The organism is Jiangella mangrovi, from assembly GCF_014204975.1.
GTDB classification, from domain to species: Bacteria; Actinomycetota; Actinomycetes; order Jiangellales; family Jiangellaceae; genus Jiangella; species Jiangella mangrovi.
Genome location: NZ_JACHMM010000001.1, coordinates 4,439,792 through 4,496,913, shown reverse-complemented (window position 1 = coordinate 4,496,913; position 57,122 = coordinate 4,439,792). Strand labels below are relative to the sequence as shown.

At 71.1% G+C, this 57,122-nt stretch carries 53 protein-coding genes and 1 tRNA gene (2 of these 54 running past the window's edge); 33 read left to right on the top strand and 21 right to left on the bottom strand.

All coding sequences use genetic code 11. The features are described from left to right. The 5 genes from uvrC to HD601_RS20875 form a co-directional block, all read left to right on the top strand. Positions 1–1,977: the 3' portion of an excinuclease ABC subunit UvrC gene (gene uvrC, locus HD601_RS20895; RefSeq protein WP_184825106.1), read on the top strand. It extends 21 nt beyond the left edge of the window; the window shows 1,977 of its 1,998 coding nt (coding positions 22–1,998); its start codon lies beyond the left edge, outside the window; the stop codon is at positions 1,975–1,977. Positions 1,978–2,057: 80 nt separating this feature from the next. After that, positions 2,058–2,945, top strand: a complete 888-nt coding sequence (gene rapZ, locus HD601_RS20890; protein ID WP_184825104.1) for an RNase adapter RapZ — start codon at positions 2,058–2,060, stop codon at positions 2,943–2,945. Then, positions 2,942–3,958 carry a gluconeogenesis factor YvcK family protein gene (locus HD601_RS20885; protein ID WP_184825102.1) on the top strand — a complete coding sequence of 339 codons (1,017 nt, stop codon included), beginning with the start codon at positions 2,942–2,944 and terminating at the stop codon, positions 3,956–3,958. Before rapZ ends, HD601_RS20885 begins: the two co-directional genes overlap by 4 nt. Positions 3,959–4,342: 384 nt before the next feature. After that, positions 4,343–5,323: a DNA-binding protein WhiA gene (whiA, locus tag HD601_RS20880; protein ID WP_184825100.1), complete on the top strand. Its 981-nt coding sequence runs from the start codon at positions 4,343–4,345 to the stop codon at positions 5,321–5,323. Next, entirely contained in the window at positions 5,320–6,027 is a 708-nt protein-coding gene (locus HD601_RS20875; protein ID WP_221441170.1) for a peptidyl-tRNA hydrolase, read from the top strand. The genes whiA and HD601_RS20875 overlap by 4 nt, the downstream gene beginning before the upstream one ends. A gap of 18 nt (positions 6,028–6,045) precedes the next feature. Here HD601_RS20875 and HD601_RS20870 read toward each other — a convergent pair whose 3' ends face one another. After that, positions 6,046–7,569: a flotillin family protein gene (locus HD601_RS20870; RefSeq protein WP_184825097.1), complete on the bottom strand. Its 1,524-nt coding sequence runs from the start codon at positions 7,567–7,569 to the stop codon at positions 6,046–6,048. 52 nt (positions 7,570–7,621) lie between these two features. Continuing rightward, positions 7,622–8,107 (bottom strand): hypothetical protein, encoded by a 486-nt coding sequence (locus HD601_RS20865; RefSeq protein WP_184825095.1) that lies wholly within the window; start codon positions 8,105–8,107, stop codon positions 7,622–7,624. Positions 8,108–8,301: 194 nt separating this feature from the next. Here HD601_RS20865 and gap point away from each other — a divergent pair, with 194 nt between their 5' ends. The 5 genes from gap (at position 8,302) to HD601_RS20840 (ending at position 12,055) form a co-directional block, all read left to right on the top strand. Further along, positions 8,302–9,306 (top strand): type I glyceraldehyde-3-phosphate dehydrogenase, encoded by a 1,005-nt coding sequence (gap, locus tag HD601_RS20860; RefSeq protein WP_184825093.1) that lies wholly within the window; start codon positions 8,302–8,304, stop codon positions 9,304–9,306. A gap of 5 nt (positions 9,307–9,311) precedes the next feature. Next, positions 9,312–10,502 carry a phosphoglycerate kinase gene (locus tag HD601_RS20855; protein ID WP_184825091.1) on the top strand — a complete coding sequence of 397 codons (1,191 nt, stop codon included), beginning with the start codon at positions 9,312–9,314 and terminating at the stop codon, positions 10,500–10,502. Beyond that, positions 10,502–11,287 (top strand): triose-phosphate isomerase, encoded by a 786-nt coding sequence (gene tpiA / locus HD601_RS20850; protein ID WP_184825090.1) that lies wholly within the window; start codon positions 10,502–10,504, stop codon positions 11,285–11,287. The genes HD601_RS20855 and tpiA overlap by 1 nt, the downstream gene beginning before the upstream one ends. Positions 11,288–11,462: 175 nt before the next feature. Then, a complete protein-coding gene (gene secG / locus HD601_RS20845) occupies positions 11,463–11,693 on the top strand; it encodes a preprotein translocase subunit SecG (RefSeq protein WP_184830095.1) in 231 nt (76 codons plus the stop codon). A 20-nt stretch (positions 11,694–11,713) separates the two neighbouring features. Next, positions 11,714–12,055 carry an RNA polymerase-binding protein RbpA gene (locus tag HD601_RS20840; protein WP_184825088.1) on the top strand — a complete coding sequence of 114 codons (342 nt, stop codon included), beginning with the start codon at positions 11,714–11,716 and terminating at the stop codon, positions 12,053–12,055. Here HD601_RS20840 and HD601_RS35900 read toward each other — a convergent pair. Further along, positions 12,052–12,993: an HTH domain-containing protein gene (locus tag HD601_RS35900; RefSeq protein ID WP_184825085.1), complete on the bottom strand. Its 942-nt coding sequence runs from the start codon at positions 12,991–12,993 to the stop codon at positions 12,052–12,054. The genes HD601_RS20840 and HD601_RS35900 overlap by 4 nt on opposite strands. 49 nt (positions 12,994–13,042) lie before the next feature. Between HD601_RS35900 and HD601_RS20830 the strand changes: the two genes are divergently transcribed. After that, on the top strand, positions 13,043–13,942 hold the full coding sequence (locus tag HD601_RS20830; protein ID WP_184825083.1) for a DinB family protein: 900 nt from the start codon (positions 13,043–13,045) through the stop codon (positions 13,940–13,942). A gap of 335 nt (positions 13,943–14,277) precedes the next feature. Here the strand turns inward: HD601_RS20830 and HD601_RS20825 are convergent, their stop codons facing one another. Beyond that, on the bottom strand, positions 14,278–15,261 hold the full coding sequence (locus tag HD601_RS20825) for a DUF5937 family protein (protein WP_221441168.1): 984 nt from the start codon (positions 15,259–15,261) through the stop codon (positions 14,278–14,280). Positions 15,262–15,341: 80 nt separating this feature from the next. On the opposite strand from HD601_RS20825, the gene HD601_RS20820 reads away from it, so the two are divergent. Beyond that, positions 15,342–16,718: an FAD-binding oxidoreductase gene (locus tag HD601_RS20820; protein WP_184825081.1), complete on the top strand. Its 1,377-nt coding sequence runs from the start codon at positions 15,342–15,344 to the stop codon at positions 16,716–16,718. Positions 16,719–16,741: 23 nt separating this feature from the next. Here the strand turns inward: HD601_RS20820 and HD601_RS20815 are convergent, their stop codons facing one another. From HD601_RS20815 to tkt, 7 genes are read right to left on the bottom strand one after another with little or no spacing between them, the layout of a single operon-like run. Then, entirely contained in the window at positions 16,742–16,915 is a 174-nt protein-coding gene (locus HD601_RS20815) for a hypothetical protein (protein ID WP_184825079.1), read from the bottom strand. Between the two features lie 54 nt (positions 16,916–16,969). Continuing rightward, positions 16,970–17,743, bottom strand: coding sequence for a 6-phosphogluconolactonase (pgl, locus tag HD601_RS20810; protein WP_184825077.1), 774 nt, complete (start codon positions 17,741–17,743; stop codon positions 16,970–16,972). After that, positions 17,740–18,684 carry a glucose-6-phosphate dehydrogenase assembly protein OpcA gene (gene opcA, locus HD601_RS20805; RefSeq protein ID WP_246400388.1) on the bottom strand — a complete coding sequence of 315 codons (945 nt, stop codon included), beginning with the start codon at positions 18,682–18,684 and terminating at the stop codon, positions 17,740–17,742. The genes pgl and opcA overlap by 4 nt, the downstream gene beginning before the upstream one ends. An 8-nt stretch (positions 18,685–18,692) precedes the next feature. After that, a complete protein-coding gene (zwf, locus tag HD601_RS20800) occupies positions 18,693–20,222 on the bottom strand; it encodes a glucose-6-phosphate dehydrogenase (protein WP_184825073.1) in 1,530 nt (509 codons plus the stop codon). Beyond that, complete coding sequence (locus HD601_RS20795) at positions 20,219–21,811, bottom strand: glucose-6-phosphate isomerase (RefSeq protein ID WP_184825070.1); 1,593 nt, start codon at positions 21,809–21,811, stop codon at positions 20,219–20,221. Before HD601_RS20795 ends, zwf begins: the two co-directional genes overlap by 4 nt. Beyond that, positions 21,808–22,923, bottom strand: coding sequence for a transaldolase (tal, locus tag HD601_RS20790; RefSeq protein ID WP_184825069.1), 1,116 nt, complete (start codon positions 22,921–22,923; stop codon positions 21,808–21,810). Before tal ends, HD601_RS20795 begins: the two co-directional genes overlap by 4 nt. A 12-nt stretch (positions 22,924–22,935) precedes the next feature. After that, positions 22,936–25,041 (bottom strand): transketolase, encoded by a 2,106-nt coding sequence (gene tkt / locus HD601_RS20785; protein WP_184825067.1) that lies wholly within the window; start codon positions 25,039–25,041, stop codon positions 22,936–22,938. Between the two features lie 207 nt (positions 25,042–25,248). On the opposite strand from tkt, the gene HD601_RS20780 reads away from it, so the two are divergent. Beyond that, positions 25,249–26,202, top strand: coding sequence for a heme o synthase (locus tag HD601_RS20780; RefSeq protein WP_221441167.1), 954 nt, complete (start codon positions 25,249–25,251; stop codon positions 26,200–26,202). Positions 26,203–26,236: 34 nt separating this feature from the next. Continuing rightward, a complete protein-coding gene (locus HD601_RS20775; protein ID WP_184825065.1) occupies positions 26,237–27,196 on the top strand; it encodes a MerR family transcriptional regulator in 960 nt (319 codons plus the stop codon). A gap of 50 nt (positions 27,197–27,246) precedes the next feature. Here the strand turns inward: HD601_RS20775 and HD601_RS20770 are convergent, their stop codons facing one another. Both HD601_RS20770 and HD601_RS20765 read right to left on the bottom strand, forming a co-directional pair. Continuing rightward, positions 27,247–27,504 (bottom strand): DUF6458 family protein, encoded by a 258-nt coding sequence (locus HD601_RS20770; RefSeq protein WP_184825063.1) that lies wholly within the window; start codon positions 27,502–27,504, stop codon positions 27,247–27,249. 100 nt (positions 27,505–27,604) lie between these two features. Continuing rightward, a complete protein-coding gene (locus HD601_RS20765) occupies positions 27,605–28,576 on the bottom strand; it encodes a COX15/CtaA family protein (protein WP_221441166.1) in 972 nt (323 codons plus the stop codon). 669 nt (positions 28,577–29,245) lie between these two features. Here HD601_RS20765 and HD601_RS20760 point away from each other — a divergent pair. After that, a complete protein-coding gene (locus tag HD601_RS20760; RefSeq protein WP_184825059.1) occupies positions 29,246–29,740 on the top strand; it encodes a PH domain-containing protein in 495 nt (164 codons plus the stop codon). Beyond that, positions 29,737–31,335 carry a PH domain-containing protein gene (locus HD601_RS20755; RefSeq protein ID WP_221441165.1) on the top strand — a complete coding sequence of 533 codons (1,599 nt, stop codon included), beginning with the start codon at positions 29,737–29,739 and terminating at the stop codon, positions 31,333–31,335. The genes HD601_RS20760 and HD601_RS20755 overlap by 4 nt, the downstream gene beginning before the upstream one ends. A 486-nt stretch (positions 31,336–31,821) precedes the next feature. Here the strand turns inward: HD601_RS20755 and HD601_RS20750 are convergent, their stop codons facing one another. The 4 genes from HD601_RS20750 to HD601_RS20735 are packed head-to-tail and all read right to left on the bottom strand — an operon-like array spanning position 31,822 to position 34,491. After that, entirely contained in the window at positions 31,822–32,592 is a 771-nt protein-coding gene (locus HD601_RS20750) for an ABC transporter permease (protein WP_425503422.1), read from the bottom strand. Continuing rightward, positions 32,589–33,518, bottom strand: a complete 930-nt coding sequence (locus tag HD601_RS20745; RefSeq protein ID WP_184825057.1) for an ABC transporter ATP-binding protein — start codon at positions 33,516–33,518, stop codon at positions 32,589–32,591. Before HD601_RS20745 ends, HD601_RS20750 begins: the two co-directional genes overlap by 4 nt. 42 nt (positions 33,519–33,560) lie before the next feature. After that, positions 33,561–33,779 (bottom strand): DUF6458 family protein, encoded by a 219-nt coding sequence (locus tag HD601_RS20740; protein ID WP_184825055.1) that lies wholly within the window; start codon positions 33,777–33,779, stop codon positions 33,561–33,563. Between the two features lie 40 nt (positions 33,780–33,819). Continuing rightward, positions 33,820–34,491 carry a hypothetical protein gene (locus HD601_RS20735; RefSeq protein ID WP_184825053.1) on the bottom strand — a complete coding sequence of 224 codons (672 nt, stop codon included), beginning with the start codon at positions 34,489–34,491 and terminating at the stop codon, positions 33,820–33,822. A 143-nt stretch (positions 34,492–34,634) separates the two neighbouring features. Here HD601_RS20735 and HD601_RS20730 point away from each other — a divergent pair, with 143 nt between their 5' ends. From HD601_RS20730 to def, 9 genes are read left to right on the top strand one after another with little or no spacing between them, the layout of a single operon-like run. Then, positions 34,635–35,381, top strand: a complete 747-nt coding sequence (locus tag HD601_RS20730; protein WP_184825051.1) for a helix-turn-helix transcriptional regulator — start codon at positions 34,635–34,637, stop codon at positions 35,379–35,381. Beyond that, positions 35,378–36,790 (top strand): Fe-S cluster assembly protein SufB, encoded by a 1,413-nt coding sequence (gene sufB, locus HD601_RS20725; protein WP_184825049.1) that lies wholly within the window; start codon positions 35,378–35,380, stop codon positions 36,788–36,790. The genes HD601_RS20730 and sufB overlap by 4 nt, the downstream gene beginning before the upstream one ends. A 55-nt stretch (positions 36,791–36,845) precedes the next feature. Then, a complete protein-coding gene (gene sufD, locus HD601_RS20720) occupies positions 36,846–38,066 on the top strand; it encodes a Fe-S cluster assembly protein SufD (protein ID WP_184825047.1) in 1,221 nt (406 codons plus the stop codon). A 31-nt stretch (positions 38,067–38,097) separates the two neighbouring features. After that, on the top strand, positions 38,098–38,856 hold the full coding sequence (gene sufC, locus HD601_RS20715; protein WP_184825045.1) for a Fe-S cluster assembly ATPase SufC: 759 nt from the start codon (positions 38,098–38,100) through the stop codon (positions 38,854–38,856). Positions 38,857–38,910: 54 nt separating this feature from the next. Further along, positions 38,911–40,176, top strand: coding sequence for a cysteine desulfurase (locus tag HD601_RS20710; protein ID WP_343076435.1), 1,266 nt, complete (start codon positions 38,911–38,913; stop codon positions 40,174–40,176). After that, complete coding sequence (gene sufU, locus HD601_RS20705; protein ID WP_184825043.1) at positions 40,173–40,634, top strand: Fe-S cluster assembly sulfur transfer protein SufU; 462 nt, start codon at positions 40,173–40,175, stop codon at positions 40,632–40,634. The genes HD601_RS20710 and sufU overlap by 4 nt, the downstream gene beginning before the upstream one ends. Further along, complete coding sequence (locus HD601_RS20700) at positions 40,631–40,948, top strand: metal-sulfur cluster assembly factor (RefSeq protein ID WP_184825041.1); 318 nt, start codon at positions 40,631–40,633, stop codon at positions 40,946–40,948. Before sufU ends, HD601_RS20700 begins: the two co-directional genes overlap by 4 nt. Continuing rightward, positions 40,945–41,568 (top strand): HAD family hydrolase, encoded by a 624-nt coding sequence (locus HD601_RS20695; protein ID WP_184825039.1) that lies wholly within the window; start codon positions 40,945–40,947, stop codon positions 41,566–41,568. The genes HD601_RS20700 and HD601_RS20695 overlap by 4 nt, the downstream gene beginning before the upstream one ends. Before the next feature lie 30 nt (positions 41,569–41,598). Next, positions 41,599–42,144 (top strand): peptide deformylase, encoded by a 546-nt coding sequence (def, locus tag HD601_RS20690; protein ID WP_184825036.1) that lies wholly within the window; start codon positions 41,599–41,601, stop codon positions 42,142–42,144. Positions 42,145–42,265: 121 nt separating this feature from the next. On the opposite strand, the gene HD601_RS20685 is transcribed toward def, so the two are convergent. After that, on the bottom strand, positions 42,266–42,856 hold the full coding sequence (locus HD601_RS20685) for a dihydrofolate reductase family protein (RefSeq protein ID WP_184825028.1): 591 nt from the start codon (positions 42,854–42,856) through the stop codon (positions 42,266–42,268). Between the two features lie 165 nt (positions 42,857–43,021). On the opposite strand from HD601_RS20685, the gene HD601_RS20680 reads away from it, so the two are divergent. From HD601_RS20680 to HD601_RS20660, 5 genes are all read left to right on the top strand, one after another. Beyond that, positions 43,022–43,390 carry a GntR family transcriptional regulator gene (locus HD601_RS20680; protein ID WP_184825026.1) on the top strand — a complete coding sequence of 123 codons (369 nt, stop codon included), beginning with the start codon at positions 43,022–43,024 and terminating at the stop codon, positions 43,388–43,390. Beyond that, the gene (locus HD601_RS20675) at positions 43,387–44,262 is read left to right on the top strand and encodes an ATP-binding cassette domain-containing protein (protein ID WP_184825024.1); all 876 of its coding nucleotides are present in this window, start codon (positions 43,387–43,389) and stop codon (positions 44,260–44,262) included. The genes HD601_RS20680 and HD601_RS20675 overlap by 4 nt, the downstream gene beginning before the upstream one ends. Further along, positions 44,259–44,999: a hypothetical protein gene (locus tag HD601_RS20670; protein WP_184825021.1), complete on the top strand. Its 741-nt coding sequence runs from the start codon at positions 44,259–44,261 to the stop codon at positions 44,997–44,999. Before HD601_RS20675 ends, HD601_RS20670 begins: the two co-directional genes overlap by 4 nt. A gap of 70 nt (positions 45,000–45,069) precedes the next feature. Next, positions 45,070–45,990, top strand: a complete 921-nt coding sequence (locus tag HD601_RS20665) for an ABC transporter ATP-binding protein (protein WP_184825019.1) — start codon at positions 45,070–45,072, stop codon at positions 45,988–45,990. Between the two features lie 30 nt (positions 45,991–46,020). Continuing rightward, a complete protein-coding gene (locus HD601_RS20660; protein WP_184825017.1) occupies positions 46,021–46,752 on the top strand; it encodes an ABC transporter permease in 732 nt (243 codons plus the stop codon). A gap of 17 nt (positions 46,753–46,769) precedes the next feature. Here the strand turns inward: HD601_RS20660 and yczR are convergent, their stop codons facing one another. Then, the gene (gene yczR / locus HD601_RS20655) at positions 46,770–48,200 is read right to left on the bottom strand and encodes a MocR-like transcription factor YczR (protein ID WP_484496889.1); all 1,431 of its coding nucleotides are present in this window, start codon (positions 48,198–48,200) and stop codon (positions 46,770–46,772) included. A gap of 105 nt (positions 48,201–48,305) precedes the next feature. Between yczR and HD601_RS34950 the strand changes: the two genes are divergently transcribed. Beyond that, positions 48,306–48,440 (top strand): hypothetical protein, encoded by a 135-nt coding sequence (locus HD601_RS34950; RefSeq protein ID WP_281386332.1) that lies wholly within the window; start codon positions 48,306–48,308, stop codon positions 48,438–48,440. Positions 48,441–48,603: 163 nt separating this feature from the next. Continuing rightward, a tRNA-Pro gene (locus HD601_RS20650) sits at positions 48,604–48,680 on the top strand. Here the strand turns inward: HD601_RS20650 and HD601_RS20645 are convergent. Further along, a complete protein-coding gene (locus HD601_RS20645) occupies positions 48,659–49,024 on the bottom strand; it encodes a tyrosine-type recombinase/integrase (RefSeq protein WP_221441163.1) in 366 nt (121 codons plus the stop codon). The genes HD601_RS20650 and HD601_RS20645 overlap by 22 nt on opposite strands. Positions 49,025–49,358: 334 nt before the next feature. Between HD601_RS20645 and HD601_RS20640 the strand changes: the two genes are divergently transcribed. Beyond that, on the top strand, positions 49,359–54,611 hold the full coding sequence (locus tag HD601_RS20640; protein ID WP_221441162.1) for an AAA domain-containing protein: 5,253 nt from the start codon (positions 49,359–49,361) through the stop codon (positions 54,609–54,611). Positions 54,612–54,630: 19 nt separating this feature from the next. On the opposite strand, the gene HD601_RS20635 is transcribed toward HD601_RS20640, so the two are convergent. Then, positions 54,631–57,122, bottom strand: the 3' portion of a protein-coding gene (locus HD601_RS20635) for a DEAD/DEAH box helicase (RefSeq protein WP_184825013.1). The gene runs 736 nt beyond the window's last position; the window shows 2,492 of its 3,228 coding nt (coding positions 737–3,228); its start codon lies beyond the right edge, outside the window; the stop codon is at positions 54,631–54,633.

The window sequence follows — 57,122 nt, the reverse complement described above, 5'->3', positions numbered from 1 at the left end:
CGACCGGCCCCGGGGTCGATCCCGGTCGAGCCCGGGGTCTACCGCTTCAGCGACGCGCGGGGGCGCGTCATCTACGTCGGCAAGGCCAAGAGCCTGCGCGCCCGGCTGTCGTCGTACTTCCAGGACCTCTCCGCGCTCCACCCGCGCACGTTCGCCATGGTCACCACGGCCGCCAAGGTCGAGTGGACGGTCGTGCGCACCGAGGTCGAGGCGCTGCAGCTGGAGTACTCCTGGATCAAGGAGTTCGACCCGCGGTTCAACGTCCGCTACCGCGACGACAAGTCCTACCCGTACCTCGCGGTCACGCTGAACGAGGAGTTCCCGCGCGCCATGGTCATGCGCGGGGCCAAGAAGCGCGGCGTCCGCTACTTCGGGCCCTACGCCCACGCGTGGGCCATCCGCGAGTCGCTCGACCAGCTGCTGCGGGTGTTCCCGGTGCGCAGCTGCTCCAAGGGCGTGTTCAACCGGTCCAAGCAGATCGGCCGGCCCTGCCTGCTCGGCTACATCGGCAAGTGCTCCGCCCCGTGCGTGGGCCGGGTCGACGCCGACGAGCACCTGCAGATCGCCGAGGACCTCGTCTCGTTCCTCGAGGGCAAGACCACCGGCTACATCCGGCGGCTCGAGAAGGAGATGAAGGCCGCGGCGGCGGAGCTCGACTTCGAGCGGGCCGCCCGGCTGCGCGACGACATCGCCGCCCTCGACCGCGCCATGGAGGCCAACGCCGTCGTGCTGGGCGACGGCACCGACGCCGACGTCGTCGCGCTGGCCGACGACGCCCTCGAGGTCGCGGTCCAGGTCTTCTACGTGCGCGGCGGCCGGGTCCGCGGGCAGCGCGGCTGGGTCGCCGACAAGGCCGACGACGCCCCGGCCGGCGAGCTGGTCGAGCGGTTCCTGCTGCAGCTCTACGGCGAGCTGGGCGGCGAGTCGGTCCCGCGCGAGATCCTCGTCCCGGCCGTGCCCGACGACGCGCAGGAGGCCGCGGCCCTCACCGAGCTGCTCACCGAGCTGCGCGGCGGCCGGGTCGACGTCCGGGTGCCCCAGCGCGGCGACAAGCGGGCCCTGCTGCAGACGGTCGCCGCCAACGCCAAGCAGTCGCTCAACCTGCACAAGACGAAGCGCGCCAGCGACCTCACCACCCGCAGCCGCGCCATCGGCGAGATCCAGGAGGCGCTCGAGCTCGACGAGCCGCCGCTGCGCATCGAGTGCTACGACATCTCCAACCTCGCCGGCACCGAGGTCGTCGGCTCCATGGTGGTCTTCGAGGACGGCCTGCCGCGCAAGAGCGAGTACCGCAAGTTCACCGTCCGTGGCGAGCAGGGCGGCACCGACGACGTCGCCTCCATCCGCGAGGTCCTCACCCGGCGGTTCCGCCGGCTGCGCGAGTCGCACCAGGCCGACCAGGACGAGACCGCAGCGGACGCCGTCGGCGCGCCGGCGGACGACGGGCTGCGCCCGGGCATCGACCCCGAGACCGGCCGGCCGCGCAAGTTCGCCTACGCGCCCGGACTGGTGGTCGTCGACGGGGGGCAGCCGCAGGTCAACGCCGCCCGGCAGGCCATGGACGAGGCCGGTGTCAGCGACATCCCGGTGGTCGGCCTGGCCAAGCGCCTCGAAGAGGTCTGGCCGCCCGATTCCGACCACCCGATCATCCTGCCGCGCACCAGCGAGGGGCTGTATCTGCTGCAGCGGGTCCGCGACGAGGCGCACCGCTTCGCCATCACGTTCCACCGCCAGCGCCGGTCCACCTCCATGGTCGACAGCCTGCTCGACGGCGTCCCCGGGCTGGGACCCGCCCGGCGCAAGGCGCTCATGACCAGGTTCGGCTCGCTGAAACGGCTCCGAGCTGCGACCATGGAGCAGATCGCGGAGGTCCCCGGCTTCGGTCCTGCGACGGCGCAGGCGGTGGTCGACGCGCTGGCGGAGCGCCCGGCCGCGCCGGCCGTGAACACCGCAACCGGCGAGATCCTCGAGACGTGACCGGCACGGTCGCCGAGGCTCCCGCCGCGCGCCCCCACACCTGAACAGCCACACCCTCCACCGCACAAGGGGATCGCACCATGAACGACCAGGGCCGACCGGAGGCCTCGGAGAAGCTCGAGCTGCTCCTGGTCACCGGAATGTCGGGCGCCGGGAAGACGGCGGCGACGGCAGCCCTCGACGACATCGGCTGGTTCGTCGTCGACAACCTGCCACCGTCGCTGCTGATGGACCTCGTCACCACCGTCACCCAGCGCACCGACCTGCGCCGCGTCGCCGTCGTCGCCGACGTCCGCGGCGGCGTGTTCTTCAGCGAGCTGCGCGGCGCGCTCGACCTCCTCACCGAGCAGGGGTACCGCCCGACGGTGCTCTTCCTCGAGGCGGGCGACGAGGCGCTGGTCCGCCGGTTCGAGTCCGCGCGCCGGCCGCACCCGCTGCAGGGCGCCGGGCGCATCCTCCAGGCCATCGAGCGCGAGCGTGAGGAGCTGGCGTCGCTGCGGGTCGCCGCCGACGTCGTCATCGACACGTCGCTGCTCAACCCGCACGAACTGGCCGCCCGGGTCCGGTCGGCGTTCTCGGCGCCCGAGCTGACGGGCCTGCGCGCCATCGTCATCTCGTTCGGCTTCAAGTACGGTCTGCCGGTGGACGCCGACATGGTCGCCGACATGAGGTTCCTGCCGAACCCGCACTGGGTGCCGCACCTGCGCCCGCAGAACGGCACGGACTCCGAGGTCAGCGACTACGTGCTGACGCAGCCGGGGGCCGAGGACTTCCTCGAGCACTACAGCGACCTCGTCGCCATGGTGGCGCCCGGCTACCTGCATGAGGGCAAGCGGTTCGTCACCATCGGCATCGGCTGCACCGGAGGCAAGCACCGCAGCGTCGCGATGAGCGAGGCGCTCGCGCAGCGGCTGCGCAAACAGGGCATCGAGACCCTCGTGGTCCATCGCGATCTCGGACGGGAATGACAGAACCACTCACAGCAACGGCGGGCGGCGTGGCCCGCGGCCGGCTGGCCGGCCCGAAGGTCGTCGCGCTCGGCGGCGGGCACGGACTCGCGGCCTCGCTGTCGGCGCTGCGGCGCATGGCCGGCCGGCTGACGGCGGTCGTCACCGTCGCCGACGACGGCGGCTCCAGCGGCCGGCTGCGCGAGGAGCTGGGCGTGCTGCCGCCCGGTGACCTCCGCATGGCGCTGGCCGCCCTCTGCGGTGACGACGACTGGGGCCGCACGTGGGCGCGGGTGCTGCAGCACCGGTTCCTCAGCGGGGGAGAGCTGCACAACCACGCGGCCGGCAACCTGCTCATCGTCGCCCTCTGGGAGCTGCTCGGCGGCCACGTCGAGGGCCTCGACTGGGTCGGCCGGCTGCTCGGCGCCCAGGGCCGGGTGCTGCCGATGTCGCTGGTCCCGCTGACCATCGAGGCCCTGGTCGGACGGCCCGCGGCGCAGGCCGGCGCCCCGCGTGACGTCTTCACCGTCAGCGGGCAGCACGCCGTCGCCACCACCGACGGCGACATCGTGGCGGTCGGCCTGGTGCCCGAGAACCCGCCGGCCTGCCCCGAGGCGCTCGAGGCCATCGCCGACGCCGACTGGGTGGTGCTGGGGCCGGGCTCCTGGTTCAGCAGCGTCGTCCCGCACCTGCTGGTCCCCGAGCTGCGCGACGCCCTGGTCACGACGACGGCGCGGCGCGCGGTCACGCTCAACCTGTCCGAGGAGGGCGGCGAGACCACCGGCTTCACGCCCGAGATGCACCTCGAGGTGCTGGGGGCGTACGCGCCGGACCTGCGCCTCGACCTCGTCATCGCCGAGCGGCGCTCCTGCACCGACGAGAAGCTGCTGCGCCGCATCGCCGGCGAGCTGGGCGCGGAGCTCGTCGTCGCCGACGTCGCCATGAGCGACGGCTCCGCCCAGCACGACCCCGTCCGGCTCGGGCAGACCTACGCCGCCACGCTGGGCGAGGGCGGCATCGGCTCCTGGCGCTGACCCGCCCCGCCCGCCCCGCCCCTGCCCGCCCGTCGCCAGACTCCACCGAAGTTGATCTTGGAGTTCTTCGGGTATCAATCCGGGCAAATCCCCCCGCGATGCCGAAGAACTCCAAGACCAACTCGGGCGGAACAGCGGGTGGCGATATCCGAGTGCGGTGTTCCGGCGTCGACGGCGCCCCGCCGACTTCATCCTGCGTCGGCCCTTTCCTGTGCCCAACCACGCCCGCGCAGCCAAGTTGATCTTGGAGTAATCGCGGAGTCGTCCGACGGAATGTCCGATTGATTCCGCGGTTACTCCAAGATCAACTTGGGAAGGGAGTGGTGGGGACCGTTCGGCGGAAGGCTCGTCCGGCATGGGCCTCCGGTGTGGCAGGATCACGGCATGGCGATGACAGCATCCGTGAAGGACGAGCTGGCTCGCCTCGAGGTGACAAGGACGTGCTGCCGTAAGGCTGAGGTGTCGTCGCTGCTGCGCTTTGCCGGCGGCCTGCACATCGTCAGTGGGAAGATCGTCATCGAGGCCGAGTTGGATACGGGGGTCGCGGCCCGCAGGCTGCGACGTGACATAGCGGAGGTGTTCGGCCACGAGAGCGATCTCGCGATGGTGGCCGCCGGGGGGTTGCGCAAGGGGAGCCGTTACGTCGTGCGCGTGGTGCGCGACGGCGAGCGGCTGGCGCGCCAGACGGGGTTGATCGACGGCAGCGGGCGGCCGGTCCGCGGGCTGCCGCCGCAGGTGGTCAACGGGGCCGACCACGACGCCGAGGCCGCGTGGCGGGGCGCGTTCCTCGCGCACGGGTCGCTCACCGAGCCCGGACGGAGCTCCGCGCTCGAGGTGACCTGCCCGGGGCCCGAGGCGGCGCTCGCGCTGGTCGGCGCGGCTCGGCGGCTCGAGATCTCGGCCAAGGCGCGCGACGTCCGGGGGACCGACCGCGTGGTGGTGCGCGACGGCGACGCCATCGGCGCGCTGCTCACCCGGCTCGGCGCGCACGACAGCGTGCTGGCCTGGGAGGAGCGGCGCATGCGCCGCGAGGTGCGGGCCACGGCGAACCGGCTGGCCAACTTCGACGACGCCAACCTGCGCCGCTCGGCGCGGGCGGCGGTCGCGGCCGGGGCACGGGTCGAGCGGGCGCTCGAGATCCTCGGCGAGGACGTCCCCGAGCACCTGCGCCAGGCCGGCCTGCTGCGCCTCGAGAACAAGCAGGCCAGCCTCGAAGAGCTCGGCCAGCTCTCCGACCCGCCCATGACCAAGGACGCCGTGGCCGGCCGCATCCGCCGGCTGCTCGCCATGGCCGACCGCAAGGCGGCCGACGACGGCATCCCCGACACCGAGGCGAGCCTCACCCCGGACATGCTCGCGCCGTGAGCGAGCCCGGGCCCGAGCCTGACGGCGGGTGGGCGATGCAGATCGTCGTCCACCTGCCCCGGCCCGGCTCGCCCGAGGGTGACCCGCCCACCCGGCGGGCGCTGCTCGAGGCGGTCGCGACGGCGGTCGGCCGGCTGGTCGACGCCGCGTACGCCGACGACGCCGACCCGCGGTGGTCGGCCGCCTTCCGGGCCTACGAGGGCGACCGCATCCGCAAGGTGGTCCGCCGCGCCCGCGGCATCGGCTGGCGACGGGTCCAGGACCTGCCCGGTGTGGGGGTCGTGCACGACGGCGCGAGCGTGCGGGCGCTGCTGCCGGTCCCGGTCGCCGACACCCCGGACATCGTGCGGAAGCTGCAGGTCGGCGGCACCGACATCATCGACGACGGCGACGGAGGCGGCCCGGGCGACCACCCGGCCGACCCCGCGGTTGCCGCAGCGCTCGCCGTCGTCGTCAATCCGGGGGTCGCCATGACGGCGGGCAAGACGGCGGCGCAGGTCGGGCACGCCGCCCAGCTCGCCTGGCACGCCATGCCCGCCGCCCGGCGCCGTGCGTGGTCCGCCGCCGGCTGCCCGGTCCGCCTCGTCCCTGTCGCGCCCCGCGACTGGCCGGCCACGACGCGGAACCGGGCCGCCGTCGTGGTCCGCGACGGCGGCCTCACCGAGGTCGTCCCCGGCACCACGACCGCCGTCGCCTGGTGGTGACGACCCCAAAAGCCCTCGTCAGGGCTGCGGGTCGGAGCCGTTCGAGCCGTTCGACCCGGCGCCGAGCCGGCCGACCGCACCCGACGCCGCACTCTTGATGAGCTCGTCGAGGTCGAGGCCGGTCGCGTTCTTCAGCATCTCGAGGGTCTGGACGACGTTGTCGGTGACCTGCCGCGGCAGCGTGCTCACGCCGTCGGAGGACACCACCGTCAGCTTGTCGATGGCGCCGATCGGGGCCGACACCTCGCGCGCGATGGACGGCAGCACCTCGATCAGCATCTGCAACACCGCCGCCTCGTTGTAGTGGGCGAACGCCTCGGCGCGCTTGTCCATGGCCTCGGCCTCGGCGTGCCCGCGGGCCAGGATCGCCGACGCCTCGGCCTCACCCTCGGCGCGCACGGCCTCGGCCTCGGCGACGCGGCGGGCCTTCTCGGCCTCACCGCGCTTGGCGCCCTCGATCGCCTCTGCCTCGGCCAGCGCCGCCCGGCGGGCCTTCTCCGACTCACCGACCAGCCGGGCCTCCTCGGCGCGGCCCTCGGCGGCGGCGATGGCGGCGGCCTTGCGGGCCTCGGCCTCGGCGATGTCGGAGTTGCGCTTGGCCTCGGCCTCCTGCTCGACGCGGTACCGCTCGGCGTCGGCGGGCTTGCGCACCTGGGTGTCCAGCTGCCGCTCGGTCAGCGCGGCCTGGCGGACGGCGACCTTCTCCTGCTCGGCGAGGATCGCCTGGTCCTGGTCGGCCTGGGCGAGCGGTCCGGAGGCGGCCGCACGCGCCGACGCGGCGTCGGTCTCGGCCTTGATCTCGGCCTGCCGCAGCGCCAGCCCGCGCTGGGCGACGGCGATCTCCTCCTCCGCCAGGATGCGCGCCTGCTCGGCGGCCTGCCGGGCGTTGGCCTCGGCGATCGCGGCCTCCTGCCCGATCCGGGCGGCCTCGGGGCGGCCCAGGTCGGACAGGTAGCTGCCGTCGTCGGTGATGTCCTGGATCTGGAAGGTGTCGAGGACGAGGCCCTGGCCGGTGAGGGAGTTCTCGGACTCGTCGGCGACCCGCTGGGCGAAGGCGGCGCGGTCGCGGATGATCTGCTCGACGGAGAGGCCGCCGACGATGGAGCGCAGGGCGCCGGCCAGGACCTCCTGCGTGAAGGTCTCGACCTCTTCCTGCTGGGTGAGGAAGCGCTGCGCGGCGGCCCGGATCTGGTCCTCGTTGCCGCCGACCTTCACGATGGCGACGCCCTCGACGTTGAGCTTGACGCCCTGGCCGGACACCGCGCCGCGGATCTGCACCGACAGTCGCCGGCTGGAGAGGTCGAGGATGTGCAGCTTCTGCACGAACGGGATGACGAACGTGCCGCCGCCCATGACCACCCGCTGGCCGGACAGGTCGGTGGACACGACGCCGGTCTCCGGGTTGCGCACCGCCTTGCCGCGCCGCCCCGTGACGATGTACGCCTCGTTGGGGCCGGCCACCTTGTAGCGGCTCGTGATGAGCAGGACGATCAGGACCACGAGGACGACGAGGCCGATGATGGTGATGGTCGTCTGGTTCATGAGCTGCGGATCTCCCCGTTCGACGAATACGGCTGAATGCGGCTGACGGCGGCTACAGGCGGGCGACGGACACGGCGGTGGGGGACAGGACGCCGACGACGGTGACCGCCGCGCCGGCCTCGATCGTCTCGACGGCGCGGGCGTTCAGCCGGGTGAGATGCCCCCCGACGCTGATGCTGACCACCCCGAACCCCGCCTCCGGGATGGCCGACAGGACGACGCCGTCGTAGCCGATGACGTCGGTGGTGCGCGGCGTCTGGTCGGTGGCGCCGTTCTTGAGCATGCGGGTCAGCCAGGCGGTGAGGGCGGCCATCGCCAGGCCCGCGACCACGCCCAGTCCGAGCGTCGCCGGCGTGCCGAGGTCGGCAGACTCGGCGAGCGAGGCGCAGAAGCCGAACGCGGACACGAACGCGGCCACGGCGGCGGTGGAGAACCAGTCGCCCCCGACGGGCAGGACGCCGTCGAGGAACTCGCCGGCCAGCAGCGACACCAGCAGGAAGACGAGCCCGGCGAAGCCCAGGACGAGATAGATGGTCACCCGATGATCCCCCCAGCGCGGCCCGGACGGGGGTGATGGTAGCGGGTGCCGCTCCGAAGGTCGACGACGGTATTAGCATGCGGTTGACGGGCACTCAACGTTTCCGGCAGCGATGCCCTAGTGTTTCGTCTGGGTCACCACGACGGGGTGGACGACCGATCTTCTACGCCCTGAACCGTGAGGAGTACCTCCTGATGACCGTACGTGTAGGCATCAACGGCTTCGGCCGTATCGGTCGCAACTTCGCCCGCGCCGTGTTCGCGCAGGGCGGCAACGACATCGAGATCGTCGGCGCCAACGACCTCACCGACACCAAGACGCTGGCGCACCTGCTCAGGTACGACTCCATCCTCGGCACGCTGGCCGACGTCAGCTACGAGGGCGACACCATCAGCGCCGGGGGCCAGTCCTTCAAGGTGCTGTCCGAGCGCGACCCCGCGCAGCTCCCCTGGAAGGAGCTCGGCGCCGACGTCGTCCTCGAGTCCACCGGCTTCTTCACCGACGCCACCAAGGCGAAGGCGCACGTCGAGGGGGGTGCGCAGAAGGTCGTCATCTCCGCCCCGGCGAAGAACGAGGACGTCACCGTCGTCATGGGCGTCAACGAGGGCGAGTACGACGCCGCCGCGCACACCATCATCTCCAACGCGTCCTGCACCACGAACTGCCTGGCCCCGCTGGCCAAGGTGCTGCACGACGCCTTCACCATCGAGCGCGGCCTCATGACCACGGTGCACGCCTACACCGCGGACCAGAACCTGCAGGACGGCCCGCACAGCGACCTCCGCCGTGCCCGCGCCGCCGGCCTGAGCATCGTCCCCACCAGCACCGGTGCGGCCAAGGCCATCGGCCTGGTGCTGCCGGAGCTCAAGGGCAAGCTCGACGGGTTCGCCATGCGCGTCCCGGTGCCCACCGGCTCGGCCACCGACCTCACCGTCACGCTGTCGCGCGAGGTCACCATCGACGAGGTCAACGCCGCGTACAAGGCCGCCGCCGAGGGCGCACTGGCCGGCTACCTGCGCTACACCGAGGACGAGATCGTCTCCGCCGACATCGTCACCGACCCCGCGTCGTGCATCTACGACGCCGGCCTGACCCGCGTCAACGGCGACCAGGTCAAGGTCGTGGGCTGGTACGACAACGAGTGGGGCTACTCCAACCGGCTGGTCGACCTGGTTCGCTACGTCGGCACGTCGCTCTGAGCGCGATGAGGGGAATCGACGAGCTGGGGGACCTGCGCGGTCAGCGGGTCCTCCTGCGCTCGGACCTCAACGTGCCGCTCGACGGCGACACCATCACCGACGACGGCCGCGTGCGAGCGTCCGTGCCGACCATCCAGCGGCTCACCGCGGCCGGCGCCCGGGTCGTCGTCATGGCGCACCTGGGCCGGCCCAAGGGCGCGCCGGACCCGCAGTACTCGCTCGCGCCGGTCGCCAAGCGGCTGGGCGAGCTGCTCGGGGCCGAGGTCGCGCTCGCGTCCGACGTCGTCGGCGAGAGCGCGCGGAAGACGGTGGCCGCGCTGGCCGACGGCGACGTCGCGGTGCTCGAGAACGTGCGCTTCGACCCGCGCGAGGCCAGCAAGGACGACGCCGAGCGCGGTGCGTTCGCCGACGAACTGGCCGAGCTGGGCGACCTGTTCGTGTCCGACGGCTTCGGCGTCGTGCACCGCAAGCAGGCCAGCGTCTTCGACCTCGCGCAGCGGCTGCCGCACGCCGCGGGCCTGCTGGTGCAGGCCGAGGTGCAGGCGTTCTCGAAGGTCCTCGACGACCCCGAGCGCCCGTACGTCGTGGTGCTCGGCGGCTCGAAGGTCTCCGACAAGCTGGGCGTCATCGACAACCTGCTCGAGAAGGTCGACCGCCTGCTCATCGGCGGCGGCATGGCGTTCACGTTCCTGAAGGCTCAGGGCTACGAGGTCGGCGGCTCGCTGCTCGAGGAGGACCAGGTCGAGACCGTGCGGGGTTACCTCGACCGCGCGGCCGAGCGCGGCGTCGAGCTGGTGCTGCCGGTCGACGTCGTCGTCGCGGCCGACATCGCGGCAGACGCGGAGACCGCGGTGGTCCAGGCGTCGGCCATCCCGGCCGACCAGAAGGGCCTCGACATCGGCCCGGCCACCATCGAGCTGTTCCGCGGCAAGCTGTCCGACGCGAAGACCGTCGTCTGGAACGGCCCCATGGGTGTGTTCGAGCTGGCGCCGTTCGCCGAGGGCACCCGGCAGGTGGCGCTCGCCGTCTCCGAGGTCCAGGGCACCAGCGTCGTCGGCGGCGGCGACTCCGCGGCCGCGGTGCGTCAGCTCGGCCTCGACGAGGGCGCGTTCACGCACATCTCGACCGGTGGCGGCGCCTCCCTCGAGCTGCTCGAGGGCAAGGAACTGCCCGGCCTGACCGTCTTGGAGTCCTGATGGCGACCACCGCCCGCCGGCCGTTCATGGCCGGCAACTGGAAGATGAACCTCACCCACCTCGAGGCCATCGCGCTGGTGCAGAAGCTCGCCTTCTCGCTCAACGACGACGACCTCGAAAAGGTCGAGGTGGCGGTGCTGCCGCCGTTCACCGACATCCGCTCGGTGCAGACGCTCATCGACGCCGACCGCTACGCCATCGCCTACGGCGGCCAGGACCTCTCACCGCACGCCTCCGGCGCCTACACCGGCGACATCTCCGGGGCCATGCTGGCGAAGCTGGGCTGCACGTACGTCGTCGTCGGCCACTCCGAGCGCCGGCAGTACCACGCCGAGACCGACGAGGTCGTCGCCGCGAAGGTCAAGGCGGCGTACCAGCACGGGCTCACCCCCATCCTGTGCGTCGGCGAGCCGCTCGAGGTCCGGCAGGAGGGCCGGCACGTCGAGCACACGCTGGCACAGCTAGACGGCGGCCTCGACGGGCTGGGTGCGGAGCAGGCGGCGAGCATCGTCGTCGCCTACGAGCCGGTCTGGGCCATCGGCACCGGCGAGGTCGCCACGCCCGACGACGCGCAGGAGCTGGCCGCGGCCATCCGCGAACGGCTGGCGAAGCTCTACGGGGCCGAGGTCGCGGCGGCGGTGCGGGTGCTCTACGGCGGTTCCGTGAAGGCGGCGAACGTCAAGCCGATCATGGAGCAGACCGACGTCGACGGCGCCCTGGTGGGCGGTGCGAGCATCGACGCCGACGAGTTCGCGCTCATCGCCCGGTACCACCGCAACCCCTGAGATCCACCTCGTTCGTGTCCCCGTCACCCGGCCGGTTTGAGGGCCCGGGGGCGGGGACATGATCATTCACGAGCACCAGGTACCATTCGGCACGACGGGCTCGAACGCGTAGTCTTGGACCGTGCGGCCGGCGCTCTGCCGGCCCGCCGATCCGGAAGGACAAAGGCACACCACCGTGGAACTGGCATTCTCGATCCTGCTGGTCATCACCAGCGCGTTGCTGATCCTGCTGGTGCTCATGCACAAGGGCAAGGGTGGCGGCCTGTCCGACATGTTCGGCGGCGGTGTCTCGTCCTCGCTGGGTGGTTCCTCGGTCGCCGAGCGCAACCTCGACCGGCTCACGGTCGCCCTGGGTCTCGTCTGGGCCGCCGCCATCGTCGCGCTCGGCCTGCTGAACGCCAGCTAGCACGTCAGAGAGGACGCACCGTGGTCGGAGGCAACGCGATCCGTGGGAGCCGTGTGGGCGCCGGACCCATGGGTGAGGCTGAACGGGGCGATTCCGCACCACGCCGCAAGGTGACGTACTACTGCGAGCAGGGCCACGAGAGCTCGCCCAGCTTCGCCGCCGAGGCCGTCATCCCCGAGTCGTGGGACTGCATCCGCTGCGGCCTGCCGGCCAGCCAGGACCGCGACCACCCGCCGGCCGCCCCGCGCACCGAGCCGTACAAGACGCACCTGGCCTACGTGAAGGAGCGGCGCAGCGACGAGGACGGCGCCGCCATCCTCGAAGAGGCGCTGCAGGCGCTGCGCAAGCGCCGCTCGCTCTAGTTCTGGTCCAGGAACGACCGCGCCGCGCGGCGCATGTCGGCGCGCAGCTCGTCCGGCTCGAGCACCACGACGTCGCCGGCCAGCCCGAGCAGGTGGATCCGCGTCTCGTAGGCCGACTCGAACGTCATCGCGACCTCCTCCCAGCCGTCCTCGCCCGCGGTGGCGCTCTCGACGACGGCGTTGCGGGCCCAGCGCAGCCGGGTCGCCGCGTAGCCGCGGACGCGCAGCCGGACCGGGTAGCGGCGTAACTCGGCGAAGTACCGCTCGCTGTTGGCGTGCCAGTACGCGGTGAGGTCGAAGTCGTCCGGCCGGTCGAAGCGCTCGTCGGTGCCGCCGGCGTGCACGATGCGGCCGGCCCGGTAGGTGCGCAGCTCGCCGGTCGTCCTGCGGGCGACGAGGTACCAGGACCGCTTCTTCGCCACCAGCCCCAGCGGCTCGACGACGACGGCGTCCGGCGCGCCGCCGTAGGTGAGCCGCACGCGAGTGCCGTCCCACACCGCCCGCTGCAGCACCGGCAGCCACGGCGACGGCTCGCGCGCCTCCATCCAGTCGGCGTGGTCGACCAGCACGCGCTCCCGGGCGAGGTCGGCCTGCCGGCGGGCGTGCGCCGGCACCGTCGCCAGCAGCTTCGCCTCGGCCGTTCCCGCGGCGGTGTCGAGCCCGAGGTCGGCCAGCACGTGCGCCGTCGACGCGACGAACAGCGCGGCGGTCTCGGCGGGGGAGAGGCCGGTCAGCCGGGTGCGGTAGTCGGCGGCCAGCGACCAGCCGCCGCCGTAGCCGCGGCCGGCGTAGACCGGGAACCCGGCCGTGCTGAGCGCGTCGAGGTCGCGCTGCACGGTGCGGGTCGAGACCTCGAGCCGCCGCGCCAGCTCGCCCGCCGTCAGCCGGCCGTGCGTCTGCAGCAGCAGGACGATCTGGACGAGGCGTTCGGCGCGCACGCCACCAATATGACAGACGGTGTCCTATTGCGGTCCTACGGTGGTCCGTATGACATGGAGTGCTGATCTGCTCGACCAGCTCGAGTTCTACTGGGGTTTCCATTTCCGGCCGCGGCTGGCCGGCCTCACCGACGACGAGTACCGGTGGGAGCCGGTCGAGGGGGCGTGGAGCCTGCGGCCCACCGGCCCCGGCGGCGCGCTGGAGCTCGAGCAGCTGCAGCCCGAGCCACCCGTTCCGCCGGTCACGACCATCGCCTGGCGGGTGGTCCACGTGGGCCGCGACGTGCTCGGCAAGCGGGCGCGGGCGTTCTTCGACCCCGCCCCCGCCGACGCGGACATGTACGACGACCGGCACTGGCCGGCGGCGCCTCCCGGTGACGCCGTGGGCGCGCTGGCGCTGCTCGACGAGGCCTACGGGTTGTGGCGGTCCGGGGTGGCGGGCCTGGACGACGAGGCGATGCTGCGGCCGCTGGGACCGCGGGGCGGGCCGTATGCCGCCGACTCCATGGCGAAGCTGGTGCTGCACGTCAACCGCGAGGTCATGGCGCACGGTGCGGAGATCTGCCTGCTCCGCGACCTCTACCGGGCGTACGCGGACCGGCGCGACCCGGTGGTGGCGGCCGCGTTGCGGGGTGATGCGGCGGGCGTGACGGCGGCGCTGCGGGCGGGGTCCGCGGGCGTCGACGGGGTGCGGCCGACGCTGGTGGCCGAGGCTGCCGGGCTGCACCACTGGGACGTCGTGCGGGCGCTGGTCGCCGCCGGCGCGCCGATCGACGGTGCCCTGCACTACGCGGCCGGCGCGGGCGAGCTGGAGGTGGTGACCCTGCTGATCGAGCACGGCGCCGACGTCGCGGCGAAGGACGACACGTTCGGCCTCGACGCCGCCGGCTGGGCCGGCTACTTCGGCCACCCCGACGTCGCGGCCCGCCTCACCCCGACATCGACCTAGGGCCCGGCGCCCCCATGTTGATCATGGAGAAATGCGGCTTCCGAGGCGCTGGAGAGCCGCCCTTCTCCATGATCAACCGGGGTTGGTCACCGCCAGGAGGCGGGTGGACGGGTTCGGCCGCGACGTCGCCGCCCGCCTCACCCCGACGACATCGACGGAGCTCGTCTCCGACAGATAGTCCGACGGTCGTCGGCGCCCTTGGTGCCGCTCGCTGCTCTCGGCCCGGCGACTTCGCCGGCAATGGCTCCCCCCCCCCGCGAGTGAAGACGGCGCCCCCATGTTGATCATGGAGAAGGTCGGCTTCCGAGGCGCTGGAGAGCCGCCCTTCTCCATGATCAACCGGGGTTCGAGGGGTCGCGGTCGGACAGGACGTCGCCGCGGGTGGTGCGGCGGTAGAGGACCGTCCTGGTGGTGCGGGTGCGGGACACGAGTCCGGCGGCGCGCAGGACGGTCAGGTGCTGGCTGACGGCGCCGGCGGTGAGTCCCAGCCGGCGGGCCAGCGCGGTCGTCGTCGTGGGCTCGGCGAGGGTGGTGAGGATCGTCGCGCGGGTGCGGCCGATCAGGGCGGCCAGCGCGTCCGGCGGAGGTGGCGGCGTGGTCTCCCACAGGGTGGCGACGCCGCGGACGGGGTAGGCGATCATCGGCTTGTACCGGGAGTTGCGGCCGGTCATCTTGTGCACCCGCGGCCAGCCCATGGCGTGCGGCACCAGGGTCAGGCCGGTGCCGCCCAGCCGCCCGGCGTAGTCGAACGGGTCGGCCGCCGACAGCCGGTCGCCGTCCAGGCGGACCGTCTGGTGCAGGTCCTCGAACAGCGCCGCGAACCCGCCGGCGGCCAGCCGTCGCGACCGCCACAGCACGTCGGCCTCGAGCAGGCGCAGGATCCGCGGCCAGTGTGGCGCCAGCGCCAGGTCCCAGTACGCCTCCAGCGCGTCGGCGATGCGGACCAGGGCGGCCGCGGGGTCGGCGCGGATCCGGTTCGCCACGCGCGACGGCACGTGCGGGACGTCGGCGAGGTCGGCGACGACCCGCTCCGGCTCGGTGCGCCGGACGGCGTCGAGCTCGGTGGCGATGTCGGGCTGCGGCTCGGCGGGCGTCGGTGAGATGAAGTCGGCGATGAAGCCGTGCACCGGGGCGATCGCGAACAGTTCGCTCAGGTCGAGGTCGGCGACCAGCGTCCGGGTCGCCCGCACCCAGGGCAGATGCAGCGTGTGCTCGTCCGGCGCCCGCAGCGCCACCAGGCTGTAGGCCAGCTCGAGCAGCGGCGAGTACGCGAACCGCATGCGGGCCACGTCCTCGGGCAGCAGCCGCCACTCGATCACCCCAGTCCTCCCGCGACCGAGCTTTTAGTCCTGGCTAAAAGTCTCGCCCTTTTCCGGCACCTTGGCCAGAGTCGGGGTCCATGTGGGATGACCTCGCGGCGGCCCTCACGGGCACGCTGCTGCTGCCCGGCACCGACGCCTATGAGTCCGCCCGGCGACCGGCCCGGCTGCAGCCGCAGGACCAGCGGCCGGCGGCCGTCGTCAGGGCCGCCGACGCCGCCGACGTCGCGACGGCGATCGCGTTCGGCCGCGAGCACGGCCTCCGCACGGTGCCGCGCAGCGGGGGGCACTGCTACGCGGGCCGGTCGTCGACCACGGACCTGCTGGTCGACGTCACGCCGATGGACCGGATCGAGGTCGCGGGCGAGCGCGTCACCGTCGGCGCGGGCGTGCGGCTGGGCCCGCTCTACGACGCGCTGGAGCCACACGGCCGGACCGTGCCCATGGGCACCTGCCCGACGGTGGGCGTCGCCGGCCACGTGCTCGGCGGCGGACTGGGCTTCCTCGGCCGGGCGTACGGGCTGGCCGGCGACCGGCTGGTCGCCGCCGAGGTGGTGCTGGCCGACGGCCGCGTCGTCCGGTGCGACGAGGAGAGCGACGCCGACCTGCTGTGGGCGCTGCGCGGCTCCGGCGGCGGGCAGTTCGGCGTCGTCACCAGCCTCGTCCTCGCGACCGTGCCGATGCCGGCCACCACGTTCGCGTTCCACCTGACCTGGGCGTACGAGCATGCGGCCGCCGTCATCGCCGCGTGGCAGGAATGGGCGCCGCAAGCCCCGGACGAGGTCGTCCCGGAGCTGCGCCTCGTCGTGCCCGCCGACCCGAGCGAGGCGCCCGACGTGAGCCTGTTCGGCATGGTGCTCGATGCCGACGAGGTGACGGCGGCAGCGCGGCTCGCGCCCGTCCTCGACGCCGTCGGCGCGGAGCCGGCATGGCGGATCCGCGAGCAGAGCCCGTACCTCCCGGCCGTACGCCGGCTCAACCTGCTCGGCTCGGCCCTGCCCGAGGGGGTCGTGCCGACCGAGCTCGTCACCGGCCGGTCGGAGTTCTTCCGTCACCCGTGGCCGGCGGCGACGGTGCCGGCGTTCGTCGAGCGGCTGGTGGCCAGCCGGATCTCCGGGTACGCCCGCGAGTGCACGTTCTTCGCCTGGGGCGGCGGCTACGACCGGGTACCCGTCGACGCCACGGCGTTCCCGCACCGCGAGGAGTCGTTCCTGGTCAACGTCTCGACCGCCGTCGAGGACCCCGACGCGGGGACGGCGGCGGCGGACTGGCTGGCCGGGACCTGGGCGCTGCCGCACGCGCACGGGACCGGCGGTGCCTACGCGAACTTCCCCGACCTCAGCCTGGCGGACAGCGACACGGCGTACCACGGCGCCAACCTGGCGCGGCTGCGCGAGGTCAAGCGCCGCTACGACCCGGACGACTGGTTCCGGTTCCCGCAGTCGATCACCCCGTGACCGGTGCTGGCGTCAGAACGGCGTCAGGCGCGGGCGGCCGCGACGGCGGACTTCGGCGGCTTGGCGTCGAACGAGTACTTCCGCCGGCCCTCGCGCTCGAGCAGCCCGGCGTCTGCCAGCCGCTTGAGCACGACCGGGCACACCTTGCACCGCGGCTGATCGCGGCAGCACTTCTTCTTCGCCTTCACCGACGCCATGCCGGGAAGGATAGGCATACCTTCCCGGCCGCGTCACATCTCGGTCAATGCACCTCAGGGCGATGCAGGACGGCCCAGACCGGGCGGAAGCTCCGCCGCGGCCGTGCGGTCGAGCAGCCACCGCGTCGCGCGCTGACCCTGAGCGCCGGCGGCCGGGATCTGCACCGGGCCGGACCCGCCCAGCGCCATGCGCACCGCGGGGGCCTTGTCGGCACCCGCCACGACCAGCCAGACCTCGTCGGCCGAGCGGATGACCGGCATGCTCAGGCTGACCCGCTCCGGCGGCGGCTTGGGGGCGCCGCGGACCCCGACGACGGCGCGGTCGTCGTGCAGGGCCGGGTGCTCGGGGAAGAGCGACGCGACGTGGCCGTCGGGGCCGACGCCCAGCAGCAGGACGTCGAACGCGGGCGCGCCGGAGTGCAGCCGCTTCTCGGTCTCGCGCGCCAGGACCTCGGCGTACTGCGAGGCCGCGTCCTCGGGTGTCAGCCCGTCGACCAGCGGCGGCATCGCGTGGACCCGGGACGGGTCGACCGGGACGTGGTCGAGCAGCGCCTCGCGGGCCTGTGTCTCGTTGCGATCGGCGTCACCCGTCGGCAGGAACCGCTCGTCGCCCCACCAGACCGACAGCGACGACCAGTCGACGGCCGCGCAGGCCGGCGACGCCGCCACCGCGCGCAGGGTGGCGATGCCCGCCGTCCCGCCGGTGAGCACGACGGACGCGTCGCCGTGGGCGGCCTGCGCGTCGACGAGCCGCGTGATGAGGCGGGCCGCCACGGCCTGCACCAGCACGTCGGTGTCGCGGTGGATCACGATCGTAGGAGTGGTCATCGCCTGGCCTTCGCCTTGGTCCGGGTGATCTTGCCGGTCTCGTGGAGCTCGTCCAATCCTTCCTGGATGACTTCGCCGTACACCTCGTCGGGGTCGAGCCGGCGCAGTTCCTCGGCCAGCGACTCGCCCGCCGAGCGGCGGGGGAGCGCGACCCGGCGGTCGGCCCGGCCGGGCACCGTCAGCGTGGCGACCTCGTCGTCGGGCCGCTCGATGCCGATGGCCCCGGACGGCCGCTCCAGCTTGACGCTGAACAGGCCGTCGACGCCGGTCGCCTTGGTCCGCGTCACCGGGACCCGCAGCGTGTGCGCCAGCCAGCCGGCCAGCAGGTCGGCGCTCGGGTTGTCCGGCCCACCCACCACCCGGGCCGCGGTGACCTCGTCGTACGGAGGCTGGTCGAGGGCGGCCGCCAGCAGCGCCCGCCACAGCGTGAGCCGGGTCCACGCGAGGTCGGTGTCGCCGGGGCGGTAGCTCTCGGCCCGCTCCTGCAGCGCGGCGAGGGGCCGCTTGCAGGCCGCGGCGTCGGTGATGCGGCGCTGCGCCAGTTTGCCGACTGGGTCGTCGGCCGGCACCGTGGGCGACTCCGCCGGCCACCAGGCGACGACGGGGTTGTCCGGCAGCAGCAGCGGCACGACGACGGACTCGGCGTGCGCCGTCAGCGGGCCGAACAGCCGCAGCACCAGCACCTCGCTGGCGCCTGCGTCGCCGCCGACCCGGATCTGCGCGTCCAGCCGGGCCGAGCCGCGCGACGTGCCGCGGATGACCGCGATGATGCGGCAGGGGTGCTCGTGGCTGGCCTGGTTGGCCGACTCGATGGCGTCCTCGGCGTCGGCCTCCTCGGTCACCAGGACCAGGGTGAGGACGCGGCCGAGCGCCACGGCGCCGTGCTTCTCGCGCAGTTCGACCAGCCGCTTGCCGACGGCGCCGGCGGTGGTCGAGGGCATGTCGATGATCATGGACGCCTCCAGCTGCGACCGTCGCGCGCCAGCATCTCGTCCGACGACTTCGGGCCCCAGCCGCCGGGCGCGTACTGCTCGGGCTGGTCGCCGCTCTTGGCCCAGAAGTCCTCGATGGGGTCGAGGATCTGCCAGGACAGCTCGACCTCCTCGTGCCGCGGGAACAGCGGCGGGTCGCCGAGCAGGACGTCGAGGATGAGCCGCTCGTAGGCCTCGGGGCTCTCCTCGGTGAACGAGCCGCCGTAGCCGAAGTCCATGGTGACGTCGCGGACCTCCATGGCCGTGCCCGGCACCTTCGAGCCGAACCGGATGGTGGTGCCCTCGTCCGGCTGCACCCGGATGACCAGCGCGTTCTGGCCCAGCTCCTCGGTGGCGGTGGACTCGAACGGCAGGTGCGGCGCCCGCTTGAAGACGATGGCGACCTCGGTGACGCGCCGGCCCAGCCGCTTGCCGGTGCGCAGGTAGAACGGCACGCCCGCCCAGCGGCGGGTGTCGATGTCGAGCCGGACGGCGGCATAGGTCTCCGTCGTCGAGCCCTCGGGGATGCCGTCCTCGTCGAGGAAGCCGTTGACCTTGAGCCCGCCGGCCCAGCCCGCCGCGTACTGCCCGCGCGCCGTGTGCAGCGAGAGGTCCTCGGGGAGGCGGACCGCCGAGAGCACCTTCTCCTTCTCGGCGCGCAGGTCCGACGCGTTGAACGAGACCGGCTCCTCCATGGCCACCAGCGCCAGCAGTTGCAGCAGGTGGTTCTGGATGACGTCGCGGGCCGCGCCGATGCCGTCGTAGTAGCCGGCCCGGCCCTCGATGCCGATGTCCTCGGCCATGGTGATCTGCACGTGGTCGACGTAGTGGGCGTTCCAGGTCGGCTCGAACAGCTGGTTCGCGAAGCGCAGCGCCAGGATGTTCTGGACCGTCTCCTTGCCCAGGTAGTGGTCGATGCGGAAGATCGAGTCGGGCGGGAAGATGCTCTCGACGATGGCGTTCAGCTCGCGCGCGCTGGCGAGGTCGTGGCCGAACGGCTTCTCGATGATCACCCGCCGCCACTGGTCCGGCTCGTCCGGGTGGGCGAGGCCGGAGCGGTCGAGCTGCTTGCTGACGATGTCGAAGAACGACGGCGGGATCGACAGGTAGAAGGCGTAGTTGCCGCCCGTGCCCTGCTGCTCGTCCAGCTCGCGGACGGTGTCCGCGAGCCGGTCGAACGCGTCGTCGTCGCTGAAGTCGCCCGGGACGAACCGGAACCCCTGCGCCAGCTGCCGCCACGTGGCCTCGCGAAAGGGCGTGCGCGCGTGCTGCTTGACGGCGTCGTGCACGATCTTGCCGAAGTCCTGCGTGGCCCAGTCGCGCCGGGCGAAGCCCACGAGCGAGAAGCCGGGCGGCAGCAGGCCGCGGTTGGCGAGGTCGTAGACGGCCGGCATGAGCTTCTTGCGCGCGAGATCGCCGGTCACGCCGAAGATCACCAGGCCCGAGGGCCCGGCGATCCGCGGCAGCCGCTTGTCGCGTTTGTCGCGCAGCGGGTTCTGGACGTTCACCTCAGGATGCCCCTCAGGGTCTCGATGCCTGCCTTGCGGTCGGTCAGGTGCAGCCGCAGCACGGGGCGGCCGTGGTCGGCGAGCACCTGGGCGTCGCCGGTCGCCTGCGCGGCGATCAGCTGCCCGAAGGTGAACGGCCGGTCTGGGATGGCGAGGTCCTCGGCGGGCGTGCCGGTGACCTGCAGGTACACGCCCTGGGCCGGCCCGCCCTTGTGGTACTGGCCGGTGGAGTGCAGGAACCGCGGGCCCCAGCCGAACGTCGCTGGCCGCTCGGTGCGCCGCTCGAGCGGCACCCGGACGTCGGCCAGGCCGGCGTCGTCGCCCTCGCGGTCGAGATAGGCCATGACGGCGAGGTAGCCGTTGGGCGCGAGCTGCCCGAGCAGCGCGTCGACGGCGCCGTCCAGCGACGTCACCCCGTCGAGGAGCCCGGCCGAGCCGCGCACCTCGATGCCGCCGTCGGTGAACGCCGCCGGCTCCGGCTCGGGGGTGGCGTCGAGCAGGCCGCGGGCGGCGATCTTCGCGCTCTCGACGTCGGGCTGGTCGAACGGGTTGATGCCCAGCAACTTGCCGGCGACGGCGGTGGCGTACTCCCAGAGCAGGAACTGCGCGCCCAGCTCACCGTCGACGACGACGCCCTTGGCGGGCGGCTCGGCGGGGGAGCCGACGATGGCCGGCAGCACGTCGTCGGCGGGGTGCGCGACCTCGGGGTCGTCGACGTCGCCGGACGCGATGGGCAGGATGCCGGTGCCCTGCTTCCCGGTCGACTCGGCGATGAGCTGCTCGGCCCAGTCGGCGAGCCCGACGATGCCCGAGCCGGCGTCGGCGATGGCCACCTTGTCGCGGCCCTGTGCGTGCCCGCCGGCCAGCGCCGCGCCGAGGCGCAGCGCCGGGTTGTCGGTGACGTCGCCGGCCAGGTGCTCGGCGACGGCGGCCGCCTCGTCCAGCAGGGCGGCGATATCGGCACCGGCCAGCCCGCTCGGGACCAGGCCGAACGCCGTCAGCGCGGAGTAGCGGCCGCCGACGTTCGGGTCGGCGAGGAAGACCTTGCGGTAGCCCTGCTCGTTCGCCAGGTCGGCGAGGCCCGAGCCCGGATCCGTCACGACGACGATGCGGCTGGCGGCGTCGATGCCGGCCGCCTCGAACGCGGCCGCGAACACCCGCCGCTGGCTGTCGGTCTCGACCGTCGAGCCGGACTTGCTGGACACGACGATGACCGTGCGGTCGAGCCGGTCGGCCAGCGCCCGCGCGACCGAGCCCGGGTCGGTGGTGTCGAGGACCGTCAGCTCGACCCCCGCCGACCGGGTGATGACCTCGGGCGCCAGCGACGAGCCGCCCATGCCGGCCAGCACGATCCGGTCGAGGCCCTCGGCCCGCAGCTCGGCCTGCAGCGCCTCGATCTCGGCCAGCAGCGGCCGCGAGGTCTCGTGCAGGTCGGTCCAGCCGAGCCGGATGGACGCCTCGGACTCCGCCTCGGGACCCCACAACGTGGCGTCCTTCGCCGCGATGCGCGACGCGACCTTCTCGCCGACCAGGCCGTCGACGACGGCGTCCGCGTCGACGCCGTAGGTGGTGACGGAGAGAGCGGTCACTTGGCGGCCTCCAGCTTGGCGTTCACGGAGTCGAGCAGGTCGTTCCAGGCCGTCTCGAACTTCTCGACGCCCTCGCGCTCGAGGACCGCGCTGACGTCGTCGAGGTCGACCCCGGCGGCGCTGACCGCGGCCAGCGTCTCGCGGGCGTTCCCGATGTTCGGGGTGACGGTGTCGCCGTCGACGGTGCCGTGGTCGGCGACCGCCTCGATGGTGGCCTCGGGCATCGTGTTGACGGTCTCGGGAGCGACGAGGTCGTCGACGTAGAGGGTGTCCGGGTAGTCCGGGTTCTTCGTCGACGTCGACGCCCACAGCGGCCGCTGCCGCTGCGCGCCGGCCTGCTCGAGGCGCTGCCAGCGCTCGGCGCCGACGACCTCGAGGTAGGCGGCGTAGGCGAGCCGGGCGTTGGCGACGGCGGACTTCCCGCGAAGGGCGAGCGCCTCGTCGGTGCCGACGGACTCGAGCCGCTTGTCGATCTCGGAGTCGACCCGGCTGACGAAGAAGGACGCGACGGAGGCGATGCCCTCGAGCGACTCACCGGCGGCGAGCCGCTGCTCGAGCCCCGCCTGGTAGGCGTCCATGACCTCACGGTAGCGGTCGATGGAGAAGATCAGCGTGACGTTCACGCTGATTCCCGCCGCGATGCCCGCGGTGATCGCCGGCAGGCCGGCCTTCGTCGCGGGGATCTTGACGTAGATGTTCGGGCGGTCGACCTCGGACCAGAGCTCGCGGGCCTGGGCGATGGTGCCGTCGGTGTCGTGAGCCAGCCGCGGGTCGACCTCGATGGAGACCCGGCCGTCGCCGTTGCTGCTGCGCTGGGCCACCGACGTGAACAGGTCGGCGGCCGCGCGGACGTCGTCGGTCGTGAGGTCGCGCACGGCGGCGTCGGCGTCGGAGCCGAGGCCCGCGTGGCGGCGCAGGTCGTCGTCGTACAGGCTGCTCTTGGTGATGGCGGCCTGGAAGATCGACGGGTTGGTGGTGACGCCGACGACGTGCTTCTCGTCGACGAGCGTCTGCAGGTTGCCCGTGGTCAGGCGGTCGCGGGAGAGGTCGTCGAGCCAGACGGCGACGCCTTCCTCGGAGAGCCGGGCGAGCGGGTCGGATGTGGTGCTCATGGTGGGTTCCCCCTACGCGTTGGAGATGGAGTCGTGGGCCGCGGCCACCACGGCGTCCACCGTGATGCCGAACTCGCGGTACAGGGTCTGGTAGTCGGCTGAGGCGCCGTAGTGCTCGAGGCTGATCGCGCGGCCGGCGTCGCCGAGGTAGCGGTACCAGCTCATGGCGGCACCGGCCTCGACGGAGACGCGGGCCTTGACGGCGGCCGGGAGCACCGACTCGCGGTACTCGGCGTCCTGCTCCTCGAACCACTCCTGCGACGGCACCGAGATGACCCGGGTGGCGACGCCGTCGGCCTGCAGCCGCTCGCGCGCCTCGACGGCGAGCTGCAGCTCCGAGCCGGTGGCCATGAGGATGACCTGCGGCGTCGTGGCCCCGCCGTCCGCCTCGGCCTCGGCGAAGACGTAGGCGCCGCGTGCGGTGCCCTCGGCGTCGCCGTAGACCTCGCGGTCGAAGGTGGGGACGTTCTGGCGGGTCAGGGCCAGGCCGGCCGGGTGCTGGCGCTCCAGGATAGTGCGCCAGGCGACGGCGGTCTCGTTGGCGTCGGCCGGGCGGACGACGTCGAGGCCCGGGATGGCCCGCAGCGCCGACAGGTGCTCGACCGGCTGGTGGGTGGGGCCGTCCTCGCCCAGGCCGATGGAGTCGTGCGTCCACACGAACGTCACCGGGAGCTGCTGGATCGCGGCCAGCCGGACCGCGGCGCGCTGGTAGTCGCTGAAGACGAGGAACGTGGCGGCGTACGGGCGGGTCAGGCCGTTGAGCGCGATGCCGTTGATGATCAGGCCGGACGCGAACTCGCGGACGCCGAAGTGCATGGTGCGGCCGTAGGGGTCGCCGGGGAACATCTTGCTCGAGCGCTTCTCGGGCAGGAAGCTCGGCTCGCCCTCGATGGTGGTGTTGTTGGAGCCGGCGAGGTCGGCCGAGCCGCCCCACAGCTCCGGCAGCGCCGGCGCGATGGCGTTGAGCACCTTGCCCGACGCGGCGCGGGTGGCCACACCCTTCTCGGAGGCTTCGAAGGTGGGCAGGGCGTCCGTCCAGCCCTCGGGGAGCTCGCGCTTCTGGATGCGGTCGAGCAGCGCGGCGCGGTCGGGGTTGGCCTCGCGCCAGGCGGCGTAGCGCTGGTCCCACTCGGTGCGCAGCTGCTTGCCGCGGTCGCCGACCCGACGGGCGTGCGCCAGGACGTCGTCGGCCACGTCGAAGTGCTTCTCGGGGTCCGCACCCATGACCCGCTTGGTGGCCGCGACCTCGTCGCCGCCGAGCGCGGAGCCGTGGATGGCGCCAGTGTTCTGCTTGCCCGGCGACGGCCAGCCGATGATGGTGCGGACGGCGATGAACGACGGCCGGTCGGTGACGGCCTTGGCGTTCTCGAGCGCCTCGAAGATCGCCTGCGGGTTCTCCTTGTACTCGCCGTCGGCGGTGAAGTCGACCACCTGGGTGTGCCAGCCGTACGCCTCGTAGCGGGCGACGGTGTCCTCGGTGAAGGCGATGTTGGTGTCGTCCTCGATGGAGATGTGGTTGTCGTCCCACATGACGACGAGGTTGCCCAGCTCCTGCGTGCCCGCCAGCGAGCTGGCCTCGTGCGACACGCCCTCCTGGAGGTCGCCGTCGGAGGCGATGACGAAGACGTGGTGGTCGAAGACGCTCTCGCCCGGCAGCGCGTCGGGGTCGAGCAGGCCGCGGACCCGGCGCTGCGCGAACGCCATGCCGACCGCCGTCCCGAACCCGGACCCGAGCGGGCCGGTGGTGACCTCGACGCCGTCGGTGTGCCGGTACTCGGGGTGGCCCGGCGTCGACGAGCCCCAGGTGCGGAACGCCTTGAGGTCGTCGAGGCTCACCTTGTAGCCGGACAGGTACAGCTGGATGTACTGCGTCAGGCTGCTGTGGCCCGCCGACAGGACGAACCGGTCACGCCCCAGCCAGTGCTGGTCGGACGGGTCGTGACGGAGCACGCGCTGGTACAGCGTGTACGCGACCGGAGCGAGGCTCATCGCGGTTCCGGGGTGCCCGTTGCCCGCCTGCTCGACGGCGTCCATGGCCAGCAGCCGCACGGTGTCGACCGCCCGGTCGTCGAGCTCCGTCCACTCGAAATCTGCGCTGTTGTCGCGTGTCGTGTTCACCGGCGTGACGTTCCTCTCAGGCGGATGGGGTCCCTACGTCTCACTCCTGCGCCGTCGCTGAGACGGCAGTTCACGGGTCGAGCGTATCGACGTCACTCAGACGCGTGCCCGGCCGCTCGGCGGATTGGGCGCACCGTTAGACTCAACAGGCCATGCTGGCGGATGTTCCCACTCCCGCCTGTCTCTTCGACCACACGAAGGTGAACGTTGACGTCCGTCGAGCCTCGCTCTCCGGCGACCCGGCGCGCGCCGGAGCCGCACGGGCGGCTGGGACGGCTGGTCTCCGTCGTCGGCGCCTACGTGTCGCTCATGAAGCTGCGCGTCGTCGAGCTGCTCCTCGTCACGACACTCCCGGCCATGGTGCTCGCCGAGCGCGGGCTGCCGTCGCTCGGCCTGGTCGTCGCCACGCTCGTCGCCGGCACGCTGGCCGGCGGCAGCGCGCACGCGTTCAACCAGGTGCTCGAGCGCGACATCGACGCCGTCATGCACCGCACCCGGCGCCGGCCGCTCGCGCGTGCCGTGGTCGCCCCTTACCCCGCGTTCGCGTTCGCATCCGCGCTGCTGGCCGCCTCGGTCGCGATCATGCTGGTGTGGGTCAACGCGCTGGCGGCGGCGCTGACCATCGCGGCCAACCTGTTCTACGTGCTCGTCTACACCATGCTGCTCAAGCGGCGGACGTCGCAGAACATCGTGTGGGGCGGCGTGGCCGGCTGCGTGCCCACGCTCATCGGCTGGGCGGCGGTCACCGGGTCGCTCGACTGGCCGCCGGTGCTGCTGTTCCTGGTGGTGTTCTTCTGGACGCCTCCGCACTACTGGCCGCTGGCCATGCGCTACCGCGACGACTACGCGCGGGCCGGCGTGCCCATGCTGCCGGTCGTGGCGACGCCGCGGGTGGTGGCGCTGCAGATCCTGCTGTACTCGTGGGCCATGGTCGCGACGACGTTCGTGCTGTGGCCGGTGGCCGGGTTGGGGTGGATCTTCGGGCTGGCGTCGGTGCTGGCCGGCGTCTGGTTCATGGCCGAGGCGCACCGCCTGTACGGCCGGGCGCGGCGCATGCCCGACGGTGCCGGACTGACGGCCATGCGGCTCTTCCACGGTTCCATCACCTACCTGACCGTGGTGTTCGCGGCCGTCATGGCCGATGTGCTGATCCTGGGTTGACTCTCCCGTCGCTGGAGACACGACGGTGGTGGGTGTGAACGACGACGGTTCCTTCCTGAGCATCGGCGACCTGGCCCGGCGCACCGGACTCCCGGTGAAGACGATCAGGTACTACGCCGACATCGGGCTGGTGCCGCCCACCGACCGATCCCCGGCCGGCTACCGCCGCTACGACACCGTCGCCCTGGCCCGGCTGGACCTCGTCCGTACCCTGCGCGAGCTCGGCATCGACCTCGCGACCGTGCGGCGGGTCCTCGACCGGACGCTGACGCTGGCCGACATGGCGACGGCGCACGCCGCCGCCCTCGACGCGCAGATCCGGCTGCTCCGGACCCGGCGCTCGGTGCTGCGCGCGGTCGCCGCGCTGGGGATCGACGACCACGAGGAGCTCGATCTCATGAACCGCCTGGCCCACCTGTCCGCCGCCGAGCGGCAGCAGATCATCGACGACTACTGGTCGTCCACCTTCGAGGGTCTGGACACCGACCCGGTGTTCGCGTCGCGGATGCGCTCGGTGCGGGTGGACCTGCCCGACGACCCCACGCCCGCCCAGGTCGAGGCCTGGGTCGAGCTGGCCGAGCTGGTGCGGGACCCGTCCTACCGGGCGCGGGTGCGGCAGATGGCGGAGGCGGGGTCTGGTGCTGCGCCGTCGGGGTCGTCCGGTCCGTCGCCTGCTGAGGTGGCGCTGTACGAGAGCGTGGCCGAGCTGGTGACGCCGTTGCTGACGGCCGAGGTGGCACCGTCGTCGCCGGAGGGCCGGCTGGTGGCCGACCAGCTGGCGCCCCGGTTCGCGCACGCTCGTGGGGTGTCCGACGGTGACGGCTTCCGGCGCGAGCTGGGGGAGCAGATCGCCCTCTTCTCCGACCGCCGGGTCGAGCGGTACTGGGAGCTGGTCGGCGTCATCAACGACTGGCCCGCCGGCCAGGTCCGCTCCGGCAGCGTCGCGACCATGGAGTGGTTCGCGCAGGCGCTGATTTCGGCCGCGGACTCCTGAGACGTGTTGACGCTGAGGCCGACAGGTGGCCTCAGCGTCAGCACGGTGGATCAGATGGGGTCGATGTCGTCGCGGCGCTCGCGGCGCTCGACGTACTCCGTCGTGCGGGGACGATCGACGTACTCCGTCGTCCGGCGGCCACGGGTCCGCATCGACGTGATCATGACGGAGACGACGATGGCCAGGGCACCGACGCCGGTGAGCACCCAGCCGATCATGCTGAGATCGAAGTCGGACAGCCGGTCCCGGACACCGAGGGCCAGGATCAGGCCCAGTGCCATCAGGAACACTCCGAGGCCGATACTCATGTTCGACACACCTCCCAAGGCGGCAGGATTGCTGCCAGGGAGGTACCCGGGTCACACCGGGCCAAACGGACGTGGTCCTGGGTGGTCGGCTCGGCGTGCGTCAGCGCGACGGGAGCCAGCGGGTGGCGAGCCAGGCGTCGGTCGCGGCCATCACCATCAGGGCGGCGCCGAGCATGTGCAGGCCGACGAGCAGCTCCGGCAGCTCGAGGCGGTACTGCACGATGCCGATGAGGCCCTGCCCGAACTCGACGGCGAGCAGCACGGCGGCCGCGGTCGCGGCCCGGCCGGGGGAGCCCAGCGCCCGGGCGGTGAACCAGAGGCCGACCGAGATGCCGATGAGCAGCAGCACGGAGTCGGCGTGCACCTGGGTGACGACGGCGACGTCCAGGCCGGTGCGCTTCGAGTCGGGGTCGCCGGCGTGCGGGCCGCTGCCGGTGACGACGGCGCCCAGGTAGACCGCGACGGCCGTCACGACCAGTGTGAGCAGGCCCAGCCGCTCGAGCCACGGCTGGCCGACCCGCCCCGGCACCGCGCCCAGTGGCCACTGCGTCCTCCTGACCAGGACCGTCGCGACGCCGACCAGCGCGGCCGACACCAGGAAGTGGAACATCACGACCCACGGGTTCAGGTCGGTCCACACGGTGATGCCGCCGACGACCGCCTGTGCCGGCACCACGCCGAGCAGCACCGCCGACAGCACGACCAGGTCGCGGCGCGGCCGGTCCGAGGTCAGGGTGCGCAGGACCGCGACCAGCATGAGGAAGGCGACCGCGCCCACGACGAACGTGAGCATGCGGTTGCCGAACTCGATGGCCCCGTGCACGCCCATCTCAGAGGTCGCGGTCAGCGAGCCCGCGGTGCAGTGCGGCCAGTCCGGGCAGCCGAGCCCCGAGTCGGTCAGTCGCACCGCTCCGCCGGTCACGATGATGCCGGCCTGCGTGACCAGCGACGCGACGGCCAGCTTGCGCAGCGTCGCCTCCGACGGCAGCGGGAGCCACCGGACCAGCCGCGCGGCTCGGCCGGGCGGACGCCCGGGCGCCGGAGCCGGGGTCGTGGGGACGGTCGTGGTCACCACGTCATGGTAGGGACCCGGCGGCCGGTCGCGATCTCCGGGGCGGGGTCGGCTGCCTCACAGTCGGGGGTCCTGTCAAGGGTCGGCGCTTTGCCCGTTGGCGGCCGGGATTAGCCCGGTGGTTGGCCCTGCGGGGCTTTCGGATGGTGTCTCGGGTAGCCCTGACTCGGGCAAACGCCCTGGTCGTTCGGGCAAAGCCAGAATCGGCCGGAGCGGGGTGATTCCGGCTTAGCGTCCGGTCCATGACCTCTCGATCCGCACCCTCCCGCCCCGTCCGGGTGGCCGCTGCCGCCGTCATCGCGGTCGCGCTGGTCCTGCTGGGCGCCGTGCCGCTCGACGGCGAGCGCTCCGCCGCGCGGCCGGGCGTGGGGGAGCGGGCCGCCGTCGGCACCGCCATCGGCACTGCCGTCGGCGCCATCCTCGTCGAGCGCGAGGTCGCCTCGCGCGGGGCCTGCCGCTGCCGCGACGACCGCGACCCGCCGGCCGTGGCCGGTCGGTCTTCGGCCGGCGCGACGGCATGGTTCGTCCCGCTTCGGTCGCCTCGGCGTGACGGCTCCGATACCGTGCGTCTGCGGGCCGGTCATGATCGCCGCGAGGGTCGCCGTGGGCACACCGGTGACCTCGGGCGCCGGTCCCGCTTGTCGCGACGAGCTGCGGGAGGCAACGGACATGAGCGGCGGCACTCGGCTGCGACCGCCCCGGAACTGGCTGGACCAGCGGGTGATGGGCTGGTGGCGGGCGCAGGTGGCGGTGCTGACGGCCGTCGTGGTGGTGCCGCTGCTGGTTCTGGGCCTGCTCATCGCGCCGGCGCGGCCGTGGTTCCTGATCCCGGCGGCCGTGCTCGCGGTCCTGGGGCTGGTGGCGCTCGTCCTGCTGCCGCCGTGGTGGTTCCGGATCCACCGCTGGGAGGTCACCGACCAGGCCGTCTACACCCGTGGCGGCGTGCTGTGGCAGGTCTGGCGGGTGGCGCCGATGTCGCGCATCCAGACCGTCGACACCGCCCGCGGGCCGCTGCAGCGGGCGTTCGGGCTGTCGACCGTCACAGTGACCACGGCGTCGTCGGCGGGGGCGGTCAAGATCGAGGGTCTCGACCACGAGCAGGCGGCCGACCTCGCCGAGGAGCTCACCCGCATCACGCACGAGACCCCGGGCGACGCGACGTGAGCGACCCGGCGCACTCCGGCCCGGCGCAGCCCGGCCCGGTGTCGTCCGGGAGCGCCCCGGCGGCGGGCCGCGAGCCCGACTGGCTGGCACTGCACCGCGACACCGTCAAGGTCACGGTCGTCTGGGTGCTCGGCCTCGCGCTGGCCAGCGGCACGCCCGTCGTCATCGGTGTCGGCGCCGGCGTGTCCTACGGCATCGCGCTGGCGTTCGTGGTGCCGGCGGTGGTGGTCGCGGTGGTCGGCGCGGGCATCGCCGACCACGTGCGCTGGCGGCACACCCGCTACCGCGTCACCCCCACACGCATGGAACTGCACAAGGGCTGGATCTTCACCTCGAAGCGCTCGCTCGCCCGCGAGCGCATCCGCACGGTCGACCTGTCGGCGGAGCCGGTGCAGCGGGCGTTCGGACTGGTCAAGGTCAGCATCGGCACCGGCGAGGGCATGGAGGCCGGGCCCGGCCAACCGCAGCAGACGCTCGTGCTCGACCCCGTCCACCGCGAGGAGGCCGAGCGGCTGCGGGCGCTGCTGCTCGACCGCCCGCTCGCCACCGCCGACGGTGCCGAGCCCGGCGTGCGGACGCTGGCGACCTGGAACCCGGCCTGGCTGCGGTTCGCGCCGCTCTCGTTCTGGACGTTCGCGGTCGCCGGCGCTGCGGTCGGCGGCATGTTCCAGGTGCTCGACTGGTTCGGCCGCGAGAGCCTGCCGGTCGACTACACCCGCGACGTCGTCGAACGCATCGGCGCCACGCAGACGCTGCTGCTGTTCGCCGGGGTGTTCGTGCTGGTCGGCATGGTCGCCATGCTCGCGCTCACGCTCGAGGCATGGTGGAACTACCGGCTCGAGCGTGAGCCCGGAGGGACGCTGCGGGTCCGGCGCGGCCTGCTCACGACCAGGTCGGTGAGCATCGAGGAACGCCGGGTCCGGGGTGTCGAGATCGTCGAGCCGCTCGGCGTCCGCTCCGCCGGCGCGGCCCGCGTCGACGTCGTCACCACGGGACTGCGCACCGACGCCAAGTCCGAGGCGTCGACGCTGCTGCCGGCGGCGCCCATGACGGTCGCGGCCTCGGTCGCGGCGGCGGTCGCCGGCGTCCGTCCCGGTGGCCGGCTGCGGCCGCACCCGCAGGCGGCCCGGACCCGGCGGCTGCGGTGGGCGCTCGCGGCCGACCTCGTGCTGGCGGGCGTCATCGTCTGGCTGTCGTTCGGCTCGCCGGTGCGCACCTTCTGGGCGGTCGTGCTGGCGGTGCTGGCGGCCGGCCTGTGCGTCGCGCTGGTGCTGCTGGCCCACGACGCCTACCGCTCGCTCGGCCACGACCTCGACGACGCCTACCTGGTCGCGCGCAAGGGCAGCGTCCGCAAGGCGACCGTGTACCTGCAGCGGCAGGGCATCATCGGCTGGCGGGTGAGTCAGTCGGTCTTCCAGCGCCGGGCCGGGCTCATGACGCTCACGGCCACCACCGCGGCCGGCGCCCGCCGCTACTCCGTCATCGACGCCGACGAGCAGGAGGTCCTCGAGTTCGGCGCCGACGCCGTCCCCGGCCTGCTCGCCCCCTTCCTCGTCCGCGACGCCCCGCCGGAGGACGTCGGGAACACGTCCTGAGGTTCTGCCGGGGGGCTGAGGTCGGCTCCCCGTCCCCCTGCTGCTCAGTGTCTTAGCCGCGCACCTGCGCCTCAAGTCGGCGCCCCTGTGCTTACTCGACCGCGTGGTTGGGGGCTTCGACTTGACCCGCACGCACGCGGCCAAGAACCTGGCAGCTATCAGGGGGACGGGGAGAGCCTGGGGACGCCTCGCCCCCTCCGCGTCCGTTTCGTCCCGCCTTGGTGGGCTGCGGGCGGCGATGATCATCAACGATCCGCTACATCACGAGGATTACCCGAGCCTCGACACGATTGCAGGCGTGTTGGGGCTCGGGAAATCGTGGTGGGCGGCCCAGCAAGCGCCCCCGACCTCGCCAGGTCGTCGTGGGCGGGTTACTACCGCCAGAGCAGCAGTAGCTCGCCCACGACACTCGTCGGGTGGGACTTCTCCTCGTCAGGGCGGGAAGAAGTCCCTCCTGACGGCACCGTCGAAGCGGGCGCCCCGCCGCTACTCCCAGCGGAACCAGCGCGCCGCAGCGGCCAGGCCGGTGACCGCCCACACGGCCAGCACGGCCACCGAGCCCCACGGCAGCCCGTCGCCGTCGGCGAGAACCGACCGCAGGCCATCGGCCAGCGCCCCCGTCGGCGTCAGCTCCACGACCGCCCGCACGCCCGACGGGAACCCGGACAGCGGAATCACCACGCCACCGAGCACCAGCAGCAACAGGTACACCAGGTTCGCCGCCGCCAGCGTCGCCTCCGCGCGCAGTGTCCCGGCCATCAGCAGTCCCAGCCCGGCGAACGCCAGCGTCCCCACGACCAGCAGCACCGCCACCGACACTGCGGACCCCGAAGGCCGCCAGCCCAGCGCCAGCCCGAGCCCGCACACCACCGCCACCTGCAGGGCCTCGACCACCAGCACCGTCAGCGCCTTGGCCAGCAGCAACGCCCACCGGGGGAGCGGCGACGCCGCCAGCCGCTTCAGTGCGCCGTAGCGGCGCTCGTACGCCGTCGCGATCGCCAGCGACGTGAACGCCGTCGACATCACGCAGAGCGCCAGGATCCCCGGCACCAGGAAGTCCACCCGCGAATACGCGCCCGTGTCGAACACCGGCGCGGCCGTCAGCAGCCACAGCAGCACCACGGGGATCGCGGCCGTCAGCAGCAGCTGCTCGCCGTTGCGCACCAGCAGCCGGACCTCGAACAGCGTCTGGGCGAGCAGCATCCGCCCGACCGGCGCACCTCCTGGCGCGGGCGCGAACACCGAAGACCCGCTCACCGGGCCGGCCTCCCCGCGCCGATCAGCTCCAGGTACACGTCCTCCAGCGACCGGTGACCCACCTGCAGGCCCTCGGCCAGGATGTCGTTGGCCGCGCACCAGGACGTCAGCGTCGCCAGCAGCCGCGGGTCCACGACGGCGGCCACCTCGTACGCGCCCGGCGTCACCTCGCGCACCACCGCGCCGTCCGGCAGCGCGGCCCGCAGCGACGCGACGTCCAGCCGCGGAGGTCCGCCGAACCGGATGACGTCGTCGGACACGCCGCTGGTCAGCTCGGCGGGCGTTCCCTCGGCCAGCACCCGCCCGGCATCGACGATCACCACGTGGTCGGCCAGCCGCTCGGCCTCGTCGATGAGGTGCGTCGTCAGCACGACGGTGACCCCGGCGGACCGCAGCTCGTCGAGCAGCGCCCACGTCGACCGCCGGCCCGCGGGGTCCAGCCCGGCGGTCGGCTCGTCGAGGAACACCAGCTCCGGCCGTCCCACCAGCGCCGCCGCCAGCGCGACCCGCTGCCGCTCACCGCCGGACAGCCGCCGCAGTGGCGCCGTCGCCCGGCCCAGCTCCAGCCGGTCGACCAGGGCACCGACGTCCAGCGGGTGCGCGTGCAGCCGGGCCAGGTGCGTCAGCAGCTCGGCCGGCCGGGCGCCGGGGTAGAAGCCGGCGCCCTCCTGCAGCATGACGCCCACCCGCGGCCGCAGGCGGACGCCGTCGCGCGACGGGTCCAGGCCCAGCACGCGCACGGTCCCGGAGTCGGGACGGCGGAAGCCCTCGCAGATCTCGATGGTCGTGGTCTTGCCGGCGCCGTTGGGCCCCAGCACGGCGGTGATGCTCCCGGCCGCGACCCGCACCGAGAGTCCGTCGACGGCGGTGACCGTGCCGTAGCGCTTGACCAGAGTGGAGATCTCCACGGCCGGCGCTGCGCTCATCCCGCGATCCTCGCACGATGCGAGCACCCGGCCGACAACCGGTCAGACCTCGCCGCCGACATCGTCCTGCTCGTCGACGACCTCCGGCTCGCGCGCCGCGCGCGCCGGGCCGACCACGAACGCCAGCGCGAAGATCAGCAGGCCGACACCGGTGAGGATCCAGCCGATGACGCTCAGGTCGAACGCGCCGACGCGGTCGCGCACGCCCAGCGCCAGGATCAGCCCCAGCGTCATCAGGAAGATGCCACGGCCAAGGGTCATGCCCACTCCGTACCCCTACGAGAACCCGGACAAACGACGCTCAGCCGCCGTGCCGCCACGCCTCCGCCGGCACCCGGTCGAGCACGTCGGCCATCGCGTCGAGCCTGGTCAGCAGCCGCTCGGGGCCCAGGTGCCCGCCGTCCCACGCGATCATCTCGGACCCAGAAAGCCGCCACTCCCACGCCGGCCCGTCCAGCAGCCCCTGCACCACCAGCGGCTGCAGCACCGTCGCCGCGAACAGCGGGTCGGCGCAGGCGACGTGGTACCGCCGCTCGAACCGCTCGTCCCCGACCTCGGCCCCGGGCAGGTCCAGGGCCCGCGCCAACGCACCGCTGACGGCGTTCTGCCTGGTCACGGCCAGCTCCGGCACCGAGCCGGGCAGCGGGACCACGACGACGGCGTGCCGGTGCGGGATCGCGGTCTTCGCCGTGGCCGAGGGCGTCACCTCGTAGAGGTACTCGAATGCGGTGAACTCGCGGCCCCGGTGCGTCCCGCGGACGACGGGGCGCGCGACGCCGCCGCCGGGGTGGAACGGGGGACCGGGCCAGCGCCGGGTCAGCTCGTCGTCGGACGCGGCGAAGCCCCAGTCGCGCGACCGTACGAACTCGCGCAGGTCGGCGTGACGTCGCCGGGCTGCGAACCGCGTGTACCGCACGACGACGAGCACCGCCAGGGCCAGCGCGGCGAAGAGTAGGACGACCAGAGCCTCCACGGCGAACCACCTCCGACCGGCGGCGTACCCGCCCGGACCGTATCCAACCGGGTCCGAGCAGCAACGAAGGTAAGGCTGACCTGCGTGACGCATCGCACGGCAAGGAGGTTGAGTCGGCGAATGAAAAAGAGCACGATGGTGTTGTGAAAAACGTGCGCGACGCTGTCCGGGCCCCGGGGGACGACCCCGGTGTCCAGGAGGCGCACGCGCGCACCCGCGAGCGGGTCGCCCGCTCCATCCTCGAGAACGGCCCCTCGACGGCGGCCGCCCTGGGCGAGCGCCTGGGCCTGACGCCGGCGGCGGTGCGCCGCCACCTCGACACCCTGCTCGCCGAGGGCGTCATCGAGGCTCGCGAGGAGCGAGTCTACGGCCACCGCGGCCGGGGCCGTCCGGCCAAGGTCTTCGTGCTCACTCCGGCCGGACGCGACGCGTTCGAGCAGGCCTACGACGACCTCGCCGTCGGCGCGCTGAAGTTCCTCGCCGAGACCGGGGGAGAGCACCTCGTCACGGAGTTCGCGCGTCGCCGGATCGCCGACCTCGAAGAGCGCTACCGGCCTATCATCGAATCGGTAGCTCCGGAGCAGCGCGCGGCCGCGCTCGCCGACGCCCTCAGCGCCGACGGCTACGCCGCCTCGGCCCAGGCCTCGCCGGTCACCGGCGAGCAACTGTGCCAGCACCACTGCCCGGTGGCGCATGTCGCCGAGCAGTTCCCGCAGTTGTGCGAGGCCGAGACGGAGGCGTTCGCCCGGCTGCTCGACACCCACGTCCAGCGCATCGCCACCATCGCGCACGGCGAAGGGGTCTGCACCACGCACATTCCCCGAAGCGGCACCGCCACGGGGACCACAGGAAAGCAGAACGACTCCGCGGAGAGGATCTCCCAGATATGACCACCACCGCTCACCCCGAGCTCGAGGGCCTGGGTCGTTACGAGTACGGCTGGGCCGACAGCGACAGCGCCGGCGCCGCCGCCAAGCGCGGGCTGAACGAGACCGTGGTCCGCGAGATCTCCGCGCTCAAGAACGAGCCCGAGTGGATGCTCGAGACGCGGCTCAAGGCCCTGCGCCTGTTCGACAAGAAGCCCATGCCGACGTGGGGCGCCGACCTCTCGACCATCGACTTCGAGAACATCAAGTACTTCGTCCGGTCGACGGAGAAGCAGGCGGCCTCGTGGGACGAGCTGCCCGAGGACATCAAGAACACCTACGACAAGCTCGGCATCCCCGAGGCCGAGAAGCAGCGCCTCGTCGCCGGCGTCGCCGCGCAGTACGAGTCCGAGGTCGTCTACCACAAGATCCGCGAGGACCTCGAGGAGCAGGGCGTCATCTTCCTCGACACCGACACCGGTCTCAAGGAGCACCCCGAGCTGTTCAAGGAGTACTTCGCCTCGGTCATCCCGGCCGGCGACAACAAGTTCTCCGCGCTCAACACGGCGGTCTGGTCCGGCGGCTCGTTCATCTACGTGCCCAAGGGCGTCCACGTCGAGATCCCGCTGCAGGCCTACTTCCGCATCAACACCGAGAACATGGGCCAGTTCGAGCGGACGCTGATCATCGCCGACGAGGACTCCTACGTCCACTACGTCGAGGGCTGCACCGCCCCCATCTACACGTCGGACTCCCTGCACAGCGCGGTCGTCGAGATCGTGGTGAAGAAGGGCGCCCGGGTCCGCTACACGACCATCCAGAACTGGTCGAACAACGTGTACAACCTGGTGACCAAGCGCGCCACGGCCGCCGAGGGCGCCACCATGGAGTGGATCGACGGCAACATCGGCTCCAAGATCACCATGAAGTACCCGGCCATCTACCTCATGGGCGAGCACGCCAAGGGCGAGACGCTGTCGCTCGCGTTCGCCGGCGAGGGCCAGCACCAGGACTCCGGGTCCAAGATGGTGCACCTGGCGCCCAACACCTCCAGCTCCATCGTGTCGAAGTCGGTGGCCCGCGGCGGCGGCCGCACCTCCTACCGCGGCCTGGTGCAGGTCATGCCGCGCGCCAGCCACTCCGCCAGCACGGTGCGCTGCGACGCGCTGCTGGTCGACACCATCTCGCGCTCGGACACCTACCCGTACGTCGACATCCGCAACGACGACGTCTCTATGGGCCACGAGGCCACCGTCTCCAAGGTCAGCGAGGACCAGCTCTTCTACCTGATGAGCCGCGGCCTCACCGAAGAGGAGGCCATGGCCATGATCGTGCGCGGGTTCATCGAGCCCATCGCGCGCGAGCTGCCCATGGAGTACGCGCTCGAGCTGAACCGGCTGATCGAGCTGCAGATGGAGGGCGCGGTCGGCTGACGGCGCCGCCGCACCCACCGCACCAAGCAGCCCGAGACCCCACGAGAGAGAGCAGATGACCACCGACACGGCTCAGCAGGCCGCCCAGCACGGCCTCACCGAGCACTCGCACGGCGCCGGTGCGCCCGACCACGGCGGCAGCGCCTTCGACACCGTCGCCTCGTTCGACGTCGCCGACCACGTCGTGCCGCACGGCCGCGAAGAGGAGTGGCGCTTCACGCCCATGGCGCGGCTGCGCGGCCTGCACGACGACACCCCGCTCGACGGCCACGACTACGAGGTCAGCGTCGACGCCGACCCGCGCGTCGTCGTCGAGACCGTCGAGGCCACCGACCCGCGCCGCGGCTCGTCCGGCTACGTGCCCAACGACCGCGCCAGTGCCCGGGCCTGGGCCGAGGCGGACAAGGTGCTGGCCATCACGGTCCCGGCCGATGTCGTCGCCGAGAAGCCCACCGTGGTCCGGCTGCGCGGCCTGAGTGCCGAGAAGGCCGCCGCCGGCCACGTCGTCATCACGGCCGAGCGGTTCAGCCAGAGCGTCGTCGTCCTCGAGCACGAGGGCTCGGCGGCGTTCCTCGACAACGTCGAGGTCGTCACGCACGACGGCGCCAAGCTCACCCTGGTGAGCCTGCAGGACTGGGCCGGCGACTCCGTCCACCTGTCGCACCACCACGTCAGCGTGGGCCGCGACGCCGTCGTCAAGCACGTCGTGGTGAGCTTCGGCGGCGACCTCGTGCGCACGTCGGTCACGCTCGACTACTCCGCGCCCGGCGGCGACGCCGAGCTGCTCGGCCTGTACTTCGCCGACAGCGGCCAGCACCTCGAGAAGCGCCTGTTCGTCGACCACAACCAGCCCAACTGCCGCAGCAACGTGCTCTACAAAGGCGCGTTGCAGGGCTCCAAGGCGCACACGGTGTGGATCGGCAACGTGCTCATCCGGCCGGCCGCCGAGGGCATCAACACCTACGAGCTCAACCGCAACCTGGTGCTCACCGACGGCGCCCGCGCCGACTCCGTGCCGAACCTCGAGATCGAGACCGGCGAGATCGAGGGCGCCGGGCACGCCAGCGCCACCGGCCGGTTCGACGACGAGCAGCTGTTCTACCTGATGGCCCGGGGCATCCCGGCCGACGAGGCCCGCCGGCTGGTCGTGCGCGGCTTCTTCACCGAGCTGATCAACAAGATCGGCGTACCGGAGATCGCCGAGCGGCTGACCGCCACCGTCGAGCGCGAGCTCGCGCTGGGCGAGGGCCTGCCGGCCGCCACCACGACGCACTGACCACCGAGAACACCCGAGAGGCATCGAGAGAATGAGCACCCTGGAGATCCGCGACCTGCACGTCTCCGTCGAGACCGAGGCCGGCCCCAAGGAGATCCTGCGCGGCGTCGACCTCACCGTCCAGAGCGGCCAGACGCACGCCATCATGGGCCCCAACGGCTCGGGCAAGTCGACCCTGGCGTACTCCCTGGCCGGGCACCCGAAGTACACCGTCACCAGCGGTGAGGTGCTGCTCGACGGCGAGGACGTGCTGGCCATGACGGTCGACGAGCGGGCCCGCGCCGGCCTGTTCCTGGCCATGCAGTACCCGGTCGAGGTGCCGGGCGTGTCGGTGTCGAACTTCCTGCGCACCGCCAAGACTGCCGTCGACGGCGAGGCCCCGAAGCTGCGCACCTGGGTCAAGGACGTCAAGCAGGCCATGGACCAGCTGGCCATCGCCGACGACTTCGCCGAGCGCGACCTCAACACCGGCTTCTCCGGCGGCGAGAAGAAGCGCCACGAGATCCTGCAGCTCGAGCTGCTGAACCCGAAGTTCGCCGTCCTCGACGAGACCGACTCCGGCCTCGACATCGACGCGCTGCGGGTCGTGTCCGACGGCGTCAACCGCTTCTCCGCGGCCGGCGACAAGGGCGTCCTGCTGATCACGCACTACACGCGCATCCTGCGCTACATCAAGCCCGACTTCGTGCACGTCTTCGTCGGTGGCCGCGTCGCCGAGGAGGGCGGCCCGGAGCTGGCGGAGAAGCTGGAGGAGAAGGGCTACGTCGACTACGTCGGCACCCCCGCCTGACCCCGTCGGCACCCCAGGCCGGCACCGTCGTCGATCATCATCGAGGAGCGAGACGTGAGCGCACCGCACAGCCCGCTGGACGTGGATCGGGTCCGCAAGGACTTCCCGATCCTCGAACGGCGGCTCGCCGGTGACAAGCCGCTGGTCTACCTCGACTCCGCGAACACCTCGCAGAAGCCGGCGGCGGTGCTCGAGACCCTCGCCGAGCACTACTCGCGGCACAACGCCAACGTGGCGCGGGCCGTGCACCAGCTCGGCGAGGAGTCGACGGCGGCCTACGAGGGCGCCCGCGACAAGCTCGCGGCGCTGATCAAGGCGCCCAGCCGCGACGAGATCATCTTCACCAAGAACGCCTCCGAGGCGCTCAACCTGGTGGCGCACACGCTGGCCAGCGGCCTGGCCGACGACCCGCGCTACCGCCTCGGCCCGGGCGACGAGATCGTCGTCACCGAGATGGAGCACCACTCCAACATCGTGCCGTGGCAGCTGGCGGCGAAGCGCACGGGCGCGGCGTTCCGCTGGTTCGGGCTCACCGACGAGGGCCGGCTCGACCTCTCGACCATCGGCGAGCTGATCAACGAGCGGACGAAGATCGTCTCGTTGGTGCACCAGTCGAACAGCCTCGGAACCGTCAACGACGTCGCGACGGTGGTGGCGCGGGCCCGCGAGGTGGGCGCGCTGGTGCTGCTCGACGGCTCGCAGTCGGTGCCGCACCAGCCCATCGACGTCAATGAGCTGGGCGTCGACCTCCTCGCGTTCACCGGCCACAAGATGGTCGGGCCCACGGGCATCGGCGTGCTGTGGGGCCGGCGCGAGGTCCTGGACGGGCTGCCCCCGTTCCTCGGCGGTGGCGAGATGATCGAGACCGTCGAGATGACGGGGTCGACGTTCGCCGGCATCCCGCACAAGTTCGAGGCCGGCACCCCGCCGATCGCGCAGGCCATCGGTCTCGGCGCGGCGGTGGACTACCTGACCGGCGTCGGGCTGGACCGCATCCACGACCACGAGCAGGCGATCACGGCGTACGCGCTCGAGAAGGTGCGCGGCGTCGACGGCGTCCGCATCATCGGGCCCGACTCCATGGAGTCGCGCGGCGGCACCGTCTCGTTCGTCGTCGACGGCATCCACCCGCACGACGTCGGCCAGCTCCTCGACGAGCAGGGCGTCGCCGTCCGCGTCGGGCACCACTGCGCGCGGCCGGTCTGCGTCCGGTACGGAATACCCGCGACGACCCGAGCGTCGTTCTACCTGTACACGACGTTCGACGAGATCGACGCGCTCGCCGACGGTCTCCATCAGGTGAAGAGGTTCTTCGGGTGAGCGACAGCCTGTACCAGGAGATCATCCTGGACCACTACAAGCACCCGCACGGGCGCGGGCTGCGCGAGCCGTTCGGCGGCGAGGCGCACCACGTCAACCCCACGTGCGGCGACGAGATCACCGTCCGGGTCGCGCTCGACGGCTCGACCATCACGGACGTGTCCTACGAGGGTCAGGGCTGCTCCATCAGCCAGGCGTCGGCGAGCGTGCTGCACGAGCTGCTGACGGGGTCTTCGGTCTCCGACGCGTTCGAGACCGAGCGCGTGTTCGTCGAGCTGATGCAGGGCAAGGGACAGATCGAGCCCGACGAGGACGTGCTCGGCGACGGCATCGCCTTCGCCGGCGTCGCCAAGTACCCGGCCCGGGTCAAGTGCGCGCTGCTGAGCTGGATGGCTTTCAAGGACGCGACGGCGCGGGCCATGGCCGGCCCCGTCACCGTTGAGGAGGATGCACGATGACCACCACCGTCGACCTCGAGGACCTCAAGGAGGCCCTCCGCGACGTCGTCGACCCCGAGCTGGGCATCAACGTCGTCGACCTCGGCCTCATCTACGGCGTCACCGTCGACGAGCAGAACGTCGCTACCGTCGACATGACCCTCACCAGCGCCGCCTGCCCGCTGACCGACCTCATCGAGGAGCAGGCCGCGGCCGCCACCGACGGTCTGGTCGCCGAGCTGCGCATCAACTGGGTGTGGATGCCGCCGTGGGGGCCGGACAAGATCACCGATGAGGGACGTGAGCAGCTCCGGGCGCTCGGCTTCAACGTATGAGCGCGCCCGAGGCGGTCGTCTTCGACCTCGGGGGAGTGCTCGTCGACTGGGACCCGCGCTACCTGTACCGGACGCTGCTGCCGTCCGAGGAGCACGTGGAGCGGTTCCTGGCCGAGGTCACCACGCCTGCCTGGAACGCCGAGCAGGATGCGGGGCGGACGTGGGCCGCTGCGGTCGCGTCGTTGACGGCGTCGTTTCCCGAGCATGCTTCGCTGATCGCCGCCTACGACGAGCGGTGGATCGAGACCATCGGCGGGCCGATCGAGGAGTCGGTCGAGCTGCTGCGTGAGCTGCGCTCGTCGGGCTCGGTGGGGCTGTACGCACTGACCAACTGGTCCGCGGAGAAGTTCCCGCTGGCGCTCGAGCGGTTCGAGTTCCTGTCCTGGTTCGAGGGCATCGTGGTGTCCGGGACCGAGCGGCTGGTGAAGCCGGACCCGCGGATCTTCCAGCTCCTGCTCGACCGCTACGGCCTGGACGCGGCGTCGACGGTGTACATCGACGACAACCCGCCCAACGTCGACGCCGCCGCCGAGCTGGGCCTGACGAGCCTGCACTTCACCGACCCGGATCGGCTGCGCGACGAGCTGTCGCAGCTGGGTCTGGTCGCTTCGTCGTCGTAGTCGTTCCTGATCGTTCCCGAGGAGTAAGAGATGGCCGTCCGTCCGATCCGCCTGTTCGGCGACCCGGTGCTGCGCACCCAGGCCGAGCCGGTGGTCGACTTCGACCGCGAGGTCCAGCAGCTGGTCAACGACCTGATCGACACCATGCAGGCCGCGCCCGGCGCCGGCCTCGCCGCCCCGCAGATCGGCGTCTCCCTCCGCGTCTTCACCTACGACGTCGACGACGTGGTCGGTCACCTCATCAACCCGTCGCTCGAACTCTCCGAGGAGGAGCAGTTCGGTCCCGAGGGCTGCCTCTCCCTCCCCGGCCTCGAGTACGACTGCCGCCGGGCGCTGCGCGTGGTCGCGCACGGCTTCAACATGTACGGCGACCCGGTCGCCATCGAGGGCTCGGACCGGCTGGCGCGGGCGATCCAGCACGAGACCGACCACCTCGACGGCGTGCTGTTCATCGACAAGCTCGACCGCGAGGCCCGCAAGGCCGCCATGAAGGTCATCCGCGAGGCCGACTGGGCCGGCGAGGAGGCCCCGGTCATCAAGGACTCGCCGCACGCCACCTTCGGCCACGCCTTCTGATCCGGCTTGGCCGCCTTTCGGCGTTGATCTTGGAGTAACCGCGGAGTTCCGGTCCGAAATGTCCGATGAATCCCGCGGATTCTCCAAGATCAACTTTGTTCGACGGTGCGAGCGGCTGGGCTCACGCCGTCGGGCGGGCGTCGTAGCGGAGGAGGGCCAGCTGCGAGTCGCCCAGGCGATGCGCGTCCAGCAGCCGCAACGGCGTCCGCGGCCCACCGTCCCACACCGGGGTCCCGCCGCCGAGGAAGGCCGATCCCACCAGCAGGTGGACCTCGTCGAGCAGGCCGGCCCGCAGCAGTGACGTCCACAGCGTCCGGCTGCCGAACACGATGATGTCGCCGTCCGCGCCCGAGGCCTTCAGGTCGGCGACCACGGACGCGGCCTTCGCGCGCGGCACGAACAGCGCCTCGCCCCACGGGGACGACGGGTCCGGCGCCGGGCGGTCGGACACGACGACCTTGTCGATCGCCGTCGTCAGCCGCGAGATCTCGCGCTCGACCTCGGGCACCTCGGGCTGCGACGCCACCGGCGGCCAGTAGGAGCGGAACCCCTCGTACGAGGTGCGGCCGAGCAGCAGGGTCGACGCGGCGCGCAGGCGCGCCGCGTTGTAGTCGTCGAAGGTCGAGTCGAACGGCATGACCATGACGTCCTGGCCGGGGCCGTTGTAGTAGCCGTCGGCCGAGACGATGTTCGTGACGATGAGCGTGCGCATGGTGTCTCTCCTCAACATGTGAAGAACGGTCACCAGGGCAGAGACACCGCGCGCGCAGGATTCATCGGTCCACGACGGGGATATCGACGCCGCTTGCGTTCGCTGGTTCGCCGGTGTTACGGTTCATTAGTCAAGTAAAGAACCTAGGAACCGAAGGGGGTGCGCATGTTCGACGACCGGAGCCCGATCTACCACCAGATCGCGGAGTCCATCAAGAACGACATCCTCAGCGGCGCGTTGGGAGCTGACGAGCAGGTGATGTCCACCAACCAGTACGCGGCGTACTACCGCATCAACCCGGCGACCGCCGCCAAGGGGTTCCAGCAGCTGGTCGACGAGGGCGTCCTGTACAAGCGACGGGGGATCGGCATGTTCGTCAGCCCCGACGCCCGCGACATGCTCCTGGCGCAGCGGCGCGAGCACTTCTTCGCCGACGTGGTCGAGCCGATGGTCGCCGAGGCCCGGGTCATCGGCATCCCGCTCGACGACGTCGTCGCCCGCATCCGCTCGCTGAAGGCCGAGGAGCCCGCATGATCGGCATCGAGATCCAGAACCTCACGGTCCAGTATCCGGGCGTGACGGCGATCGACGACCTCACGCTGAAGCTCGAGGGCGGCAAGATCTACGGCCTGCTCGGGCGCAACGGCTCGGGAAAGACGACGCTGCTGTCGCTCATCGCCGCGTTCCGCCGGGCCTCCACGGGCAGCATCCTCGTCGACGGCCGCGAGCCGTTCGAGAACGAGGAGCTCACCCAGCAGATCTGCCTGGTCCGCGAGACCAGCGACGTCGTCGTCGACGGCGACAGCGTCAAGGGCATCCTGCGCCGGGCGCGCCGGTTCCGGCCGAACTGGGACGACGAGTTCGCGCAGCGGCTGCTCGACCTGTTCCAGCTGCCGTCGAAGCGCGGCGTCGCGAAGCTGTCGCGCGGGCAGAAGTCGGCGCTGGGCATCACCATCGGGCTGGCGTCACGGGCTCCGCTGACCATGCTCGACGAGGCCTACCTCGGCCTCGACGCGCCGTCGCGGTACGCGTTCTACGACGTGCTGCTCGAGGACTACATCGAGCACCCGCGCACCATCGTCCTGTCGACGCACCTGATCGAGGAGGTCGGCCGGCTGTTCGAGCAGGTCGTCATCATCGACCGCGGCCGGCTCGTGGTCCACGAGGACACCGAGTCGCTGCGCATGCGCGGCGCCGCCGTCGTCGGCCCCGCCACCGCCGTCGACGACTTCACCGCCGGCCTGACGGTCCTCGGCGAGCAGCGGCTCGGCGGGACCAAGTCGGTCACCGTCTACGGCGAGATCGGCCCGGACGCGCGCGCCGTCGCCGCCGACTGGGGCCTGGAGCTGTCGCCGGTCGCATTGCAGGACCTGTTCGTCCACCTCACGAAGGGAAACGCGGCATGAGCACCCTGACCTACCGCCGCGCCCGGGCGGCATTCGAGGACCTCTCGCTCGGCCTGTCGGTGGCCGTCCTCTGGTTCGTGGTGATCGTCGCGATCATCTTCGTCCTCCTCGGCATCGGCCTGCAGGTCTTCGTCGGCCAGGGCGGCGAGGTCAGCGAGAGCATCTGGGAGAACTCCCAGTACGCGACCCGGTACTTCCCGCTCTCGATGGGCATCGTCATCACCGCGGCCTACCTGCCGGTCGCCATCGCGTCCGGCGTGACGCGGCGCAGCTTCGGCTGGGCGGGCTCGGCGGTCGTCATCGCCCTGGCCGGCATCATGGCGCTGCTCGAGGGGGCCGGGTACCTGCTCGAGTACGGCCTCTACCGGCTGGTCGACGAGACGCCGGTGTACACGACGCCGCACCTGTTCGACCACGGCTACCAGTTCTGGATCACCGTGCCGGAGGTCTGGATCGTCGTCGCGGCCAATGTCGCCTGCGGCTGGCTCATCGGCTCGGCCTACTACAAGTGGGGCTGGCTCGGCCCGACGCTGGCCCTCCCGCTGCTGCTGCTCCCGTTGCTGGCCGTCGAGGCCGTCATGTCCGTGGGCTGGGCCGGCGCGGCCATGAACGAGCTCGGCGTCGAGCGGCTGCCCGACGGCGTCGCGGTCCTCGTCGCGCTCGCACTGCTCGCCCTCACGCTCGCGGGCATCCAGCGGTTCGTCCGCACCATCGACCTCCGGCCGCAGAAGTCGTGAGCCGGGCCTGACTCCGTCATCACCACAGACTCCACCACGTCGCAGCATCCGCAGGAAGGACGGCTTTGCCATGCCCATCATCGAGGTGAAGAACCTGCACAAGGTCTACGGCAGCACCGTCGCCGTCGACGACGTCTCATTCGAGGTCGAGGAGGGCGAGATCTTCGGGATCCTCGGCCCCAACGGCGCCGGCAAGACCACCACCGTCGAGTGCGTCGAAGGGCTGCGGCGGCCCGACGGCGGCAGCGTCAGCGTGCTGGGCCTCGACCCCGTCCGCGACCGCATGGACGTGCGCCGGGTCCTCGGCGCGCAGCTGCAGGAGAGCGAGCTGCCCGAGAAGATCACCGCCGCCGAGGCGCTGGACCTCTACGCGTCGTTCTACCCGTCGCCGGCGAACCCGGCCGAGTTGCTCGACGACCTCGGGCTCGCCGACAAGGCCGGCACCCGGTTCGAGAAGCTGTCCGGCGGGCAGAAGCAGCGGCTGTCCATCGCGCTCGCGCTGGTCGGCAACCCGCGCATCGCCGTGCTCGACGAGCTCACCACCGGCCTCGACCCGCAGGCGCGGCGCGACACCTGGCAGCTGATCGAGCAGGTCCGTGCGCGCGGCGTCACGATCATCCTGGTCACGCACTTCATGGACGAGGCGGAGCGGCTCTGCGACCGGCTCGCGCTGATCGACGGCGGTCGCGTGGCGGCCATCGACAGCCCGGCCGGGCTGATCTCGCGGGTGTCGACGGAGCAGACGCTGCGGTTCCGCCCGTCGGCGCCGCTGGACGAGGCCGTCCTCACCGCCCTGCCCGACGTCACCGCCGTCAGCCGGGAGGGCGCCCACTACGTCGTCTCCGGCACCGGCAACCTGCCGTACACCGTCATCACCACCCTGGCCGCGCACGACGTCGTCGCCGCCGAGCTGCGCATGGACCAGGCCAGCCTCGAGGACGCCTTCGTCGCGATGACCGGCCGTTCCTTCGAGCCCCAGCCCGCGGCCTGACGCCGTCGCCACCCGGAGAGGAGACTTCCGATGTCCACCCTGACCAAGATCACCACCGTCGAGTCGAAGCTGTTCCTGCGCGACTCCACCTCGGCCGTCATGACCTTCGCCGTCCCCATCGGCATCCTGGTCATCTTCGGCTCGATCGGCTTCACCGAGGGCGACAACGAGAACAACGTGAGCGCCGGATTCCTGCCGGTCCTGTCGCTGGCCCTGGCGGCGGCGATGCTCGGCCTGAGCGTCCTGCCGACCGTGCTCGCGACCTACCGCGAGAAGGGCATCCTGCGGCGGCTGTCGACGACGCCGGTGCACCCGGTCAACGTGCTGGCGGCGCAGCTGCTGGTCAACCTGGTCGCGGCGGTCGGCGCGGCGGTGGTCGTGCTGGCGCTCGGCGCGGTCGCGTTCGACATCGGCATGCCGGACAACCCGGTCGGGTTCCTGATCGGCTTCCTGCTCATGGCGTCGTCGCTGTTCGGGCTCGGCCTGCTGGTCGCCGCCCTCGCGCCGACCGGCAAGGCGGCGACGTCGATCGGCATGCTGCTGTTCTTCCCGAGCATGTTCTTCGCCGGCGTCTGGACCCCCGGCGACCTGATGCCCGAGTGGGCGCGGCCGATCCGCGACGTGTCGCCGCTGGGTGCCGGTATGGAGGCCATGCAGACCGCCTGGGACGGCGGCTGGCCGAGCGCGACGAACATCGTGGCGCTGATCGTCATCACGGTGGTCGCTGCGGCGGTGTCGGCGAAGGTGTTCCGCTGGGAGTGAGTGCCGCCGTGCCGCCGTCAGACGACGTCGGCGAGGTGGGGCGCCGGCCGTCCCGCCGGCAGAGCCGGGAGTGAGTGCGCGGTGTCCGCGAGCAGGTGGACGCCGCGCACGAGCTCGTCCACGCCGCCCGTGTAGGGGATGCGGATGAACCGCTCGAACGCGCCGTCGACGCCGAACTTCGGGCCGGCGATGATGCTGACGCCCCTGGTCAGGCCGAACAACGCGAGCGCGGAGCTGATGGGCGCGCCGAGCCCCACCCAGAGCGAGGTGCCGCCGTCGGGGACGGGGACCTCCCACTGCGGCAGCCGCTCGTGCAGCTCGTCGACGAGGGCGTCGCGGTGGTGGCGCAGTTGCGCGATGCGACGCTGGACGAGCGCGTCGTAGTCCTCGAACACCTCGGCGGCGACGAGCTGCTCCAGCTCCGGCGTCCCGAGGTCGCCGGCCGCCCGCGCCGCGTGGAGTGAGCCGATGCCGTCGTCGTCGGCCCTGATCCACCCGATGCGCAACCCGCCCCAGATGCTCTTGCCGAGCGACCCGACGGTGAGCGTCCTTGTGCCATCCGCGCGCGCCGCGAACGGGACGTCCGTCCAGCCCCGCCCGAGATCGATGTCGGCCGTCGTCTCATCGATGACGAGGACGGTGCCGGCTCTTCGCGCGTGGTGGATGGTTTCGTCTCGGATCTCCGGGGGCATCGAGGCGCCGGTCGGATTCTGGAAGTCGGGGACCAGGTAGGCGAGCGACGGCCGCACCCGCTCGAACGTGTCGCGCAGCCGGTCCGGATCCCACCCCTCGGTGGTGACGGGCGTGGTGACGAGGCGCCCGCCGGCCTGCCTCCACGCGTCCAGCGCGTGCGGGTAGGTGGGCGACTCGACGAGAACCCTGTCGGCCTGGCGCACGAACGTCCGCGCGATGAGGGCGAGGGCGTGCTGGGCGCCGAGGGTGATCATGATCTGGCTGGGGCTGGTCGGCAGGTCTCTGCTGGTGTAGTGGCGGGCGATCCGCTCGCGCAGGTCGCCGCTGCCGATGAGGTCGAACCCGGTCTTGCTGAGCACGTGCGGCAGGTTCGCCGTCGCCCGCTGAATGATGGTCTCGAGGCCGCTGATCGCGGCCGGCGCGGCCCGCGCGAAGTCGACGAGCTGCTTGTCCGGGCTGGTGGTCGGCTGGTCGTGCGGGTGGGGGAGGGCGACGACGCTGCCCGACCCGCGCAGACTGACGAGGTGGCCGGTCTCCTTGAGGGCGCCGTACGCGGAGACGATGGTGGTGCGGCTCTTCTCGAGGACGTGGGCGAGCTCGCGTTCGGCCGGGAGCCTGGTGCGGGTCGGAATGCGGCCGTCGATGATCAGCAGCCGGATGCGGTCGGCGAGCGCCTGATACGCGCTCTGGCCCTCGGTCTCCCACTCACCGAGCAGCATCTGAAGGTCCTTGGGGCCGAGCCTGCCGCCGTCCATCAGTCCAGTCTTCCATGATTGGCCTCTTGTTGTGAAGAGTGGACTGGTGTCTTGTGGAGGTAGGTGTTTGATTGGTCTGCTTCGGGGTCGAGTGGGGATGCTGTCATGGGCGTGGTCGTGGTGTTGATGGTGCTGGTGCTGGCGTGGGGCCTGTCGGCCGCGCTGTGGGCGGCTCAGCACGGGGACGTCCGCGCCCAGCCCTTCGTCGACGGCTACGACAGCCGGCGGCCGCGGCCCTGATCGCTCGTGCTCGGGCTGCGGAACCATCCAAGAAACGGGGCGCCAGGGCACCCCGTTTCTTGGATGATCTCCCGGCTGGGTGCTGCGGCGGGTGTGTGTCCGGAGCGGTGCTCCGGAGGCGGTACACTGTTCATCGCTCCGCAGCACGCAGGCGGGGCGGCCACGGGCTGTGGCGCAGCTTGGTAGCGCACTTGACTGGGGGTCAAGGGGTCGCAGGTTCAAATCCTGTCAGCCCGACCAGTTTGCAAGTCCCTTCTGTGCAGGTCAGAGGGGACTTGCTTTGTCTCGGCCGCACCGTCGATCACGCGGAGCTGGGGCGGTTTTGGACCAGGCTTGGACCACCAGGCCGAGAACGACTCGCCAGCGGCCCGCAGCGCGGACAGGTCCGGGTGCAGGTAGCGCGAGGTCACGTCGGGGGACTGGTGCCCGGCAACCTTCTGCAGCACGTCGAGCGGGATACCGGCGTCAGCCATCCACGTGAGCGCGGTGTGCCGCGGGCCGTGACGGACCAAGGTCGGGTGCCCGAGCCGGGTCACCAGCTCCGACCACTTGGTGGCATCGCGCAGGGTGGCCGTCGTGATCACGCCGCCGCGTAGGCCGTAGGGCAGCCGATGATCCGGCAGGGCGAACTCGCGTCCCGGAGCGTAGCCGTCAGCGGTAGGGATCAGGACGTGGATGTCGCGAGGACCCGGCCCATCTTGCTCGCCACCGCATGAGTCCGACCTCCGCGTTACGGTGACTCAGACGTTCGGCCGCGTGGGGGAGATGGCTTTACGCGACGCGATGACAGGGGGCGAGGCGCGGCTAGTGCTGCGGGTGCGCAGCGTAGAAGCCTGGGCTCCCTGCCAGAGAGAAGCGACCCGCTGCACGGCTTCTTGTAGGCAGCTCATGCCGTGTCGCCCAGTGGGTGAGCCAATAGTGGGGGAGATCGAGACCTTGAATCAGATCGAGAAGTCTGAGCTCATGCAGCGGGCGAAGAACCTGTTCGAGTTCCTCGCTCGTGCTCAGCAACTGAAGGTCAGCCCGGTTCGGACCGTCGACGTTTATGCACGAGATGGCAAGGTCATTTGGTTCGACTCCCTCCCGCAGCATCCGGCGATCGTTTCCAGCCATCGTGGCGGTGACCCGGAGGCCGAGGCACCGTTGTTTACGATCGACCGCGTAGGTCGAGTCGCGCCACCCGAGCCGGGGGAAGCGTTGCGCCCCTGGGTGCAGGTTTCTCTCGAAGACCCGGAGTCCATTCCGGTGTTGGCGGAGGCCGTCCCGGCTCACCGTGTCTCTCACATCGCGTCGGCGTCGGACGATGAGGGCGCCGAAGACGTCCGCTTGGCGGATCATCCGGATGTACGGGACGCCTTCGGCGAGTGGTTGGAGACATGGCAGAGCTGGGCGAATGCCGAGCTAGAAGACCGGCCCGTCCGCGACCTGTATGGGGAGCTGTTCTCGACCTACGTCCAGGTGACCGGTCATCCCGAGGAGCTCGAACTCGTGCTGGGAGTCGGCTGCCTGGCTTGGCGTCCGGAGAATCATCCAATGGTGCGTCGGCACATGCTTACCTGCTCGGCCGGCATTCACTTCGACGATGACAGCGGCCGGCTCACGGTCACGCGGGAACAGGCGTTGGACCCGCTCACCGTCGAGCTAGAGATGCTGGACCCCGGTTTGATCTCCAACCCGCAGCGCATCAACGAAGTGAAAGACGCTGCCAAGGAATTCGAAGCGCACCCGCTGCACCGGGACGACGTCGGCATGTTGGCTCGACGACTGGTGTACACCTTAGACGCCGCGGGCAGCTACAACGACGAGGCTGTCCCTCCGCAGTTCGCGGTCGACGCTGTGGCTGCTTACGCGCCGGCGCTCATCCTGCGCAAGCGCTCACAGCAGGGCCTGGTGGAGATCTTCCAGACCATTGTCGCGCAGCTTGCCGAGGCAGATGATGTTCCTTCGGGTCTACTTCCTCTGGTCGATCCGGACCGCGAACCGACTGCCGAGACGGATCCAACGCCCGGTGCCGTGGTCGCGGTCGGCGACGAGATCTTCCTCCCGCTCCCGGTCAACGAGCAGCAGCTCAAGATCCTCAAGGCCGTGGACGCGCGGGCGCAGACTGTGGTTCAAGGCCCTCCCGGCACAGGCAAAACCCACACCGCTGCCGCCCTGCTGTCGCACCTTCTAGCGCAAGGAAAGCGGGTGCTAGTCGCCGCGCACACCGACCGTGCTCTGAAAGAGGTGCGAGACAAGCTGCCTACCGCGATCAAGCCGTTGAGCGTGGCGGTCGTCGGCAACTCGCGCAGCGACATGTCCGACCTCAAGTTCGCCGTGGAGAAGATCGCCGCAGTCGCGTCTGAGCATGACCCACTTGTGGCGCGCAAAACCATGGACGCTTCACTGACCAAGATTGATGATCTTCGTCGGAAACGCGCGGCGACCCACCGGCAGCTTATCGACGCACGAGCCCACGAAGTCGTCGATCACGAATTTGGTATATATTCTGGGAGCCTGGCAGCCATAGCTCAGCGCTACCAGGCCGAAGCAGAGGACTACGGCTGGCTCACTGACCTCGTCGAAGTCTCCTCAGACGACACTCCGCCACTCACAGACGCCGAGATAGCCGAATGGCGCAGCCTGCTTCTCGACGTCGAATTCCAGGCCGACGAGCCCGATTCCCAGGATCGCATCCTCGAGCTTGATGGGATCCCCCAACCTCACGAGTTCGCCGATCTTTGCGTCATCGAGAGAACCGCGGCCGCGATCTCCCAGCAGCACGCCGACCTCGTCCAACACGAGGAGTTCGAGGCTGTCCGGCGCCTTCAGCCTGAGGAACGCGCGCGGCTGCAGCAGCGCATGCGTGCTCTCGCTAATGAGGCATTGGTACTTGAGCAACGTCGTGAAGCCTGGATGAACGATGCTCTATACGACATCCGTGCCAGCCGCGGCGCGCTGTGGCGGGCGAGAGCCGATCAGGTCGGCACACTGATCAACCAGGCGCTCCCGATGATCGAGGCGCTTGGCCCCCTCACTGAGGTAGACCTCGCCGACAGCGCAGACGTCGCCGCTCTCGCCTCACTCGCTCAGGCCCTTCGCCAGCATCTGCGCTCGGGAGGAGCGATCAAGACCTCGGGCGACGGCAAGCCGAAAATCGGCATGCTAACCCCCAAGATGGTCAAGGAGGCTCTGCCGCTCTTCGAGCACGTCCGGATCAATGGCCTCCCGCCGGTCGAAGAGGAACAGCTCATCTCCTTCATCACATATGTCGATGCTGCACGGACGGTCGACGCCCTTGACCGGGCTTGGCCGGCCAACGTTTTGATTCCGACCGAGGACACCCTGGACGAACGGCTGCAGTGGCATGTCATCGAGCTCGAGCAGCTTGCGCGCGTACTGACCCTGGGCGAAGAGCTCGTCGAGGAGGAACGACGGCTTATCGCCTTGGGCCTGAAACGACCCGACTGGACCGACCTGGAGGCCATCCACGCCTACGCCAGCCTCGTCGATGCCGCGGCCGCCAGCGACGCGTGGGCCGACGCCCGTCGGCCTCTGCGCGCGCTGGAGGAGGCCGTTGAAACTGCGGCGCGGTGGGGAGACGCTGCAGCGTGCGTACACCAGCTGCACCTTGCCATCCGCAACCGCGACTACGACGAGTATTCGCGTGGATACGCCCGTCTCTCCCGGCTGAACGCCGTACGGGCTCTGGCCACGCGCAGGGACGAGCTGGGCGCGAAGCTCAGTGCAGCTCCTGATCTGCGCGAATGCCTCCTCCGTTCCGCTGCGGAGCGCATCTGGGATGATCGGCTACCGCGCTTTGAGGCCGCGTGGATGTGGGCCGCCACCGGAGCGTGGATCCTCCAGCAGGACACCACCGATGCCAACGCCCTCCAGGCCCAGATCGGCGTCTACGAAGGAAGGATCCGTCGCGAGGTCGAAACCCTCGCGGCCACCCGCGCCTGGTCTCACGCCGTCTCGACCGAACGCCTAACCGGTCAGTCCCGCGCAGACCTCGCCCTTTACGCCTCCCTCGTTCGCCGCCTCGGCAAGGGAACCGGCAAATACGCCGCCCAGAAACGCGCCGAGATCCGCACTGCCATGGACAGGTGCCGACCGGCCGTGCCCGTATGGATCATGCCGATCTACCGCATCGCCGAGCAGTTCAAAGTCCACGAGAACATGTTCGACGTCGTCATCGTCGACGAAGCATCTCAGGCCGGCCTCGAGGCCACTTTCCTGCAGTACCTCGCCCCGAAGATCGTCGTCATCGGCGACGACAAGCAGGTGTCGCCCACAGCGGTTGGCGTGGATCAACAGCAGTTGCGTGACCTGGCCAACCAGTATCTCGCCCGGGACCGGTACAAGGCCGCCTGGCAAGATCCGAAGAGAAGCTTGTTCGACGAGGCACTCATGCGCTACGGCGGCCAGATCACCCTGGTCGAGCATCGACGGTGCGTCCCCGAAATCATCGGGTTCTCCAACCGCATCGCTTACGAACCCGACGGCATTCGGCTGATCCCGGTGCGCCAATACGGCGCTGACCGACTCGAGCCCATCAGAGCCGTGCATGTGGTAGATGGCTACGAACGTGGGACAAGTGCCAAGATAAACCCCGCTGAAGTCGCTGCGATCGTCGATCAAATCGAGAAGTGCCTCGTTGACCCCCGTTACGACGGACTCACCTTCGGTGTCATCTCACTGCTCGGGACAGCCCAGGCCAAGGCCATCGAGTCCGAACTGCTCGAGCGAATCCCGCCAGACGAGTGGACAGCCCGCGATCTCCGCTGCGGCGACGCAGCAGACTTCCAAGGCTCTGAGCGAGATGTGATCTTCCTGTCTATGGTCGCGGCTGCTAGCCCGGGCCGACGGCTGGGAGCGCTCACTCAGGAGCTGTACGTGCAGCGGTACAACGTCGCCGCTTCGCGCGCCAAGGACCAGCTCTGGCTGTTCCACTCGGTCGCTCCGGGGGATCTCGGCAACCCTGAAGACATGCGATTCGCCCTCCTGGATTACTGCTACGGCGTCATTAACCGCGCCCACGCCCATGACGAGGGCGTCGGCACCGAAGCGGTGCCAGAGAACACGCTCGTCGACCCCTTCGATTCCCTCTTCGAACAGCGTGTATTCAATCGGCTGTTCGACCGCGGCTACACGGTCATACCGCAGTACCCGGCCGAGGGCTACAAGATCGACCTTGTCGTCGTCGGTGCAAGGGGTCGCCTCGCGATTGAGTGCGACGGCGACACGTGGCACGGGCCTGACGCTTACGAGGCCGATCTGGCTCGGCAGCGCGACTTGGAACGCTGCGGCTGGCAGTTCTTTCGCATCCGTGAGTCCGCCTTCTACGTGGACCAAGCCGGCAGCCTTGACATGCTGTGGCAGACGCTCAATGAACTCAGGATCCATCCCTCCGGCTGGATCGAAGAGGAACTGGGTGGCGACGAGGGCATCGAGGTACCGGATTGGGACTCGGTCTCGGACGACAACGGCGATCATGGGACCGCATCAACACAGGACCCGGCTGCCGCCGTGGCGGTACCTACCCACGCGCTTCCGCCGAGCATTGCCGAGCTGGCTGGCCACGATGACCACGTGCCGACTCGTGTTCTCACATACGATCCGGCCGATCTCGGCGGACCGACCCACCTTTACCCGTCGTTGGGCGACGGCGTCCTCGAGCCGTACACCGAGTTCACTGGCACCGTCGCCCAACCGGCAAATGCTTCCAGGCAACAGCTTCTGGACGGCCTCCTCGCAGTCGTAGCCGTCCAAGGGCCGATCGACGGACATCGGTTGCACACCGCGTACGTGAAGGCAAGCGGCGGCAAGCGAGTCGGGAAGGCTGTAGCAAAGATCCTCAACTCAGCCATCACCGCTGGGGTGCGGCAGGGCAAGCTCTTGGTCGACAACCCCCTACACGAGGCTGGTGTCAAACCGCGGACATACCGGCTGCCCGATCAACTGGAGGTTCGGCTGCGCGAGCTTGGCCCCCGGACGCTCGAGCAGGTGCCACCCCGCGAACTTGCAGCTCTCCTCAGCCGAGCGGCAAACGAGTACGGGTGGGACAACAACGAGACGCTTTTCCGAGCGGTGCTTGCGAGCCTGGGACTGCATCGGCTTACCGCCAACGTCGAAGCCCGAATGCTGTCCGTCCTGCCCATCGTCGCACCTGACGGTGGCGACTCATGAGGACGCTGCAGCGCTCCTGCTAGTGCAGAGCGATTCGGCTCAGCAGTTCCGTTGCCGTGGCTGCGGCCATGCCGGTAGCGGTTTCGACGACTCGAGTCAGAAAGCTATGTGTAGTCACGATCGCTTGTTGTCGGTCGAGGCCAAAGCGGGCGGCCTCAGTCAGGAGGTGGTTCACGTCGAGATCCGACTTGGCGCTCAAGACAGCGCGGTCGAGCACAGCCAGGTACGCATTGGTCGCAGGGTCGGCGCCGACTGAGTAGGCGGCCGATACGGCGGTGATGAGCGCTGCGGTCTCTGGCGAGACCGGACGGACGACCTTGCGCGGCGCAGCGAACGGCGGAGCTGGACGCGGATACGGCGCAGGGGTGAGGGACCGGTCGGCTACGAGCGGGTTGAGGTCGACACCTGACTCCGCGGCTAGCCGCAGGTAGGCGGCCAAGAGCTGTGTGGTCGCATCGGCATCGCCTGATGCGGTGTGCGCGTACTCGATCGGAATGCCTGCAACATCGCAACACGCCTGGAGACTCCGGTCGACGTGGTTGCCGAGGTGCGAAGCCAGTTCGAGCGTGTCCAGGGTCGGCCAGGCGGGGGAGTCGATGTCGGCTCTCTCGAACTCCAGATTGACGAACGACAGATCGAAGCCGGCGTTATGTGCGACGACGATGCGGCCGGCGAATTGGTCCGCGACCCAGTCGGCGATCTGCACCCAGGTCGGGGCATGTAAGAGATCCTCGGGCAGGATGCCATGGACGTGGGTCGGTCCAGGGTCTCGAAGCGGGTTGACGAGACTGCTCCAGCGGCCGGTCGGCACGCCCTCCGGATCGGCCTGCACGATCGCGATCTCGACGATGCGGTCCTCGCGGAGTGGGGCGAAGCCTGTCGTTTCGATATCGACGACGGCAAACGGGGTCTCGCCGACGCGGGGAGGCGTCACCTGGACGCTCGGGTCTGTGCCGAGTCGCGGAGGGGCGGACAGGTGGACACGCTCACCGGCGAGCTGGGCGAGCGTCTGCCAGGCCGAGCGTACGTCGAGACTGTGGGATGCGTAGGCCAAGCACAGCAGGTGGTCCGAGAGGTACTCGTCGTACTTGTCGCGCGTCTTGACGGTCACGTCTTCTGCGAGCGTCGCGGCTTCGGGTTCGCCCGCGGCGACCAGTTCCCGCGCAGCGGCGACGATCGTGGCCGGTGCGGCGCCGACAACGGTAAGCCCGACGCCGTCCATGGAGACCTTCAACCCGACGCTGTTGAGGGCGATGGCGATGGTGTTGAGCACGGTGTCGCCGCGCCACGGGAGAACAACGGTGTCGTCGCCCCAGTCCAGGAGTCGGCGCTCGCCGAGACGCAGCCGTCGGAAGTTCCGTCGACCCTCTTCGAGGAGCGACTGCCCGATGGTGTCGAGGTAGATGGGAACGACGTCGGAGGTGTACAGGTCGTGCATGCGTCGCCGGACCTCGTCGGCCACAGTGGTGCCGGTGCCGGCGAATGCCGGCGGACGGCCGCCCGTCGAACGCGTGAGTTCGATGATGCGGCTCTCGGCATCGACGTCGACGACCTGCCACCGCAGACCCGCGAAGATGAGGTAGCTGCCGACGAGGACGGGGTAGACGACCGGAATCGTGCCGAGCGTGCGGCCACGCACCATCAGCCGATACTCCTCCGCCGAGTGGAACGCGCTGTAGAACGAGTAGTGGTTGACGATGTGATCGCCTACGCGGCCGGCGAGGAGGAGCCCGTCGCTGGACTGGACGAGGAGTTCGGATGTGCCCATGTCCTGGAGCAGCTGAACGAATACCTCCCTGCCCACACGGGCGAACGGGCCCTGCCCGCACAACACACCGTAGAGCTCCACCGCGGTCGCTCCGCCGTGCTGCGCGATGACGGACAGAACCTGCTGGACCAGAGTCGACAGGTGTAGATCAGAGAGGTTCGGCGGCTCGTACCAGCGATCGTTGAGCATCAGCTCCGTCATCGCGACCGTTTGGAACAGGCGGGCGCGGAGCATGTCCGCCGGCGGAGTCCGATCCGTGACTTCCGGCTCGGAGATGTACGCGCGGAGGGTCGCGGGCTTGCCTCGGCGGCCCGATCGCCCGAGACGCTGGCGGAGGGCGGCGACACCCGGGGGCGCGCCGACCTGGGCGACGGAGTCGGTCGAGCCGATGTCGATGCCCATCTCCAGAGTCGAGGTGCAGATGGCGGTGGCCGGCGTCTCGGACGAACGGAGCCTGGCCTCGATGTCCTCGCGATGCTCTTTCGACAAGTTGCCGTGGTGGGCGACGAACTCGTTGGGGACTCGTTGATCGGCGCTCAGGCGGCTCAGGATGTCGGTGTACGCCTCGACGGATGCGCGGCTGTTCGCGAAGACGAGGTTGTCGCTGCCTCGGAGCGTGCGAAACAGATGGTCACCGATGGCCTTCGCGTCGTTGGGGTGACCGGCGATGTCGTCGTCATGTTCCTCAGGATGGCTGGCCGGGGAGGGCGCCGGCGTCGGCGGTGTCACCGGGTCGTGCCGCA

Coding starts and splice junctions, on each gene's coding strand:
- HD601_RS20740 (WP_184825055.1), bottom strand. CDS start 33,779: ATGACCCTTGGCCGTGGCATCTTCCTGATGACGCTGGGGCTGATCCTG.
- rapZ (WP_184825104.1), top strand. CDS start 2,058: ATGAACGACCAGGGCCGACCGGAGGCCTCGGAGAAGCTCGAGCTGCTC.
- HD601_RS20815 (WP_184825079.1), bottom strand. CDS start 16,915: ATGGCGTCGGTGAAGGCGAAGAAGAAGTGCTGCCGCGATCAGCCGCGG.
- HD601_RS20770 (WP_184825063.1), bottom strand. CDS start 27,504: ATGAGTATCGGCCTCGGAGTGTTCCTGATGGCACTGGGCCTGATCCTG.
- HD601_RS20670 (WP_184825021.1), top strand. CDS start 44,259: ATGAGCACCCTGACCTACCGCCGCGCCCGGGCGGCATTCGAGGACCTC.
- def (WP_184825036.1), top strand. CDS start 41,599: ATGGCCGTCCGTCCGATCCGCCTGTTCGGCGACCCGGTGCTGCGCACC.
- HD601_RS20745 (WP_184825057.1), bottom strand. CDS start 33,518: ATGAGCGCAGCGCCGGCCGTGGAGATCTCCACTCTGGTCAAGCGCTAC.
- HD601_RS20665 (WP_184825019.1), top strand. CDS start 45,070: ATGCCCATCATCGAGGTGAAGAACCTGCACAAGGTCTACGGCAGCACC.
- sufB (WP_184825049.1), top strand. CDS start 35,378: ATGACCACCACCGCTCACCCCGAGCTCGAGGGCCTGGGTCGTTACGAG.
- tpiA (WP_184825090.1), top strand. CDS start 10,502: ATGGCGACCACCGCCCGCCGGCCGTTCATGGCCGGCAACTGGAAGATG.
- sufD (WP_184825047.1), top strand. CDS start 36,846: ATGACCACCGACACGGCTCAGCAGGCCGCCCAGCACGGCCTCACCGAG.
- HD601_RS20870 (WP_184825097.1), bottom strand. CDS start 7,569: ATGAACCAGACGACCATCACCATCATCGGCCTCGTCGTCCTCGTGGTC.
- HD601_RS20820 (WP_184825081.1), top strand. CDS start 15,342: ATGTGGGATGACCTCGCGGCGGCCCTCACGGGCACGCTGCTGCTGCCC.
- HD601_RS20675 (WP_184825024.1), top strand. CDS start 43,387: ATGATCGGCATCGAGATCCAGAACCTCACGGTCCAGTATCCGGGCGTG.
- HD601_RS20830 (WP_184825083.1), top strand. CDS start 13,043: ATGACATGGAGTGCTGATCTGCTCGACCAGCTCGAGTTCTACTGGGGT.
- pgl (WP_184825077.1), bottom strand. CDS start 17,743: ATGACCACTCCTACGATCGTGATCCACCGCGACACCGACGTGCTGGTG.
- HD601_RS20695 (WP_184825039.1), top strand. CDS start 40,945: ATGAGCGCGCCCGAGGCGGTCGTCTTCGACCTCGGGGGAGTGCTCGTC.
- HD601_RS20760 (WP_184825059.1), top strand. CDS start 29,246: ATGAGCGGCGGCACTCGGCTGCGACCGCCCCGGAACTGGCTGGACCAG.
- opcA (WP_246400388.1), bottom strand. CDS start 18,684: ATGCCCTCGACCACCGCCGGCGCCGTCGGCAAGCGGCTGGTCGAACTG.
- HD601_RS20680 (WP_184825026.1), top strand. CDS start 43,022: ATGTTCGACGACCGGAGCCCGATCTACCACCAGATCGCGGAGTCCATC.
- HD601_RS20885 (WP_184825102.1), top strand. CDS start 2,942: ATGACAGAACCACTCACAGCAACGGCGGGCGGCGTGGCCCGCGGCCGG.
- gap (WP_184825093.1), top strand. CDS start 8,302: ATGACCGTACGTGTAGGCATCAACGGCTTCGGCCGTATCGGTCGCAAC.
- tal (WP_184825069.1), bottom strand. CDS start 22,923: ATGAGCACCACATCCGACCCGCTCGCCCGGCTCTCCGAGGAAGGCGTC.
- HD601_RS20685 (WP_184825028.1), bottom strand. CDS start 42,856: ATGCGCACGCTCATCGTCACGAACATCGTCTCGGCCGACGGCTACTAC.
- sufC (WP_184825045.1), top strand. CDS start 38,098: ATGAGCACCCTGGAGATCCGCGACCTGCACGTCTCCGTCGAGACCGAG.
- HD601_RS20700 (WP_184825041.1), top strand. CDS start 40,631: ATGACCACCACCGTCGACCTCGAGGACCTCAAGGAGGCCCTCCGCGAC.
- whiA (WP_184825100.1), top strand. CDS start 4,343: ATGGCGATGACAGCATCCGTGAAGGACGAGCTGGCTCGCCTCGAGGTG.
- HD601_RS20855 (WP_184825091.1), top strand. CDS start 9,312: ATGAGGGGAATCGACGAGCTGGGGGACCTGCGCGGTCAGCGGGTCCTC.
- HD601_RS34950 (WP_281386332.1), top strand. CDS start 48,306: ATGGGCGTGGTCGTGGTGTTGATGGTGCTGGTGCTGGCGTGGGGCCTG.
- HD601_RS20660 (WP_184825017.1), top strand. CDS start 46,021: ATGTCCACCCTGACCAAGATCACCACCGTCGAGTCGAAGCTGTTCCTG.
- yczR (WP_484496889.1), bottom strand. CDS start 48,200: ATGGACGGCGGCAGGCTCGGCCCCAAGGACCTTCAGATGCTGCTCGGT.